This is a genomic window from Rhizorhabdus sp. GW822-FHT03C02 (assembly GCF_058801765.1).
In genome coordinates this window covers 111,478-165,811 of the sequence record NZ_JBXANN010000013.1, presented here as the reverse complement: position 1 = coordinate 165,811, position 54,334 = coordinate 111,478, and the positions used below count along the sequence as shown (strand labels likewise).

The window sequence follows — 54,334 nt, the reverse complement described above, 5'->3', positions numbered from 1 at the left end:
GGCGCTCGCGCTGAGCAGCGACAGCGACGTCGACCAGGTCACGACCGTGCGCAACAGCGGGACGGTCGAGGCGCGTGTCGCGGGCACCACCGCGCTCGCCATTTCCTCATTTGCCGTGTCGCAGGAGGGGCGAAGCGATCTTGCCGCTATCATGGGCCCGCCGGTCGCGGGCGGGGCAACGGCGTCGATCTCGGTGACGAACTCGGGCGTGCTGCAGGCCGATGGCGGCGCTTATTATCAGCCCGGCTACAGCCTCTATCCCTATTATCCCGACGTTCCGCCGATCCTGAACGCGGCGTCGGCGTTGAGCGTTTCGACCGTCAGTTCGGGCGTCGGCAGCGTGACGATCACCAACCAGGCCGGTGCGATCCTGTCCGCGAACGGCGCGACGGTCAATTCGCCGGCGTCCCCGTCGCCGCTTCCCGAAGGACTTGCCGGGGTCGGGTCGACCGCGGTCATCGTCTATGCCGACAGTCTGACGCTGACCAATGCCGGTACGATCCGCGGCGGCGCGGGCGGTATCGTTCCCGACGGTCTATATGTCGTGTCGGAGACCGCCTTCGAACCCCCGGCCGAGCGCTTCATGGCGGGCGCGATCCAGACCTATGGTTCCACCGACACCGTCACCAACATGGCGTCGGGCACGATCATCGGCTCGATCGATCTCGGCGATGGCGACGACGTGCTGACCAATTTCGGCACGATCCGCGGTGATATCCATCTCGGCAGCGGCAACGACCGGCTGGTGAACGCCGCCGGCGCGCAGCTGACCGGCACCGTCGACGGTGGCGAGGGCATCGACGATCTGCTGCTCGATCTCAACGGCACGACCCTCGACGGCACGCTGCTGCAGCGCTTCGTCAATTTCGAGACGATGGCGTTCACCGGCACCGGGCGGATCGGCAGCGGGCTCCTGCCGATGGCGACGCTGGCGCTGGCGGGCGGGGATCTGACCGTCGATGCGGGCGCCACGCTGCGGACGCAGGGGCCGGTCGCAGTGACCGGCAGCGCTGTCGCCGAGAGCTTCACCAACAACGGCGTCATCGCCGGGGCGGTGATGCTGGGTGGCGGCAATGATCGCTTCACCAATGCAGGCCGGGTGGACGGCATGGTCGACCTCGGCGACGGCGACGACCGGCTCATTCTCGGTTCGGGGGCGGCGGCGACCGGCTATGCGGGCGGGGCAGGCACCGATGCGGTCGAATTCCGCACCGCCGGCACCGCCGCGGCCCCCGCCGAGTTCATGGCGGCGTCGTTCGGCGGCTTCGAGCAGCTCGTCAACGGTACCGGCGTCAATGCCGTGTCGGGTCGCTTCGACGGTGCGATCCTGGTCGGCGGCGGGCGCCTGATCGGCCGCAGCGGCTCGGTCCTCAACGGCGCGGTCGACGTTGCCGCGGGCGCGACGTTCGGCAGCGCCGGAACCGTCAACGGCAATGTCGCGGTGGCGGGGACGCTCTCGCCCGGCGCTTCGCCGGGGACGATGACGATCAACGGCAATCTGGCACTGGCCGCCGGCTCGACGACCCTGTTCGAGATGACGCCGACGGTCAGCGACGCACTCGTCGTCAACGGCCGCCTGACGATCGCCACGGGCACCGCCCTGCAGCTGACCGGCACGCGCCCGCTGACGCCGGGGCGGACCTATGACCTGATCACCGCCAGCGGCGGGATCAGCGGCAGCTTCACGACGATCGACAAGGCGGCGACCGTGCTCGGTTTCGTCCGCCAGTCTGGCAACGCGATCCAGCTGCTCGGTACGATCGTGCTGCCCGACGGCAGCTCCGCCCAGGCCAGCCGCGCCGCCGACTATGTCAATGCGCTGCTGATCGGCGGCCAGGCCTCGACGGCGCTCGTCGACGGCCTGCCTGGTCTGTTGTCGGGTTCGGGATTCGGCAACCCGACGGCGATCGCCCGGCTCGGCCCCGAAGCCTATGCGTCGGCCGGACAGATCGGTGTCGAGAACGGCCTCGCCCTGGCCGGGGCGATGCGCGCGGCATCGCTGCGGCCGGCCGACGACGGGCTGTTCGGTTTCGGCCAGGGATTCGGCAGCTGGCGCAAGCTGGCGGGGAATGCGACCGACGGCACGGTGCGGGCCAATATACGCAGCTCGGGCGTCGTCGGCGGCATCGGCTATGGCCGGGGCGCCGCCTCGGCGGGCCTGTTCGTCGGCTATGTCGATGCACATCAGTCGCTCGGCGGCCTGGGTGCCTCGACCAATGCCGAGGGCGTGATCATCGGCCTCGCCACCCGCTACGGCCTGTCCGGCGTCGAGTTCGCGGGCCTTGCCGCGTGGGACGGCAGCCGGGCGCGGACCAAGCGCGCGCTGCCCGGCGGCGCCACCGCCGCCGATCGCTACGATCTGCGCGGATGGACGCTCGACGGCAACGTCTCCTATCCGGTCGCGCTGTCGGATCGCTGGCTGTTGCGGCCCGAGGCGGGGCTGACCTTCGTGTCGTCGCATCGCGCCGCCGCCCGCGAGACCGGCGGCGGCGCCTATGCGCTCGATGTCGCAGGACGCACCACCAAGGCGACCTTCGCCAGCGGTGCCCTGCGCCTCGAGGCTCGTCAGGGCGCAATTCGGCCCTGGGGGACGATCGGCCTGCGCCACCAGCTGACCGGAGAGAAGGGCCAGGCCTTCGCCTCCTTCACGGGCACGACGATCGGTTTCGCGACACCGGGCGCGGCGCGTGGGTCGACGCTCGGGACCGCAGGCGCCGGTGTGGTGGCCGATGTCGGTGCCAGGCTCCAGCTCTGGGCGAGCGGCAATGGCGACTTCGGCGCCGACGGCAAGGGCGTCAACGGAAGCGTGGGACTGCGCATGGCCTTCTGATCGCGAGCCCGGGGCGCGCGATGAACGCTGCGTGGGCAGCGATGGGATCCCGTCGGATATTTCATCCGGCGGGAAATCCCTCTAGCTATTGTCCGCATGCCCGAACTTCCTGAAGTCGAAACCACCGTCCGCGGGCTCGAGCCCGTGCTGGGCGGCCGCCGCCTCGTCCGGGTGGAAACCCGCCGTAGCGATCTGCGCCGGCCGTTCCCGGTCGACCTGCGCCAGCGCCTGACCGGCGCGACCGTCACCGGATTCGGGCGGCGCGCCAAATATGGGCTGATCGAGACCGATCGCGACGACGTCATGATCTTCCATCTCGGCATGTCGGGGCGCTGGCGAATCGATCCGTCGGAGATCGGCAAGCATGACCATCTGCTGCTCGAGACCGACGAGGGGCGCATCCTCGCTTTGTGCGACCCGCGCCGATTCGGTTCGGTCGACCTGGTGCGCAAGGATGCGCTCGCCGATTTCCCGGCCTTCGTGGCGCTCGGTCCCGAGCCGCTCGGCCCCGATTTCGGCGCATCTTATCTGGCGAAGGCGATCGAGGGGCGGTTCGCGCCGATCAAGGCGCTGCTGCTCGACCAGCGAATCGTCGCCGGACTGGGCAATATCTATGTGTGCGAGGCGCTCAACATGGCCGGCATCGATCCGACGAAGCCGGGCGGGCAGGTGCCGACCAAGCGACTCGGGCTGCTCGTCGATTCGGTGCGTACGGTGCTCGAATCGGCGATCGCCGCGGGTGGTTCCTCGCTGCGCGATTATGCCCGGCCGGACGGCGAACTCGGCTATTTCCAGAAGCAATGGCGGGTCTATGGCCGCGAAGGCGAGGCGTGCGACTGTGGTACGGTGATCGCACGGCGCGTCGACGGGGGGCGATCGACCTTCTTTTGCCCCAAATGCCAGCGTTAGAGTTGACCGAAGGGGCCTCTCTGTGTATTGGCGCGGCCTTCCCGGCGAGGGTTTGTCCTGCGCCGTTTCTGTCATTTATAGGTTTTGAGGAACAGCATGGCGAACACGCCGCAGGCAAAGAAGCGCATCCGTCGCAATGACCGTCGCGCCGAAATCAACGGTGCACGGGTCAGCCGGATCCGCACCTTCGTGAAGAAGGTCGAGTCGGCGCTCGCCGCTGGCGACCAGACCGCCGCCGCCGCGGCGCTCGCCGCCGCGCAGCCGGAGATGGCCCGCGGTGTTTCGAAGGGCGTGCTGCACAAGAACACCGTCTCGCGCAAGTTCTCGCGCCTGACCAAGCGAGTCGCCGCCCTCGGCTGATCGCAAACCTTTGCTGTCACAAAAGCCCGCTTGCAGCGATGCAGGCGGGCTTTTTGTTACACGCCAGTATCGACCGGCTAAGCCCCGGAAACTGTTTGATTCGTAGCGCGCTCGGGCTGCTAATGTCTTGAAATCGTAACAAAAAATATCTCTCCGGAGGCGAGGCCCCGGCTTTGTTGAGTCAAGCGTCATTATTTCACTTATGTGAAAATTGATGGACTTGATCGCACCGCTGCGATGGCCAAAGGTGCCCTCAGCCCCGAACGGAGATTCTCTCCGGCGGGTCCAATGACGAGTTTCGAAACGGTAACCCGGGTGCAGACTGTGCCGGGGCGCGTGAGGGGTTTTGTCTCCATTTTTTTGTGCAACGAGCTGCCGCAGGGCGCTGCAGCCGGAGAGGATTTGCGTGTCCGATCGCGTGGGTGTGCCAGATGTCGACAGCCGGATCGCAGGGGCGCAGGCGCCCCTGGCCGCGGCCGTCGATGCGCCCCACGCACGTGATACCGAATCTTCGCACATCGACGGCAAGAACAGGGGACTGATGGACGTAGCAATGGAAGATCCGCTGTCGGCGGCATGGGAATCGATTCGCGCGAATCTGCGCCGCAGCATCGGTGCGCGCACGTTCGACGGATGGTTGCGCCCGCTGACTCTGGGCGAATGCGATCTCGCCGGCGGGGCCGTCGTGCTCAACGCGCCGAGCGAGTTCATGGCCAATTGGGTCAACACCCATTTCATCGACCATCTGCGCCATGGCTGGCGCGCGCTGCTGCCGCAGATCGACCATGTCTCGATCGCCGCGGCGCCCGCCGCCGAGCGCACGGCGATGTTCTCGGCCGAGCCCGCGCCGGTCGCGACGGTCGTCGAAGCCGCCAAGCCGGTCGAGGCTGCGCCCGTCGGGCGGGTCGGCACCCCGCTCGAGGCGCGCTACACCTTCGAGAGCTTCGTCGTCGGCAAGGCGAACGAGGTCGCCTATAACGCGGCCCGCACGCTGGCGGAGGGCGGCAAGCTCAACTTCAACCCGCTCTTCCTCCATGGCGGCACCGGGCTGGGCAAGACCCATCTGATGCACGCGATCGGCCATGACTATCTGGCGCGCCATCCGGGCGCGAAGGTCGTCTACATGTCGGCCGAGAAGTTCATGTTCGAGTTCGTCTCGGCGATGCGCGCCAAGGACACCCACAGCTTCAAGCATTGGCTGCGTGCGGCCGACGTGCTGATGATCGACGATGTCCAGTTCATCGCCGGCAAGGAATCGACCCAGGAAGAATTCTTCCACACGATGAACGAGCTGATCTCGGCAGGCCGCCGCCTGGTGATCAGCGCCGATCGCAGCCCGCAGGATCTCGACGGCATCGAAAGCCGGATCCTGTCGCGCCTGTCGTGGGGCCTCGTCGCCGACGTCAACCCGGCCGATTTCGAGCTGCGGCTGAACATCCTCACCCGCAAGCTCGAATCGATGCCGCAGGCCAATGTCCCGGCCGATGTGGTGATGTTCCTCGCCAAGCGGATCAGTGCCAACGTCCGCGAGCTCGAAGGCGCGCTCAACCGCGTCGTCGCCTATGCCGCGCTGTCGGGCAAGCCGATCGACATCGACTTCACCCAGACGACGCTCGCCGATATCCTGCGCGCCAACCAGCGCCGGGTGACGATCGACGAGATCCAGCGCAAGGTCTCCGACCATTACCGGATCCGCCAGGCCGAGATGTCGTCGGCGCGCCGTGCCCGCGAGGTCGCCCGCCCCCGTCAGGTCGCGATGTATCTCGCCAAGCAGCTGACCCCGCGTTCGCTGCCCGAGATCGGCCGCCGCTTCGGCGGGCGCGACCATACCACGGTGATCCATGCGGTCCGCCAGATCGAGAAGCTGCGCCAGACCGACGCCGAACTCGACGCCGACGTCCGGTTGCTGATCCGCCAGCTCGAGGGCTGAGCCCGACCTTTTTGCGGTTCGAATTCAAAACCCTCCCGCAGCGATGCGGGAGGGTTTTTGCTGTCCGGCGGGGGTCGCGCGGCGGGAATATTCACCCTACATGGGGATCATGTCGGCCGCGCTCTACAATCCCACCATCCTCCGTCTCGCGACGAGCATCCCGCACCACAGCCGTCTCGCCGCGCCGCAGGCGAGCGTCTCGAAGCGCTCGCCGATCTGCGGCAGCCGGGTGACCGTCGATGTCGTGCTCGATGCCCAAGGCCGGGTCGCCGAACTGGGGCAGGAGGTGCGCGCCTGCGCGCTGGGCCAGGCCTCGGCCTCGCTGATGGGCGCGCATGCGATCGGGCGGACCGCCGCCGAGCTCGCCGAGGCGCGCGACCGGCTCACGGCGTTCCTGGCCGGCCAGGCCGATTCGCCCGGCGACTGGCCCGGCATCGACATATTCCTGCCCGCGCGCGATTATGCCGCGCGCCATCCGTCGATCCGGCTGGCGTTCGAGGCGGTGGCCGAGGCGGCGGCGCAGGTCGCGGCCGGGGATGAGCCGGTTGCCGCGGCTTCGGCGCAATGAACGAAAGCCATAGTGGGACATTGCTGCTCGGCGACGGCGTGCTGCTGCTCGGCGCGGCGCTCGTCTTCGTCCTGATCTTCCGCCGCCTCGGCCTCGGTGCGACGCTGGGTTATCTGGTCGCGGGGGCGACGATCGGGCCGCAGGGGCTGGGGCTCATCGGCGACGCCGAATCGAAGCTCGGCATCGCCGAACTCGGCATCGTCCTGCTGCTGTTCCTGGTCGGGCTCGAGCTCCATCCCAATCGGCTGTGGCGGCTGCGGCGCGACATTTTCGGCCTGGGCCTGGCGCAGGTCACGCTGTGCGGGCTTGCGCTGAGTGGCGTGATCTATGTGACCACCGGCTTCAGCATGCCGGCATCGCTCGCGCTCGGCCTGCCGCTGGCGCTGTCGTCGACCGCGCAGGTGCTGCCGATGCTCCAGTCGGTCGGCCGGCTCAACACCCCGTCGGGCGAGCGCGCCTTCTCGGTGCTGCTGTTCCAGGATCTGTCGATCGTGCCGCTGATCACGATCATCGCCGCGCTGTCGCGCACGCCGCCGGCACCGGGTACGCCGCCCGGCTGGCAGCTCGCGCTCTACACGGTCGGGGCGGTGGTCGGTCTGGTGCTGCTCGGGCGGTTCGTGATCAACCCGCTGTTCCGGCTGATCGGCAATCTCGGCGAGCGCGAACTGTTCGTCGCCGCCGGCCTGTTCACCGTGATCGGCAGCGCCGCGGTGATGGAGGCACTGCATCTGTCGACCGCGCTCGGCGCGTTCGTCGCCGGGGTGATGCTCGCCGATTCGCCTTATCGGCACGAGCTCGAAACCGACGTCGAGCCGTTCCGCACGATCCTGCTCGGCCTGTTCTTCATCGCGGTCGGCATGCTGCTCGACCTCCATGTCATCGCCGAACGCCCGCTGTTCGTGCTGGCGATGGCGCTCGCGGTGGTCGCGACCAAGGCGGTGGTGATGTTCGGGGTCGCCAAGGCGTTCGGGGTGAGCAACCGGTCGGCGCTCGCCTTCTGCCTGCTGCTCAGCCAGGGCGGCGAATTCGGCTTCGTGCTGTTCGCGCAGGCGCAGAACGCGCTGCTGATCAAGCCCGAGGCGGCGAGCCTGTTCAGCGCGATCGTCACCCTGTCGATGGCGTCGACGCCGTTCCTGATGATGTTCGCGCAGCGTTTCATCCAGCCGAAGGTAGCTGCCGAAGAACGGCCCGGACCCGACGGCACCGAGGAATCGGCGGCGATCGTGGTCGGCTATGGCCGTTTCGGGCAGACCGTTGCGCAAATGCTGATGGCATCGGGTACGCAGGTCACGCTGATCGACAACAATGCGTCGCAAATCGATATTTCGCAGAAATTCGGCACCAAGGTCTTCTACGGCGATGGCACCCGGGTCGACCTGCTCCGCCAGGCCGGCGCCGATCAGGCGCGCGCGATCATTTTCTGTGTCGATGGCGATGGCCTTGGCAAGGCCGAGCTTCAGCCGGTGTTGAACGCCTTTCCCAAGGCATCGGTGCTGGTGCGCGCCTTCGACCGGCGGCACATGATGGCGCTGGCCCGGCTCGACCTGACCGGCGCAGTGCGCGAACTGTTCGAATCGGCGGTGCTGCTGGGGCGCGAGGCGCTCGATGCGGTCGGAGTATCCGGTGGCCATGTCGACAAGATCGAGGCCGAATATCGGCGGCGCGACGGGAGCCGGCTCGAGGCGCAGATGGCGAGCGGCGATCTCGCCAGCGAGCGCGAGCTGATGTTCACCCCCGAACGCCGGCTCGAGCTGAAAGCGGAGGATGACGATTGATGGCACGGCGCAAGGGGGCATCGGGCGGGGGCGATCCGCTGGCGGCATTGATCGCGCTGTCGGGTGCGGTCGCGGTGATGGCGGGTGCCTATGGCGCGCATGGCGCCTCGGGCAAGGCGGCGGCGTGGCTGGCGACCGGCGCCGAATATCAGATGATCCACGCGGTCGCCGGCTTCGTCGCGCTCGGCCGTAACCGCGCGATCGCCGCGCTGTTCCTGTTCGGCGCGCTGCTGTTTTCCGGCACATTGTTCGCGATGGCGTTCGGCGCGCCGCGCTGGCTCGGCGCGGTCACTCCGCTCGGCGGACTGGGGCTGATCCTCGCCTGGATGTGGCTCGCGGTGGATTGCCTGCGCAATCGCTGAGCAGGCGCGGGGTTAGAGAGCGCGCTCCGCGTCGAGAAACGAAGCGACGTCGCCCAGGTCGACCTGCTTCTCGAGGAAGGTCCGGCCGATCCCATGTGCGAGCAGGAAGGGCAGGCGGCCGCCCTCCATCTTCTTGTCGTGGAGCATGTGCGCGACCAGCGCCTGGCCGCCGGCATCGACTCCGGCGGCCTTCAAGGTCGCGGGAAGCCCCGCGGCCGCGAGATGCGCGCTGACCCGCGCCGCGTCCTGTCCCGGACACAGCCCCTGCGCGGCCGAGAATCGGAAGGCGAGCGCCATGCCCGCGGCGACCGCCTCGCCATGCAGCAGCTTGTCGGAAAAGCCGGTCTCGGCCTCGAGCGCATGGCCGAACGTATGGCCGAGGTTGAGCAGGGCGCGTCGGCCGCTGGTCTCGCGCTCGTCCTCGCCGACGATCCGCGCCTTGGCCGCGACGCTGCGCTCGATCGCATAAGCGCGGGCATCGGCATCACCGGCGAACAGCCGCACGACATTCGCCTCGCACCATTCGAAAAAGGCGAAATCGTCGATCAGCCCATATTTGACGACCTCGGCATAGCCGGCCCGGAGTTCGCGCGGCGGCAGGCTGTCGAGCGTGGTCGGATCGATCAGCACATGGACCGGCTGGTAGAAGGCGCCGACCATATTCTTGCCGGCGCGGCTGTTGATCGCGGTCTTGCCGCCGACCGAACTGTCGACCTGGCTGAGCAGGGTCGTCGGCACCTGGACGAACTGGCAGCCGCGCTTGAGGATGGACGCGGCGAAGCCGACGAGGTCGCCGATCACCCCGCCGCCGAGTGCGACGATCGTGTCGGTGCGCTCGACCCCCTGGTCGAGCAGCCAGTCGGTGAGCTGTTCGAGCATCGGCCAGCTCTTGGTCGATTCGCCGGCGGGCAGCACGGTGACCGGGTTGGCGATCCCCGCCGCATCGAGCGCGGTCTGGAGCCGCTGGAGCTGGTTGGGGACGATGTTGCGGTCGGTGACGATCACCAGCCGGCCGCGCCGGGCGAAGGGGCTGAGCAGTTCGCCCGCGCGGTCGAGCGCGCCCGCCTCGATCCGGATCGTGTAGCTGCGCTCGCCGAGCGCGACCGGCACATCGGTCATGCGTCCAGCGCCTTCGAATCAGTGGCCTTCGAGCTCAGCGCCTTCAGGATATTGTCGACGGTCGCCTCGTGCGGCAGCGGCTGGCTGCGGACATGGACCGGCGCGAGCGCGTAGATCGGGTTGCGAATAGCAGCAAGTTCCGCGAGCGCCTGGCGCGGGTCGCGGTTGCGCAGCAGCGGACGGCTGCCGTCGCGCCGTCCGACCCGTTCGGCGAGGACGTCGAGATCGGCATCGAGCCAGATCGCGGTCGTCCGCTCGAGGATCAGCGCGCGGGTATCGTCTTGCATGAAGGCGCCGCCGCCGGTCGCGATCACCTTGGGCCGGCCGTCGATCAGCCGGGCGATCACCCGGCGCTCGCCGTCGCGGAATTCGCTTTCGCCGAACCGCTCGAAAATCTCGGGAATGCTGAGGCCAGCGGCGCGTTCGATCTCGTTGTCGGCGTCGACGAACGGCAGATGGAGGCGCGCGGCGAGGCGCTTGCCGACGGTCGACTTGCCCGTGCCCATCAGCCCGACCAGCACCAGCGGTCGATCGAAGATGGGCTGATTGTTCGGCAGGCTTGGCGGCATGTCGTCGAGGGCTATACACATAGCCGCCCCCTCGGGCAAAAGCGCCTGCGTTGCAACCATGCCGTTCATGGCCGAAGGAAACTCATGTCGCGTCTCAGCATCATCGTGGTGGTCGTCATTCTCGTCATCGTCGTGGCCCTGGTCGGGCTTGGCTTCACCCATACCGAAGTCCAGCCGGTGAAGGTCGAAAAGGCGATGCTGAATGGCACTGCCGCGCAATAAGGCGGTCCTGCTCGCCGGGCTCGGCGCGCTCGCACTCGCGTCGGGGGCGGTGCTCGCCCAGGGCGCGCCCGAATCGCTGCTGCCGCCCGGATTCGGGCAGGCGCCGCAGCCCGCCGCGCCGCGCCCGGCCGAACCCGCGCCCGGATCGGCGCCGCAGGCCCCGGGCCAGGCCCCGTCGGGGCCGGCGCCCAGCCTGACGCTCGATCCGGCGATCCTCGGCCTGTCCGAACCGGCACCGGTCGTCGAGAAGCTCGAACTGCCCGACGAGGCGCGCCGGTCGACCGCGGTGGTCGGCGCCTTTGCCGGCTTCGGCGAGAACGCCTTCGGTTCGGCCGACGGCCGTTTCCTCTCGGTGCTGATGCGCCGCCTCGACGTGCCGATCGCCTCGCGCTGGGCGTCGATCAGCCTGCGCCGCGCGCTGCTGTCGCGGGTGCCGACCCCGGCACGCGTCTCGGCCCCCGACTGGATCGCCGAGCGCGCCTGGCTGCTGCTGCGCATGGGCGAAGCCGATGGCGCGCGGATGCTGGTCCAGGCGGTCGACGTCGGCAATTTCAACGCGAAAATGTATGCCGTCGCCGGCCAGACCGCGCTGGCCAATGCGGACACCGCGGGACTGTGTCCGCTCGCCGATGGCGGCGCGATCCGCAGCAAGGAACCGATCTGGCCGATGGCGCGGGCGATCTGCGCGTCGCTGTCGGGCGATACCGCGATCGCCGACGTGCTGATGGACCAGGCGCGGCGCCGCACCCGCGACGGGCGCGGGATCGACATCCAGCTCGCCGAAAAGATGATGGGGGTGAATGGCGGCGGTGCCCGCGGGGTCAATGTCGAATGGACCGGGGTCAACCAGCTGACCACGTGGCGATTCGGCATGGCCAACGCGCTGGGCCTCGTCATCCCCGCCGACCTGATGGGGACGGTCGGCCCGCAGGTGTCGGCCTGGGCCGCGCGCAGCCCGATGCTGCCCGCGTCCGAACGGCTCGACGCGGCGATGGTCGCGGCGCGGCTGGGCGTTTTCTCCAATGCCGCACTCGTCGATCTCTACGGCGCGGCGGGCGAGGAGGCGCAGGATCTCGACCGCGACAGTGCTGCCGGCCATCTGCGCGCCTGCTATGTCGGCGACGACGACGCGGCCAGGGTCGCGGCGATGCGCTGGTTCTGGACCGGCGAAGGCAAGCAGCAGGGGCAGCCGAAGGACCGGTTCGCGGCGCAGATCCTGACCGCGCGTGCCGCGGCGTCGATCCAGCCCGCCTCGGACCATGCCGGCGATGCCGTCGACCTGATCGCGGCGATGATGAGCGCCGGGCTCGATCGCCGCGCGGCGCGCTGGGCCGGGGTGGTGCAGGGCATGTCGCCCGAGAAGGCCGACCCGGCCTGGGCGATCCTCGCGGTCGGCACGCCGCGCCCGGTGGTCGATCTCGCGGTCGACCGGATCGACGGCTTCGCCGCGCGGCTGGCCGACAGCGATCCGTACAAGGCGCAGATGCTGATCGCGGCGCTCGCCGGGCTCGGCCGGCTGTCGGGGCCGGACGAGATCAAGCTCGCCACCGACTATAAGGTCGGCTTCGACATGAACTCGGTCTGGGCACGGCTGATCACGACCGCGGCGGCCCGTCGGCAGCCGGGCACGGTCGCGCTGCTGGTGGCGGTCGGCATGCAGAACCGCAGCTGGCGCGGGGTCCGCCCGGCGATGTTCTACACGATGATCAACGCGCTGCGGCAGGTCGGGCTCGACGGTGAGGCGAGGATGATCGCCGCCGAGGCGATGTCGCGATTGTGAGGTCGATCGTCATTCGATCAGGCCGGGCTGCAAATGGCGCCGCTCTGCGCTTCCGGTGCTCACGTACATGAAGTACGCTGCGCTCCGGGTCTTGATCAGCACCATTTTCGCCGCGGCCTGATTCGAATGACGATCGACCTCGACGAGATGATCCGACCGATTGCGCCGGTGCGAGCAGGGGCGAAGCGATGACGTCGCTTCCCGACCGCGAGGCGATCCAGCAGTTCCTGGAAATGCTCGCGGTCGAGGGCGGGGCGGCGAAGAACACGCTGCTCGCCTACGGATCGGACCTGCGCGGCGCCTCGGAGTTTCTGGGCGGCGGGCTTGCCGGGGCCGACACCCCGGCGCTGCAGCGGCTGGGCGGCGAATGGATGAGCCTCAGCCGCACCAGCGTCGCGCGCAAGGCGTCGGTGTTGCGGCGCTTCTACGGTTTTCTCGAAGGCGAGGGGCTGCGCGGCGACGATCCGTCGGACGCGCTGCCGCGGCCGGCGACCCAGCGCGCGCTGCCGCGGACCCTGGGCCATGACGATATCGACCGGCTGTTCGCGGCGCTCGAGGCGCGCCGCGTCGACCGGCACGGCGATATGCTGACGCTGCGGCTGATCGCGCTGGTCGAACTGCTCTACGGATCGGGGCTGCGCGCGACCGAACTGGTGTCGCTGCCGCGACATGCGCTGCGCGGCGACCAGCCCTTCCTGATCCTGCGCGGCAAGGGCGGGCGCGAGCGGCTGGTGCCGATCTCCGACCGCGCGCGCGCCGCGGTCGCCGACTGGACACGCCATGTGCCCGGCGACCAGCCCTGGCTGTTCCCGTCGGGGAAAAGCTATCTGAGCCGGGTGCGACTGTTCCAGATGCTGCGCGAGGTCGCCGCCGAAGCGGGGATTTCACCCGAGCGGATCAGCCCGCACGTCCTGCGCCATGCCTTCGCGACCCATCTGCTCGAAGGCGGCGCCGATCTGCGCGCGCTCCAGACGATGCTCGGCCATGCCGATATCGGGACCACCCAGATCTATACCCATGTGAACAGCGCGCATCTGGTCGAACTGGTCAATAGTCGTCATCCGCTGATGGACCGGAAATGATCGATGATCCGTTGGCCGGAAATGCAGTAAATATCTGGACGGCAATTGGAATATTCACCGATGAAAGTCGTATCGCACGATTTTCGTTCTGAATTATCCAGAATGGAGATTTTGCCATGATCAAAATCTCCAGAAGATGCTGGATATGATGTACCTGATATGAATAAGGTCGCCCGTGGGGGCGGTTCACATGCTGGTATCGATTCGGTCTTCGGTGATCGCGTTGGCATTTTTGATGCTATCGTCTGTCGCGGTGGCGCAGGCGCCGTCGCGAGTTGCGCTGCTGATCGGAAACTCCCGCTATACCGGTCTTCCGGAGCTGGAAAATCCGACCAGCGATATTGGCATGGTTGCAGGTGCGTTGCGCCTCGCCGGGTTCGATGTCGTGGCAGGAAGCGATCTGACGCGCGCGGAAATGGTTTCAATGCTCGGCAAATTCGCCCAGCAGGCCGCCAATGCCGATGTCGCGCTGATCTATTATAGCGGGCATGGCTTCGCCAGCGGCGGCATGAGCTATCTCGTCCCCACCGACTACGCCAAGGCGAGCGGCACGGCCCAGGCGATTCCGGGGTCGTTCGCGGAAAGGAGCGTCGCCGGCGCTCGCCAGCTTCGTATCGTCGTGCTCGACGCCTGTCGGGACCAACTCGGCGGAAACTGGGGCGAGGTCCCGCGCGCGGCGCCGCGGACGGCAACGATGTACAGCGTGCAACTCGGCAACCAGGCCGCGGACGGATCGACGATCAACAGTCCGTTCGCACTCTCCTTCGCCCACCATCTGCTCGAACCCGATCTGACCTTGGAATCGCTGTTCGGGCTGATCGCCGCCGACGTCGTGAAGGCAGTGCGGGCAAGTCCCGAATTGAGTCTGGCGCCCGATATCGCCCAATTCCGCCTGGCCGCGGCTCCGGCACCCGAAAATGTCAGGACGGGCGGCGGACGCAGTACGGTGAACGATCAGGAGTTCGCCAAATGGCAGGTCTGCTCGCTCGCGCCTTTGCGCGACCCGTGCGATCGTTACCTGCGCGCCTATCCAAACGGCCGTTACGCACGATCCGCCTATGAGCATATCGCAGATCTCGACAAGATAAACGCGCTCAAGGTCCGGCGATCGGCAGACACGGACGAGCGCGTCGCCGAGATCGGTATTCGGGTGCGCAATGCTCCGCGCGACGATGGCAGCATCTATGTCGCCGAGGTCTTCGACGGCTCGCCCGCGCTCGGGCAATTGCTGCAGGGCGATATCATCACGCGCGTCAACGGGTGGACGGTCGACCTGTCGATCGAACCCGACGAGGCGCTTCGCCGCGGGCTCGCGCAGAATCATGGCCGCAGGGTCGAACTTCTCGTCGAGCGGGGTGGCTCGACGGTGATGGCGGTCATCAGGCCCGCGTTGGCGAGCGATCCATAAAGGGCGAAATGGGGGGAATGATGCCGAATAAATCGCTGTCGTGGATTGCGGCGCTGTTGTTGATCCCGCTGCTGGCGGCCTCGCCCGGGGCGGCGCAAGGCTTGTCGGGGGGCAAGGGCACCCCTTATAGCGGCCGCTTTCCAGCGAAATTTCCGGAAGCTGCCCGGCTTCAGTCGGTGGCGGTATTGCCGTTCACCGGCACGGACGGTGGCGATTTCGCCGAGGCGCTCTCCGCTGAATTTCGCTCGGCCACTCTCGATGGCGTGCCGTATTTCAAGCTTCGTTCGCTCGACGGCCTGATCGTACCGCCCACGATGCAGAAGCCCGCGCGGGACAAGAAGGGCAAGCCGATCGCGATGAGCGCGGAAAAGGTCGACCAGGGCTATTATGCCTATGCGGTCGCGCAGGGGCATCGGCTGAACGTCGACGTCGTCTATATCGGCCGGGTCGTGGTGCAGAGTCTCAACGAGCGCAAGACGAGCAAGACCAATTCGGTCTGCACCAAATCGAAGAAATTGTTCAAATGCGAGGAATCGCAGAACGTCACGATCAATTGCGCGACGACCAGTCTCGAATTCTCGGTCGTCCCCAAGGCGGTTCGGGTCCGGGACGGCGCGATCGTCTATTCGGAGACGATCTCCGGGCATGGCGAATTTTCCCGGTGCGACGATGACAGCGATCCTTCCCTGACCCTGGGCGAAATATTCGGCGTCAAGAAGAAGGACGAGAACGGCCAGGTCATCCAGAAGCCGACGACTCCCGCGGCCTTGTTCGTGCAGGTGCGCGGCGAGGCGGCGGCCAAGATTCGCCGGGCGGTCGCGCCCTTCAACCGGACGGTCATGGTGTTCTTCAAGAAGGCGGCGCCCGATCTGCCCAAGACCATGCAGACCGACTTCAAGAATGCGATCGCCTTCGCCGACGCCGGCCGGCTCGACCGCGCCTGCGCGATGCTGACGCTTCTCGAAACGCCCTCGACCTCGAACAGCGTCAATCTTCTCTACGATCTCGGGGTTTGCGCCGAGGCGCTCTCTCCCGATGAGCCGGCAAAGGCCTATGGCTATTATAACCGCGCCGACGTGCTGTTGCAGCGGCCCGACAAGATGGTTTCGGAGGCGCTGATGCGGGCACAGGCGATGACCAAGGGCGGTTCGGCCATCATATCGGCGAGCGCGAAATGATCTTGGGGCTGCCGGTGGCGCACAGCAGCGTCTTCGTTGACGTCGCCCTCGCAGCCGCCTAACCGGAGCCGATGGCAGTCTATCTGGAATTCGAGAAGCCGATCGCTGAACTCGAGGCGCGTATCGCGGAGCTTCGTGAGACGGCGGATGCGGGATCGATCGACATCGAGGGCGAGGTCTCGAAGCTCGAGGCCAAGTCCGAGAAACTTCTTCACGACACTTATGCGAAGCTGACGCCCTGGCAGAAGACCCAGGTCGCGCGCCATCCCGAGCGGCCGCATTTCAAGGATTATGTCGCCGGCTTCATCACCGATTTCGTGCCGCTGGCGGGCGATCGCGCCTTTGCCGACGATCTCGCGATCATCGGCGGCCTCGGCCGGCTCGGCGGGCGCCGGGTCATGATTATCGGCCATGAGAAGGGCGACGATACCGCGTCGCGGCTCCGGCACAATTTCGGCATGGCCAAGCCCGAGGGCTATCGCAAGGCGATCCGGCTGATGCAGCTCGCCGACCGTTTCGGCATCCCCGTCGTCAGCCTCGTCGACACCTCGGGCGCCTTTCCCGGGGTCCAGGCCGAAGAGCGCGGCCAGGCCGAGGCGATCGCGCGCTCGACCGAGCAATGCCTCGCGCTGGGCGTGCCGATGATCGCCGCGATCGTCGGCGAAGGCGGATCGGGCGGGGCGATCGCGCTGGCCGCGGCGAACCGGGTGCTGATGTTCGAGCATGCGATCTATTCGGTGATCTCGCCCGAGGGCTGCGCCTCGATCCTGTGGCGCACCGGCGACAAGGCCCCCGAGGCCGCCGAGGCGATGAAGGTGACCGCCGCCGATCTCGAACGGCTGGGCGTCGCCGACCGGATCATCCCCGAGCCCGTCGGCGGGGCGCATCGCGATCCCGCCGCGGCGATCAGGGCGCTGGGCGATGCGATCGGAGAGGAACTCGACAAGCTGGCGGGCAAGAAGCCGGCCGCGCTGCGCAATGCGCGTCGTGACAAGTTCCTCGCGATCGGCTGATCGCCGGAACCGCTCGGTGCGGTTCGGCGTCCTGCCACGCATGACCCACCGCTATTGTCTTCCGCTGGCCGCTGCGGCGGTGCTCGTCGCAGCCCCCGCCGGCCCGGTCGTCGCCCAGGCCGCGCAGAGCATCTCGGCAAGCGACAAGGCGACCGGGGCGAAGGCGCACCCGCAATTCGTCCAGGAATTCGGCGGGCAGATGCGGGGGCCGGTCGCGGACTATGTCGAAAGGGTCGGTCGGCGAATCGCGGTACAATCGGGTCTGTCGGGGTCCGAGCGCGATTTCACGGTCACCCTGCTCGATTCGCCGGTCAACAACGCCTTCGCGGTGCCCGGCGGCTATGTCTATGTCACCCGCGGCCTGCTCGCGCTGATCAACGACGAGGCCGAACTCGCATCGGTGCTGGGGCATGAGGTCGGCCATGTCGCCGCCCGTCACGCCGCCAAGCGCCAGCAGACCTCGCAGATCACCTCGGTCCTCGCCGGGCTGGTTGGGGCGGTGGCGGGCAATTCGGGGCTCGGCAGCCTCGTCGGCCGTGGCGCGGGCGCCGGCGCCGAACTGATCACCCGCGGCTTCTCGCGCACCCAGGAATATCAGGCCGACGATCTCGGCGTGCTCTATCTGTCGCGGGCGGGCTACGACACCGGCGCGTCCGCCGACATGCTCGGGCTGCTCGCCGCGCAGGAATCACTCGATGCGCGGACCACCGGCCGCGACAATAATATCCCGACCTGGGCGAGTACCCATCCCAACTCCCTCGATCGGGTTGCCCGGGCGCGCAAGGAGGCGCGCGAACTCGGCGGCACCGATCGGCCCCGCAACCGCGACGCCTTTCTCGATGCGATCGATGGGCTGGTCTATGGCGACGATCCGCAGAAGGGCTATGTCCAGGGGCAGGATTTCCTGCTGCCGGTCCAGCGGATCGCCTTCCCGGTTCCCCGCGGCTTCACCGTCGACAATGGCGACCGGGCGGTGACGATCGCGGGATCGGGCGGCCGGGCGATCTTTGCGGCGGCGCCCGCCGGCCGCGACCTGGCCGAACAGGTCGACCGGGTGTTCGCGGGGCTGAGCAGCGCCGGGGTGCGCCATGAGCAGGCCCGCACCGATCAGGTCGGCGGCGTCGCGCGGGCCTTCGCCTTCGGACGCGCCAACAGCAATGCCGGGGTGCTCGATGTCGGGGTGTTCGTCTATCGGATCGGCACCGACAGCTACAGCATCGTCACTCTGACCCCCGACGGTCAGGGAGTGGGGCCGTTCCAGGCGCTCGTCGAGGGGCTGCGGCGGCTGTCGCCCGCCGAGGCCGCCAATGTCCGGCCGATGCGGATCAGGGTGGTCAAGGTCGGTGCCGGCGACAGCGTCGCCTCGCTCGCGGCGCGAATGGCATTTTCCGACTATCGGACCGAACGCTTCCTGACGCTCAACGGACTCGCGTCCGACGCCAGGCTGGAGCCCGGCCAGCGGGTCAAGCTGATCGTCCGCTGATCGACGGCTCCGGATATGCAAAAGGGGCGCCGGCCCTGGCCGACACCCCTTCGCTGATTCTGTATGAAGAGCTTAGCTCAAGCCGGATGGCGGCTTAGCTGGCCTTCATCGAGTTGGAGACGTTGTTGAACGTCTTCTGGAGCTGATTGCCGACGCTGGTCATCGCGGTGATCGCGGCGACGGCGATGAGGGCGGCGATCAGACCATATTCGATCGCGGTCGCACCCTTGTTGTTCTTCAGCAGCTTCGCAACAAACTTCATAACTCTAACTCCCGCTTCCTGGTTCGGGTATCCGGCCCGGAAGGCCAGCAATGCGGCCAACGATTGCGTCTTATCCGACGAGTCCCTGCCAATTGGTTAAACTGTCCTCGCGGGCACTCAGATTCCGGTGACCTTCGCCGCGATCTGGGTCCAGGTGCCGACGACGCCGTCGGCCAGGTTCATCAGCGCCGCCATCGCCCCGATCGCGATCAGCGCCACCACCAGCCCATATTCGATCGCGGTCGCGCCGCGCTCGTCGCCGAACAGGCGCCGGATCGGGAAGGGGAGGCGTCGGTGCTTCACGACAGGTCCAATGCTTCTATAAGATCATCAGGTTCGTTTCGTAGGTGTCACTTGTTAAGAATATCCGAAGAGGCCGGTTTCGCGTGGAAATAGTCAAAACCCTGTTCGTCGTCGCCGCGGCGCTGGTCGATGCCGATGGCCGGGTGCTGGTGCAGCAACGGCCGCACGACAAGTCGATGGGCGGCCTGTGGGAATTTCCCGGCGGCAAGGTCGAGCCCGGCGAGACCCCCGAGGCCGCGCTGATCCGCGAGCTTCGCGAGGAACTGGGGATCGAGACCCAGACCGCCTGCCTGGCGCCTGCCGCCTTCGCCAGCGAAGCGCTCGGCGACAAGCATCTGATCCTGCTGCTCTATCTGTGCCGCAAATGGCGCGGAATCCCTCAGCCGCTCGAGGCGCCGGCGATCAAGTGGGTGCGCCCGGTCGAACTCCACAGCCTGCCGATGCCGCCCGCCGACAAGCCGCTGATCGGCCTGCTCGACGCGCTGATCTAATCCTTCGGTTTCAGCGCCGCGATCATCGAGGCGGTGGCGCTGCCGCGCCGGGCCGGTTTGGGCTGGCCGGGATCGGGGGCCCAGCCGGTCAGATGGACGATCTCGAAATGCTCGCGGATCCGGCCCGATTCGCCGGCGTCGGCCAGGAAGCGCTCGAACAGCGCGGCGAGCCAGGCGCGACCGAGCGGCGCGCGGCTGCGCCCGTCGAGAATGTTGGTCTGCCCCATGCCGCGCAGATCGGCGATCAGCCGCAGCGGATCGCCATAGCCGACGTCGATGCTGTCGCTGTCGGCGACCTGCAGCGCGAAGCCCGCGCGCGACAGCAGGTCGCCCGCCGATCGCACGTCGATCTGCGGATGGATATGCGGCGCGACGCCCGCGCTGGTCTCGCTGTCGGCGTGGAGCGTTGCGGCGCGCAGCCAGGCGAGGCTACCGGCACCGGCAAAGGCGCCGAGGAACAGCCCGTCGGGACGAAGCACCCGGCGGATCAGCGCGAGCGCGCCGGGGAGGTCGTTGACGCTGTCGAGCACGCCGACCGACACGACCAGATCGAAGCTGCCATCGGCGAACGGCAGGCAATCCTCGTCGCACTGGATTCCACCGCTCGCCCGGGCGAAGGCGAAGCCGGCATCGGCGCTGACGATCAGCCGACCGGGGGCCGCCAGCCGGGCGCCGATCCGTCCGTCATGGCTGCCGATCACCAGCACCGATTCGAAGGGACGGCTGACGTCGGTGAGCCGCTCGGCGATCTCGTCGGCAAGATGGTCGATCAGGAAGGCATGGGCATCGAAATCGCGTGCCGCACGGTCGCGGCGCAACCGGCGCAGCCTTCGGTCGAAAATCTCGGGGGCGTCCATGGCGGCGCTTGTGCAGCGCGCCGCCCCGGGTGACAAGCCTTGCGGGAGGTCGGTGCGGCGATGGTGATCGGGGCGCTGCGGATGGCGGGTTTGCGGACGGTGCGCGCGGTCGTCGACTATGCGCTGCCGCCGCGTTGCCCCGGTTGCGGGGTGATCACCCCGCAGGACCATGATTTCTGCCTGGGCTGCTGGTCCGAACTCGATTTTCTCGACGGACCGCAATGCGCGCGATGTGCCGAGCCGTTCGAGATCGATCCGGGTCCCGGCGCGCTGTGCGGCGCCTGCCATGCCGATCCGCCGGCGCTCGACGCGCTGCGCGCCGCGGTCGCTTACGGGCCGATCGCACGGCGGCTGGCGCTGCGCCTCAAATATGGCCGCCGCCCCGGGCTTGCCCGCACCATGGCGCGCCATATGCGCCGCCATCTGCCATTGGTCGGCCCCGGCGGCCTCGCCGGGCAGGATAATGACCTGCTGCTGGTGCCGGTGCCGCTCCATCGCTGGCGGATCTGGCGGCGCGGCTACAATCAGGCGGCGCTGATGGCGCAGGCGCTCGCGCAGGGGGACGGACGCGGCGTGGCGATCGACCTGATCGAGCGCCGCAAGGCGACCCCGGCGCTGCGCGGCATGGGACCGAAGGCGCGGGCGAAGACCGTGCGCGGCGCCTTCGCGCTCAGGGTCGGCGCGCAGGTGAAGGGACGCCACATCGTCCTGGTCGACGATGTCTACACCACCGGCGCGACCCTCGACAGCTGTGCGCGCCTGCTCAAGCGGGCCGGGGCGGCGCGGGTCTCGGCGCTGTGCTGGGCGCGGGTGGTGCGGGACGCCAAGGACCCGCCGTTGACATTCGATCGTTCCGACCACAATTCGGGGCAAGATTGAGGAATTTCAGCGATGGCCAAGGTCGAGATCTACACCAAGCAATATTGCCCCTACTGCACCCGCGCCAAGGCGCTGCTGGGGCAGAAGGGCGTCGATTACGAGGAGTTCGACATCTCGATGGGCGGCGAGAAGCGCACCGAGATGCTGTCGCGTTCGAACGGCGGCACGACGGTGCCGCAGATCTTCATCGACGGCCGGCATGTCGGCGGTTCGGACGACCTGGCCGCGCTCGAACGCGCGGGCCGGCTGGACGCGTTGCTCGCCGCCTGATGCGGGTCGCGCTTTTCCAGAGCAGCACCGGCATCGATCCGGCGGCGAACGCCAGGGCGCTGGTCGCGGCGATCGCCGAGGCGCGCGCGGGCGGCGCCGACATGCTGTTCACCCCGGAAATGTCGGGGCTGCTCGACCAGGACCGCAAACGGGCCGCGGCGCATCTGCACGATGAGGCCGACGATCCGCTGCTCCGCGACGTGCGCGCGGCGGCCGCCGAGGCGGGGCTGTGGCTGCATCTGGGATCGCTCGCGCTCAAGGGCGGCGCCGATGGCCGCCTGGTCAACCGGGCCTTCCTGATCGACGACACCGGCGCGATCCGCGCACGCTACGACAAGATCCACCTGTTCGACGTCGACCTGCCGACCGGCGAGAGCTGGCGCGAATCGCGCAGCTATGCGCCCGGCGATCGCGCGGTGGTCGCGCATCTGCCGTGGGGCGAGCTCGGCTTCTCGATCTGCTACGACATGCGCTTTCCCGATCTCTACCGAGCGCTCAGCAATGCCGGGGCGACGATTCTCGCGGTTCCGGCGGCGTTCACCGTGCCGACCGGCCGCGCCCACTGGCATATATTGCTGCGTGCGCGCGCGATCGAGGCGACCGCCTTCCTGATCGCCGCCGCGCAGACCGGGCAGCATGAGGATGGCCGCTCGACCTACGGCCATTCGCTGGTGGTCGATCCATGGGGCGAGGTGCTGCTCGACATGGGCGAGGCGCCCGGCATCGGCTTTGCCGATCTCGACATGGCGCGGCTCGCGCAGGTCCGGGCGAGCGTGCCGTCGCTGGCGAACCGCCGGCCGATCGGCGCGGTCGAGACGATCGCATGATCGTCTTCGATCTCGCCTGCAAGGATGGCCATGTCTTCGAAATCTGGTTCGGATCGAGCGACGATTATGCCAGCCAGAAGGCGCGTCGGCTGATCGCCTGCCCCTATTGCGGGGCGACTGACGTCGACAAGGCGGTGATGGCGCCACGGGTCGCGGCCAAGGGCAATCGCAAGGAGGTGGCGCCGGCCGCCGGCGCGAACGTACCGGTGCTGTCCGCCCCGGTGCTGCCCGAAGGCTTCAAGGAGGCGATGCGCGCGCTCGCCGCGGCGCAGAGCAAGGCGCTCGAACATTCCGAACATGTCGGCGATCGCTTCGTCGACGAAGCCCGTGCGATGCATCTCGGCGAAACCGAGATGCGGTCGATCCACGGCCAGGCCAGCCCGGCCGAGGCCAAGGCGCTGATCGACGAGGGGGTGGCGGTGGCGCCGCTGCCGTTCCCCGTCGTGCCGCCGGAGCGGCGCAACTGACGGCATCGCGACGTGCGCGACGGCTCGGTCTATTCCCGTTTATTTTCCAAGTTTTCTCATCATCTTGCCGGCGGCTTGGCCGCATTGCCGCTGGCAAAAAATTTACAATGATATAATGTTTCGGCCTGTGGGGGAGGCCGATGCGCGGCGATGGGATCGATCCGTTGGGGCGCTGGCTGCGCCGCTGGCCTCCGGCCCTCGTCGAGGCCGCGGTGGCGCTGGCGGCGGTCGTGCTCGCGGTCGGCGGACGGCTGCTCCTCGACAGCTTCGTCAGCGGAGCGGTGCCGTTCGCGCTCGTCTTTCCCTGTGCGATCGGCGCGGGACTGATCGCCGGTTTTCGCGCCGGCCTGGCCACGGTCGCGGTCTGCCAGCTGCTCGTCTGGTATTTCGTGATGCCGCCGGCACGCACCTTCGAACTCGATCCCGGCCAGGCGGCGAGCCTGTTGCTCACCACGATCGCCGAACTGGTCGCGGTCTGGGCGGTCACCGGCTATCGCCGCGCCGCGATCACGCTGCGCGCCGAACAGGCGCGCCGGGTCGACATGCTGCAACTGGCGTTGCGCGAGATCGATCATCGCACCAAGAATAATTTCCACATTGCCGCATCGCTGCTGACCGCACAGGCGGCGACCACTGCCGACGACGGCGCCGCCGCCGAACTGCGGCTGGCGGCGTCGCGGCTGATGTCGATCGCCGGCACCTACAAGAATCTCGCGCTCAGCAGCGCCAACCTGTCGAATGTCCTGCTCCACGAGCATCTGCGCGAGATCTGCGACCAGCTTCGAGGCGGCATGCTGCCCGAAGCGGTGGCGCTGCGCTTCGACGCGGCGCCGGCGACCGTTACCGCCGAGGCGGCGGTGGCGATCGGGCTGATCGTCAACGAATGGATCACCAACGCCGCCAAACATGCCTTTCCGGGCGGCAGCGGCGAGATCGTGGTCGGCGTCGTCCGCGAAGGACCCGACCTGATCGTGACCGTCGCCGACAACGGCCCGGGCATCGACGACGGCCGCCAGAGCGGCAGCGGATCGCGGCTGACCGCGACGCTGGCCAGGTCGATCCCGGCCCGGCTGGAGATCGTCTCGAGGGCCGGTACGCGCTGTACGCTGAGGCTCGCGGCGGTGGAATGAGGCGGGACTCGGCCGGGCTTCCTTGCCCGGCCGGTCTCGTCGATCAGCGCGCGGTCAGGCCGTGATTGCCCTCGGTCAGCCGGATCCGCAGCGAATTCTGCGAATAGGCGATCATCTGATATTGGCCGACGAGGATCGGCAGCTCGATCAGCTGTTTGTCGTCATAATGCTTGGCGAGGATCGCCCAGGTCGCGTCCGAGATCATCGCGTCGGCACGCAGCTCCTCGACCGCGCGCAGGATCGCCCCGTCGAGTTCGCCCCAGCCGGGAGCCGACGAGCCGATCGTGATCCGCTCGATATCCTCGGAGGTGAAGCCCAGCGCCTTGGCCTTCTTGACATGCTCGCCCCATTCGAACGGCGCCAGGCAGAGCCAGCCTATCCGCAGCACCACGAGTTCGCGGTCATGCGCGCTCAGCGCGCCGCGCAGGCCGAGCTGGATGCCCATGTCGATCGTGCGCTCGTAGAGCTGGGGATGGCGCAGCATGATGCCCAGCAGCTCGGGCACCTCGGCCATCGATGTGGGGGGCGGGCGGCCGGATCCGATCTGGCGCAGCCGGCCGGTCAGCGCGAGCGCCTCTTCGTTGAGTTCGGCCAGCGGCGGGATTCGGGGCGGCTGGCCGTTGATCAGCGCCTCGCGCGCCGCGATCGCATCCTTGCCGCCATCGGGCGTCTTCTCGGTCATCCAGCCCTCTCCATCGAGTCGTCATCCGTCTTTACGGACAGAGCGGCGCTTTCCAAAAGCGATCGGCGGCATGGGCGCAAAGGATCGTCCAGCCGATGCCGGGGGAATAACCGCTTTGCGGTCTTGCTTGCCTTGGCGGGCATCGGCGCGATAAGGGGGCCACGTGGTTCCGTAGCTCAGCTGGACAGAGCGCCACTTTCCTAAAGTGGGCGTCGGGGGTTCGAGTCCCTCCGGGACCACCATTCCCTCTCCGCTGAGCACCGGGCGCCCCGCACCCCGATCAGGGTGAGGGGCGGCGGCCGTTATCGCGCATTCTCCGCATAGAAGCGCTCGAGATCGAGGCGCATCTGGTGGAGCGCGTCCGGGTTCAGATAGACCATATGGCCGGCCGGATAATAACGGAACTGCAGGTTGGGCCGCAGCGCCGGCTCGAGCATCATATGCTTGAGGTCGCGCTCGGTGGAGAAGAACGGCGTCGCCATGTCGTACCAGCCGTTGAGCGACAGCAGCTTGAGGTGCGGATTGGTGCGCATCGCCGCCGACAGGTCGGCGGTGACGTCGGCGACATTCTGGTTGCGACCGTTGGGGTCCTTGTGGGTCCAGTCCCATTTGAACTCGCCGCCCTCGCGCGCGCTCTGGCGATAGGTCAGGTCGGTCTCGTAACCCAGGTTGCGCGAGACGTCGTCGAGGAAGCTGCTGACATAGAGGCCGGTGATGCCGGTGCTCGACGGATCATATTCGGGATCCTCGCCGGCGGCGTCGGCGTCGATCCCGGTATAGCGCGAATCGAAGCGGCCGAGGGTCGCGCGGCTATCGCGCAGCAGCTCCTTGCGGAAGCGGCTGAGATCGACCCGCAGATTGGCGCGCTTGAGATAGTCGACCGACAGGCCGGTGAAATGGCTCATCTGCCGGGCGACCGCGTCTTCTTCCTCGGCGGACAGGTCCGATCCCTTGGCGAGCGCCGCGGCATAGGGGCCGTTGGCGAACTGGCGGGCCTGTTCGACGAAGGTTGCGACGTCGGCGGGGCGATCGGCGACCCGGTTGTGATACCAGGCGGCAGCGGCATAGCTCGGCAGATAGCCGATATGGATCGTGTCGAAGCCCGGCTGGCGGATGCCGTAGTTCATGATCGACGACAGCAGGATCACCCCGTTGAGCGCGACTCCCTGGTCCTCGAGCCTGTAGGCGAGCGCCCCCGAGCGGGTGGTGCCATAGCTTTCGCCGAAGATATATTTGGGGTCGCCCCAGCGCTTGTTCTTGCTGATGTAGCGGGTGATCGCCTTGGCGAAGGCGTCGACATCCTGGTCGACGCCGTAGAAGTCCGACGGCCTGGCATCGCCGAGCGGTCGCGAATAGCCCGCGCCGACCGCGTCGAGGAACACCATGTCGGTGCTGCCGAGCAGTGTGTCGGCGTTGGGGCCGACGTCGAACGGCGCGGGTGCGACCGCCTTGGGATCGGTGGTTCGGACATGGACCGGGCCGAAGCTGCCCATCCGCAGCCACAGCGAGGCCGATCCCGGGCCGCCATTGTAGAAGAAGGTCAGCGGCCGCCGCCGGGCGCCGGCCTGCGGGACCGTATAGGCGGTGTAGAAGACGCTCGCGATCGGCTTGCCGGCTGGATCGCGGATGGTGAGGGTGCCCGCGGTGGCGGTATAGGCGATCGACTTGCCGGCGACCGCGATCGACTGCTGCCGGCTCTTGGTGACCTCCTCGACCGGCGCGGTCGCCCAATTGCCGGCAATCTCGCTGGCGACCTTCCTGTCATGTTCCTCGGCGGCGCCCTTGCCGGGGTCGGCCTTCTGGGCGGTGGCGGGCGCTGCGGCGAGCAGGCACAGAGCGAGGGTCAGCGAGGTGCGAAAGCGCATGAGCGGCGGCATCCATGTCGATATTGGCAGATGGGTTCACAAAGCGGTGCGCCGATGGTCGCGCAAGTATCGGCCGCCTGTGTGTGACGGTTACGCGACGTGACGCCGATCCCTCCTGGCGCGACCGTTCAGAGCGGGATGAAGCGCGCGACGATCATCGCGGCCGCCATCGCCACCGCGACCACGACGCTGCGCCGATCCTTCATCGCGAAGGCGACCGGGTCGCCATCGACCTCGCCACGCCGCGCCATCATCCAGATCCGGTTGATCCAGTAGAGCAGGCAGAGCGGCAGTACCCCGAGCAGCGCCGGGGTCGCGTAGACGCTGGCCTTCGACATGTCGTCGATGAACAGAGCGAGCACCAGGATCGACACCATGCCCGCCGCGATCCCCGAGACCGACACGATCTGGATATCCGATTCGAGATAGCCGCGGCCGCGGACCTTCTTGCCCGGTTCGGTCTGGGCGAGCTCGGTATAGCGCTTGAGATAGGCGAGGCTGAGGAAGAAGAAGATCGAGAACAGCAGCAGCCACGAGCTGAGCGCGACCGCGATCGCGACCGCGCCGGCGAAGATCCGGATCGTGTAGAGGCAGGCGAGGGTGATCACGTCGAGCGTCATCGCCGCCTTGAGCCGGAAGCTGTAGGCTGCCGACAGCGCCATATAGCCGACCAGCACCGCCGCGACCGCCGGGCCGAGCACGACCAGTCCGATCAGCGCCGATCCGACCATCAAGGCGGCGGAAAGCAGGATCGCCTGCGGGATCGAGAGGTCGCCGGCCGGTAGCGGCCGGTTGCGCTTGGTCGCGTGGGCGCGGTCGGCATCGATGTCGAGCACATCGTTGATCTGGTAGATGCCCGATGCGCCGAACGAGAACAGGATCGCGGTGAGCAGCGCGCGCGCGGCGTCGGTGGCGTTGAACAGCAGCCCCGATGTCAGCAGCGGCAGGAACACCAGCGCATTCTTCGCCCATTGCTGCGGGCGCATCGACTTGACCAGCCCGCGCCACAGGGGCTTCGCGGCCGCGCCGATCCGGGTGACGTTGGCGCTGCCGCGCGGGACGTGGCGCAGCGAATAGCCGTGCCGCGCCTCGCGCCACACCGCGGCATCGGCGCGGCTGTCGCCGACATAGTCGAAAGCGCCGTCGCCGATATGGCGGCGCAGCGCGGCGACCTTTTGACGTCCCTTGATATTCGACCGCGCGCTCGATCCGATCGTGCGATCGAAATGCTGATGGAGCGCGCCGATCCGGCGGATGTTGCGGGCATGGCTGGCGCTGGCGAGGATCACCGGCCGGCCTTCGGCGCGCGCGGCCTCGATCAGGGCGAGCACTTCGGGACGCAGCGGCAGCGTGGCGGCGTCGATCGGCATGCGCCGCGCGACCATCGCCTTGGCATAGCCGCGCCCCTTGGTCAGCCAGAACAGCAGCAGCAGGAAATTGACGACGCTGGTCCGGCCGAACCGGACGAAGGATTCGAGCGACAGGTCGGCGGGAGTCAGCGACCCGTCGACATCGATCACCAGCGCCACGCCACCGTCCACACTCATCGCCTGTTCCCCCAGCGGCTCAGCCCTGCGCCGATCGGCAGCGCGCCCAGAGCGATCATCAGCGGCATCACCGGCTCGCGATAGCGGATGATCATATAGGCGGCGGCATGGATCGCCCAGAAGCCGAGGATCGCCAGCACGACCGGCGCGACATCGGGCGACCGGCGCCACCAGCCGATGGCGCCGTACAGGCCGAGGATGACGATGACGACATGCTCGGCGACGTCGATCCAGCGTACCGCCAGCTGCACGCCATGCTGATCGTCGGCGGCGTCGGGGATATTCGGCGCCCAGAACAGCCCGAGCTTGGTCGCGGCGAGCTCTGCGGTGCGGCCGGGATGGGCGAGGATATAGGTCCTGGCTGCGGCACCGAGCGCGTCGGATGCGCCGATCTCGCCCAGTTCGGCGCGCATCGCGTTCCAGCGCGGGCCCATCGGGGTATCGGCGATGCTGATGAAGCGGCCGGTCGCCGCCGGATTATTGCCGAGATAGAGGTTGAAGCCGCTGTTGGTGGTGAGCACCGGCGATCCGAGCAGCTTCTCGCTGTGCATGAACCATGGGGTGAGGACCGCGCTCGCGCCGATGCCGAAGCCGATAACGGGCCCCAGCAATTCGCCGAAGCCGATCCGCCTGCCGAGCCGGACCAGGATCAACAGAAAGGCCATGATCGTCAGCAGCGACGAGGTGCCGCCGAGCAGCCCCAGCCCGAACAGCAGGCCGGCGAGCCCGCACAGCGCCATCGGCCTGGCGCTGTCACCGGCCCTCAGCACGGTCAGCACGAAGCCGAGCAGCAGCGGGGTGGTCAGATTTTCCTTGAAGATGAAGGTCGTCGAATAGACCGACGGCACCCACAGCGCATAGCCGATCCCGGCGATCAGCCCGGCGGCGGGGCTTCCCGTGATGCGGCGGGCCAGCAGCACGACCAGCAGCGCGGTGACCAGCGCCAGCACCAGATTGAGCGCGAGCGCCGCCTGGGCCGACGCGCCGAAGAGCGCGAACGGCAAGGCGAGCAGGATCGGATAGCCGGGGCTGTAGAAGGCGGCCTGGCCGAACATGTCGCGCATCGGCTGGCCGTGCGAAAGCGACTCGGCCATCGCATAATAAGCCGCGCTGTCGCCGGTCACCGGATTGTGGAACAGCATCATCGCCGCCGCGCGCACCGCCAGCACGAGGATGAGCAGGGCCGCGACCGCCAGGCGCGCGCGCGTCGTCGATGCTTTCATGCGTCCCCCTTGTCGGCGCGGCAGGCTAGCGTGGCGGATGGCGGATGCACAGGCGATTATTCCGGGTAGCTGGCTTCGACGAAGAACAGCCCGTCGGGAGGCGCGTTGAGTCCCAGCCGCGACCGGTCGGCGGCGTCGAGCGCGGCCTCGAGATCGTCGGCGGTCCAGCGCCCGCGCCCGACCAGCGCGAGGCAGCCGACCATCGACCGGACCTGGTGGTGGAGGAAGGATCGTGCCGCCGCCTCGATCTCGATCAGGTCGCCGGTCCGCCGCACCGCGATCCGGTCGAGCGTCTTGACCGGGCTCGCGCTCTGGCAATGCGCCGAGCGGAAGGTGGTGAAGTCGTGAAGCCCGGCGAGCAACTGCGCGGCGTCGTGCATCGCCTCGGCATCGAGCGGATCGGCGACCCGCCAGGCGAGCCCGGCATCGAAGGTGAGCGGCGCGCGCCGGTTGGCGATGCGGTAGACATAGCGCCGGCCGAGGCAGGAAAAGCGCGCATGCCAGTCGTCGGCGACCGCCGAACAGGCGAGGATCGCTACCGGGGCCGGGCGGACCTTCGCATTGATCGCCTCCATCAGCCGGAACGGTGCGATCGTCCGGGCGACCTCGACATGCGCGGTCATCGCCCGGGCATGGACGCCGGCATCGGTACGGCCCGCGGCATGGACGGTCACGGTCTCGCCGGTCACCGCCGCGATCGCCTGCTCGATCGCCTGCTGGACGCTCGGCCCATGCGCCTGGCGCTGCCACCCCATGAACGGCCGGCCGTCAAATTCGACGGTCAGGCGGAAACGGGTCATGCGAGACGGGTGCCGCGCGGCAGGGCGAATCCGCGGAGCAATTCGCCGGGCGTCATCGTCGCCCGGCCCGCGCGCTGGACGCTGGTCGGACGAATCGCGCCTTCGCCGCAGGCGATCGTCAGCGCGTCGTCGATCAGTTCGCCGGGTTCGCCCTTGCCATCGACCGGTTCGCAGCCATGGATTCGGATCCGCTCGCCGCCATGTTCGAACCAGGCACCGGGCGCCGGATTGAAGGCGCGGACATGGCGTTCGACCTGGCTGGCGGGCTGGCTGAAATCGATCCGCGATTCGGCCTTGTCGATCTTCGAGGCATAGGTCGTACCCTCTTCGGGCTGTGCGACCGGCGGATAGGCATCCGGATCGCCGAGCACCTCGACCATCAGCGAAGCCCCCGCTTGGGCGAGTTCGGCGGTCAGTTCGCCCGCGGTCTTGCGGTCGATCGGGGTGCGGAAGGTCGCCAGCATCGGCCCGGTGTCGAGCCCGCGCTCCATCTGCATCACCATTACCCCGGTCTCGGCGTCGCCGGCGAGGATCGCACGCTGGACCGGTGCCGCGCCGCGCCAGCGCGGCAGCAGCGATCCATGGACGTTGAGGCAACCGCGCCGCGGCGCGTCGAGGATCGCTTGCGGCAGGATCAGCCCATAAGCGGCGACCACGGCGGCATCGAGGTCGAGCGCGGCGAATTCGGCCTGGGCCTGCGGATCGCGCAGGGTGAGCGGAGTTCGCACCGCGATGCCGATCGCCTCGGCCCGCGCCTGGACCGGGGAGGGGGTGAGCGTCTTGCCGCGCCCGGCGCGCCGTGGCGGCTGGCAATAGACGGCGACGACGTCATGGCCGGCGGCGACCAGGGCGTCGAGCGTCGGAACGGCGAAATCGGGGGTTCCCATGAAGGCAATGCGCATGGCGTCTTCTGAAACGCTTGCGCGGTCGGGATGCAAGCCCATATCGATGGACGATGGCTTCTCCCGAAATCGAGGCATTGACCCAGGCGCTCGCCCGACTGCCGGGTTTCGGCCCCCGCTCCGCCCGTCGCGCGGTGCTCCACCTGTTGAAGAAACGCGAAAGCGCGATGGCGCCACTGCTGCGCGCGCTCGAACTGGTCAACGAGCGGCTGACCGCCTGTTCGACCTGCGGCAATGTCGACACCAGCGACCCGTGCGCGATCTGCAGCGACCCGCGCCGCGACGCCCGCTCGCTGTGCGTGGTCGAGGATGTCGCCGACCTCTGGGCGCTCGATCGCGCGCGGCTGTTTCCGGGGCGCTATCATGTGCTCGGCGGACGGCTGTCGGCGCTCGAGGGGGTACGGCCCGAGGATCTGGCGATCGACAGCCTCGTGCGCCGGGTCGCCGAGGGCGGGATCGACGAGGTCGTCCTCGCCACCAATGCGACGCTCGAGGGGCAGACCACCGCGCATTATGTCGCCGACCGGCTCGAATCCTTTCCGGTCCGGCTCACCCAGCTCGCCCATGGCCTGCCGGTCGGCGGCGAACTCGACTATCTCGACGAGGGAACGCTGGCGCAGGCATTGCGAGCGCGGCGGCCGGTAAGCTAGTTCAGCCATGCTCCGCCAAGCTTGACGAAAAGGCCCGTACTACCTAGCTGGACGACATGGCCATTCGTCCGATCCTCGAGGCGCCCGATCCACGGTTGCGCGCGAAATCCGTTCCCGTCGAAGGGGGCGTCGATGAGGATCTGCGCGTCCTGATCGCCGACATGTTCGACACGATGTACGATGCCCCCGGCATCGGCCTCGCCGCGATCCAGATCGGTGTGCCGAAGCGGGTGCTGGTGATCGACCTGCAGGAAGAGGATGACGAGGAGGGCAAGCCGGTGCGCAACCCCCGCGTCTTCATCAATCCCGAGCTGTTCGATCCGTCCGAGGACTATTCGGTCTACAACGAAGGCTGCCTGTCGGTGCCCGACCTCTTCGCCGAGGTCGAGCGCCCGGCGGTGATCCATGCGCGCTGGATCGACGAGACCGGCCAGCGGCACGAAGAGCGGCTCGAGGGCATGATCGCCACCTGCCTGCAGCATGAGATGGATCATCTCGAAGGCATTCTCTTCATCGACCATCTGTCGCGATTGAAGCGCGACATGATGCTGAAGAAGCTCGAAAAGGCCCGCCGCGCTCGCGCGGCTTGAGCAGGCGGCGCCGCGCCCCGCGCGGCTTGCGTTGCGCTTCTTTCTGAAATCCACGTCACCCCAGCGTAGGCTGGGGTCCATGGCTGGCGCCACGAGAACTGCCGTTGCGCTTCCGGCGATACCGCTCATCCACCCGGCTTCAGCCGGCCATGCCCGCGGATAGAGACATGGGCCCCAGCCTTCGCTGGGGTGACGAAGCGAAGCTTCGTCAGAATCAGAACGGGCGCCCCGTTGCCGGAGCGCCCGCCTGAAATTCGTCAGCCCGAAGGCGGCCGATTACTTCTTCGCGGCGTCGACGACGTTGTCCGCAGCTTCGTGCAGCGCGTCGGCGGCGTTCGCGTAGTTGTCCGCGGTCGCGTCGTTCGCGGTCTGGTCCGCAGCGGCGTCAAGCGTGTCGGCGGCGTTGTCGAGCGCAGCGGCGGTATTCTCCGCGGCGTTCTCGGCCGGCGTCGGCTTGTTGCAGGCGGCGACCGACATCAGGCCGGCGGCGACGAGCACAAGGCTAAGCTTCTTCATTCGAGCAGCTCCCATAGCTTTATTTTAAGGTACGGCTCGAACGCCGACCTAGCCGTTGACATAACGTGCCCCGATTGGCCGTCAACGTGAAAGTGAAACGATATGAAGGCGTAACAAGTTCCCGCGGTGCAGCGAGAGGCGTGAAATTTTTTGGATGAGCATCCGATCCCGTCGATCCCATCGGCGGAAATCCGGCGCCGGCAAGGCTTTCGCCAAGGCCCTATCGCTATTGCCGCAGCGCGATCGATGCGCCGGACGTCGACTTTGCGGGCGGGCGGCGGGCGGGGATGGTCGCCGCGCCAGCGGACGCTTCAGAGGACGACATTCTCCGACAAGGCGACCTTGTCGAGGATATTCGCGGTTTCGTCGCGCACCGACAGCATCACCGATCGCAGCCGGCAACCGGCCTCGTCGACGCAATTCTCGCAAGGGGCATAGGCGAGTCGCGCCGCGCAGGGCACCAGCGCCAGCGAGCCGCGGGTCGCGCGCACGATATCGCCATAGGTGATCTGTTCGGGCGGGCGTGCCAGCCAGTAGCCGCCTTCCTTGCCGCGCATCGTTTCGACGAAGCCGGCGCGTTTCATTTCCGACAGGATGACGGTCAGGAATTTCGACGGAATATTCTGCTTCTCGGCGATCTCGCTGAGCTGGATCGGGCCCTGGCCGTAACGATCGCCGAGATGAAGAAGCGCCCTGATGGCATAACGGGTACGTTGGGACAGCATATCGCCTCATGTCGCGTCCCGATCGTGCTGGCAAGCAAACTCGTACTGCTGTGGTAGAGAATATGATGCGCGCTTGCGCTGGCCCGTGGCTTTGCCTATGGAGCGCGCCTCAGCGGCTCCCGAGCCGCTTGTGGCGATCGTAGCTCAATTGGTTAGAGCGCCGGTTTGTGGTACCGGAGGTTGCGGGTTCAATCCCCGTCGATCGCCCCATCATCCCTCTGCGCGTGCGGCCGGCACTTAACGGGGTGGAAATTTCCAGAGAAGAAGATTATTGCGCGATCGCGTAATCAAATTTCTTGGACATCGCCATGACCGCTGCCTGGGCTCTTCCCGATTTCGACGACCATGAAGGCGTTCACCTGTTCCGCGATGCGGCTTCGGGGCTGACCGCGATCATCGCGATCCATTCGACCCATCTCGGGCCGGCGGCGGGCGGCACCCGCTTCTGGCATTATGCCGATCCCAACGCCGCGATCACCGACGCGCTGCGCCTGTCGCGCGGGATGAGCTTCAAGAACGCGATGGCCGGGCTGCCGATGGGCGGCGGCAAGGCGGTCGTCGTCGCCGATGCGGCGCGCACCAAGACCCAGGACATGCTCCACGCCTTCGGCCGGGCGATCGATTCGCTGGGCGGTCGCTACGTCACCGCCGAGGATGTCGGCATGAACGACGCCGACATGGTCAGCATCGCGACCCAGACCAAGCATGTCTCGGGCCTGCCGGTCGCGGCCGGCAGCGCCGGCGGCGATCCGGGACCGACGACGGCGTTCGGCGTCTATCTCGGGGTTCGCGCGGCGATCGCGCGCGCGATCGGCAAGGACAGCGCACAGGGCGTCCATGTCGCGATCCAGGGCGTCGGCAGCGTCGGCGGCGGTCTCGCCCGCCGGCTCGCCGCCGACGGTGCGAAGCTGACGATCGCCGATGCCGACGAGGCGCGCGCGGCGAAGCTCGCCGCGGAGCTCGGCGCCGTCCATGTCCCGGCGTCGCAGATTCTCGGCATCGAAGCCGATGTGATCAGCCCCTGCGCGCTCGGCGCGATCCTGACCGCCGACAGCATCGCCGCGCTGCGCGCGCCGATCGTGGCGGGCGGCGCCAACAACCAGCTCGCAACCCCGGACGATGCCGCCCGCATCCATGCGCGCGGCATTCTCTATGCGCCCGATTATGTGATCAACGCCGGCGGCATCATCAATGTCGCGCTCGAATATCTTGGCCAGGGCGATCGTGCCGAGGTCGAGGCACGGGTCGCGCTCATCCCCGCGCGACTCGACGAGATCTGGGCCGAGAGCAAGGCGAGCGACGTGCCGGCGGCGGTGGTCGCCGACCGGATGGCGATGCGGCTGATCGGGCGCGGCTGAGGTTCGGGCTCAGGCTCGCCCACCGAATTTGACCGACCTCACTCGAGCGGTGGCGTCGCGGCGATCTGTTCGCGCCGCAGCCGATGCTCGCGCCATGCGGTGTAAAGCCCGCTGCCGCTGATCAGCGCCGCGCCCGCCAGCGTCGCGACGGTCGGCACCGTTGCCCAGATCGCCCAGCCGAGCAGGGTCGCCCAGATGATCTGGCTATAGTCGAACGGTGCGACCACCGAGACCGGGGCGGCGCTGAGCGACAATGTCATCAGGATCTGGGCGAAGGCGCCGGCGACGGCGCCCGCCAGCAGCAGCGCGAAGGTCGCCGGCGCGTGCGCCTGACCGAGAAAGATCATGCCGGCGCCGCTGACCACCCCCGAGGCGATGAAGAACCAGAACACGATCGTCGCGGGATATTCGGTGCCGCCGATCTGGCGAATCGTGATCGCGACGCCGGCGGTGCCGACCGCGCCGAACAGCGCGCATGCCATGCCGAGATGCGAGATGATCTGGCCGCCCGGCCGCACCACGATCGCCACGCCGATGAAGCCGATCGCGACCGCCGTCCAGCGGTGCGGCCCGACCTTCTCGCGCAGGATGATCGCCGACAGGATCGTCGCGAAGATCGGCGCGGTGAAACCGATCGTCACCGCATCGGCCAGCGGCAGCAGGATCAGCGCCTGGAAGCCCATCAATATCCCGCTGATGCCGATCGCGCTGCGGGTGAGGTGCGCGCGCGGGCGCCGGGTCCGGACCATGGCCAGGCCGGGGCCGATCGCCATCCAGCCGATCACCACCGGCAGCCCAAGGATCGACCGGTAGAAGAGCAGCTCGATCGCGTTGACGCCATCCTCGCTTGCCCATTTCATCACCGCGCTCATCGTCGCGAAACAGGCCACCGCGCCGCACCGGAACAGGATTCCGCGCAAGGCATGGTTGGACAGTTCGGCGGGCGCGGCGGGGGGCATCGGATGTCCGGCAAAAAAGCACGCAATGGGAAGTCATCGCCATGGGCCGCTTTGCGATATGCCGCAAGCCGTGGCCGCTTCCCACTGGCCGAAAGCTGCTCTATTGCCGTCCCCCGTGCATATCTTCGCCAATCCCAACCGGTTTCTGTCGATCGCGCGGCCGCTGACGCCCTGGCTTGGCTGGAGCGGCGGTTTGTTGGTCGCGGGTGCGATCCTGTCCGGTCTTTTTCTGACTCCGCCCGACTATCTTCAGGGCGAGAGCGTCCGCATCATGTATATTCATGTGCCCGCCGCCTGGCTGGGCATGGCGGGGTGGACCGGGATCGCGGTCGCCAGCCTGATGCAGCTGATCTGGCGGCATCCGCTCGCCGCGGTTGCCGCGCGCGCGGTCGCGGTGCCGGGCGCGCTGTTCGCGGCGATCTGTCTGATCACCGGATCGATCTGGGGCCGACCGACCTGGGGCACCTGGTGGGAATGGGACGGGCGGCTCACCTCGATGCTGGTGCTGTTCTTCCTTTATCTCGCCTATATCGCGCTGTCGTCGGCGGGCGCCGAACGCGGCGCCGGCGACCGCATCTCGGCGATCTTCGGGGTGGTCGGTGCGGTCAACGTGCCGGTCATCCATTATTCGGTGCTGTGGTGGCGCACGCTCCATCAGGTGCAGAGCATCACCCTGAAGGGTTCGACGATCGACGGATCGATCCTGTGGCCGCTGCCGATCTCGATGCTGGGCTTCACCCTGTTGTTCGGCGCGATCGTGCTGATGCGGATGCGCGCGCTGCTCGCCGACGCCAAGGTCGAGGCGCGGCTCAGGCGGATGAGCGCCGAATGAACCACTGGCCTTTCATCATCGGCGCCTATGGCGTCACCATCGTCGCGACGGTCGCGATCGTCGCGATCAGCTTTGCCGCGATGCGCCGCGCCGAGGCGCGCGCCGAAGCGCTCACAAGGAAACGGGACCAGGCGTGAAGGCCAAGAATCAACGGCTCATCCTGGCGCTGCTGGCGGTGGTGGCGATCGTCGGCGCGGCGTTGCTGGCGATGTCGGCGCTCAAGGACCAGGCCGCCTATTTCTACACGCCGTCGGACGCGAAGCGCGACCATGTCGAGCCGGGGCGCTCGGTGCGGCTCGGCGGCATGGTCCAGGGCGGATCGATCAAGCGGCAGCCCGACGGGGTGACGATCGACTTCGTCGTCACCGACAATGCCGAAACCGTGCCGGTGCGCTTCAAGGGCATCGTTCCCGATCTCTTCAAGGAAAATTCGGGGGTGGTCGCCGAGGGCAAGTTCCTCGCCGACGGCCGTTTCGTCGCCGACAATATCCTCGCCAAGCATGACGAGCGCTATATGCCGCCGCAGGTCGCGGGCGAGATGCACAAGAGCGAGAGTCTCGAACCCGGGGCGGGCGCGAAGACAAAAGCCGGCGAGAAAGCAAAGGACGATAGATGATAGCCGAGGGGGGGCTGGCAGTATTGTGGCTGGCGGCGGCGCTGGCGGCGTTGCAGCTGCTGCTGGGGATCAGCGCGGTATCGAGCGGGCGGACCGATCTGCTTGCCGCGGTGCGGCCGGTGGCGATCGTCCAGGCGGTGCTGACCGTGCTCGCCTTCGTCGCGCTGATCTATCTGTTCGTGACGGTCGACCTGTCGGTGGCGCTGGTCGCCGCCAACGACGCCTCGACCAAGCCGCTGCTCTATAAGTTCGCCGGCACCTGGGGAAACCACGAAGGCTCGATGCTGATGTGGGTGACGATCCTCGCCGTCGCCGGCGGTGCGGTCGCGATCTTCGAACGGCGGCTCAACGAGCGCACGCTGATCGCGACGCTCGCCGCGCAGGCGGCGATCGGCCTGGGCTTCTACGCCTTCCTGCTGTTCGCCTCGAACCCGTTCGCCCGGCTGAACCCGGCGCCGGTCGAGGGGCAGGGGCTCAACCCGCTGCTCCAGGATCCCGGCCTCGCCTTCCATCCGCCGACCCTCTATCTCGGCTATGTCGGCCTGTCGGTCGCCTTCTCCTTCGCGGTCGGCGCGCTCGTCACCCGCGACGTCGGCGCGGCTTTCGCCCGCGCGATGCGGCCCTGGGTGCTCGGCGCCTGGATCCTGCTGACGCTCGGCATCACCGCGGGCAGCTACTGGGCCTATTATGAGCTCGGCTGGGGCGGCTGGTGGTTCTGGGACCCGGTCGAAAATGCCTCGCTGATGCCCTGGCTCGCGGCGACCGCACTGCTCCATTCGGTGACGGTGCTGGCGACCCGCGAGGGCCTGCGCGCCTGGACGGTGATGCTGGCGGTGGTCGCCTTCTCGATGTCGATGGTCGGCACCTTCCTGGTGCGTTCGGGCATCCTCACCAGCGTCCATGCCTTCGCGGTCGATCCGCGCCGCGGCACCTTCATCCTCGCGCTGCTCGCCATCTATATCGGCGGCGCGCTGGCGCTGTTCGGGCTGCGGGTCGGCACGGTGCGCGAAGGGTCGCAGTTCAACGCGGTGAGCCGCGAGGGCGCGCTCGTCGTCAACAATCTGCTGCTGTCGGCGATCCTCGGCATCGTCCTGGTCGGCACCCTCTATCCGCTGATCGCCGAGGCGGTGACCGGGGCGAAGCTGTCGGTCGGTCCGCCCTATTTCAACGCCGCGGCCGGGCCGCTCGCGCTGATCCTCGTCGTGATCATGGCCGCCGGCCCGTTGCTGCGCTGGCGGCGCGACCAGCTGAAGCCGCTCGCCACCCGGCTGGCGATCCCGATCCTGCTGTCGGCGCTGATGCTGCTGGCGGTGATCGCGCTGGCGCCGGGCATCCACATCCTGCCGCTGCTCGGGCTGGTGGTCTCGGTCGGGGTCGGCATCGCCAGCCTCGCGCCGCTGTGGAAGCGCAATCTGCGCCGCACCCCGCTCTATATCTGGGGCATGGTCGTCGCCCATCTCGGCATCGCCGTCGCGCTGGCCGGGATGGCGTCGGAAAGCGCCTTCATCAAGGAGACGCTGGTCGCCGCCCGCGAAGGCGAGACCTATCGTGTCGGCCCCTATGCGATCCGCCTGACCGATATGGAGCCGATCGCCGGGCCGAATTATACCGCGGTCGAGGCGACGGTGATCGCGCGGCGCGGCGAGGGCGCGCCGTTCACGATGAAACCGCAGACCCGGATGTTCCCGTCGCCGCAGACCGAGACCAACGAGGCGGCGATCAAGACGGTGTGGGACGGCCAGCTCTATGTCGTCGTCGGCAAGCCCGACGACCAGGGCCGCTGGCAGCTTCGCCTGTGGTGGAAGCCGTTCGTCACCCTGATCTGGCTCGGCGGTGCGCTGGTCGCGTTCGGCGGTTTCCTGTCGCTGGTCGGCCGCGTCCGTCGCGAGATGCGACATGCCCCGCCGCGAGAGTATATATGAGGGGGCCGCTCGCATGAAGCGCCTGATCATCTGGCTGCCGCTCGCACTGTTCCTGATCTTCCTGGTCGTGTTCGCGGGCGGCCTGATCCGGCCCGAGAGCAAGACGATCCGGTCGCAACTGGTCGGCAAGCCGATGCCCGCCTTCGCGCTGCTGCCCGCGGTCGACGGCAAGCCGGGGCTCGCCAGCCAGGCGCTCGCCGACGGCAAGCCGCATCTCGTCAACATCTTCGCGAGCTGGTGCATCCCCTGTGCGGCCGAGGCGCCGCAGCTCCAGCAGCTCGCCGAGGCCGGAGTGCCGGTCTACGGCGTCGCGATCCGCGACCGGCAGGAGGATCTGACGCGCTTCCTGGCGCGCAACGGCGATCCCTATCGCGCGATCGGCGCCGACACGAACAGCAGCGTCCAGATCGCGCTCGGATCGTCGGGGGTTCCGGAGACCTTCATCGTCGACGGCAAGGGCATCATCCGCCACCAGCATATCGGCGATATCCGCCCCGAGGACGTGCCCGGCATCATGTCGGCCCTTGGAGACGCTAAGTGAGGCGGCTGCTTATTCTCGCCGCGCTGGCGCTGGCGACGCCGGTGCTCGCCGATTCGCTGATGCCGGCGGCGCGCTACGCCAATGAACAGCTTCCCGATCCCGGTCAGGAGGCGCAGGCCAAGGCGCTGATGGCGACGCTGCGCTGCCTCGTCTGTCAGGGCCAGTCGATCGCCGATTCGGATGCCGAGATGGCGGGCGACATGCGCGCGCTGGTCCGCACCCGGATCCAGGCGGGGGAGCAGCCCGAGGCGATCCGCAAATGGCTGATCGAGCGCTATGGCGACTGGGTCAGCTATAAACCGCCGCTCGACGGGCTGACCTGGCCGCTCTGGGTGATGCCGCTGGTTTTTCTGCTGCTCGGTGGCTGGCTGGTGCGCGGACGGTTCAAGCGTAGAGGGAAAAGCTGATGGGCTGGCTGATCTTCCTCGGGCTGGCGGTCGTCGTCGGCGGGGTGCTGTGGCGCTGGGGCCGCCTGCCCAAGGGCGGGCTCGAACTGCTCGGCGCGGCGCTGTTCATGGCGGTCGCCGGCTATGCCTGGCAGGGCAGCCCGGCGCTGCCCGGCAAGCCGACCCCGCCGCCGCAGGACGCCAAGGTTCCCGACAGTGAATTCGCGGTCGAGCGCGAGAAGCTGATGAGCAAGTTCGGCAACGACGCCGATGTGCTGGGGACCGCCGATGCCTTCCACCGCCAGGGGCTCAACCTCTATGCGATCGGGATCATCAAGGGCGGGCTCGAGAAACGGCCGAAGAGCGCCGATCTCTGGGTCGGCCTCGGCAATGCGATGGTGGTCCATAGCCAGGGGATGATGTCGCCGGCGGCCCAGCTCGCCTTCGAGCGCGCCGCGAAAATCGCCCCCGATCATCCGGGCCCGCCCTTCTTCATGGGGCTGGCCTATGCCCAGGCCGGCCAGTTCGACCGCGCCGAGACGATCTGGCGCGATCTGCTGGCGCGCGCGCCCGCCGATGCGCCGTGGCGCGCCGATGTCGAGCAGCGGCTCGGCGAGATCGCGCAGATGAAGGGCATGGGGCGGTAAGCCAGGCTATATCCTCGCGGTACGCCTTCGCCGCCGAGCCGACCTGGATCAGCCGTCCTCGGGCCATAGGCCGTCATTGGCTTCGACGCGCCGGACGTCGGTGAGAAACCGGGTCATCAGCGCGATCTCGTCCGGCGAATATCCCGCGAGATTGCGCCGAATGAGCCGTGCCGCTTCCCGGCGGACCTGTCCGCATGCGGCGATGCCGAGCGGGGTGAGCTGAAGCTCGGTGCGGCGGCCGTCGGCGAGGCTGGGGGTCGCCTCGACCAGGCCCGCCTTGATGATCCGATTGAGCTCGATCGTCATCAGGCTGCGGCTGATCCCGAACGCGTCGGCGAGATCGGCGGGCAACCGAACCCCGCCGAGGATCCTGCTCAGGATCCATGCGCCGCGCCGCCCGAGATCATGGTGGCGGATCACGCCGCGGGCGGCGATCCTGATGGCGGCGTCGGCACGGGCGAGGCCGTCGAGGAGCGGGCCGATCTCGGCCCAGTCGGCATCGTCTTCGGGCCGGCTGCCGTCGTCATCCCCACCATGCTGGCCCGTCGGCGTCATCAACCTCTGCTCCCCTTTGCCATCGTGCGGCGTCCTATCGCACAGCGCCGGCCACAGCGCGCCCGTAATTTGAAAATAATTTAATTAAAAAACTTGACGAATTTTCCCCTGCGGCTCAGTTTCCGGGCAGACAGAAGCGGCGCCCGACCGCTCGTCATGAGGAGCCGATATGGAAGATATGGGGATGACGCGCCGTCGTGCGGGCCAGCTGTTCGGCGCCGCGGCACTGACGAGCCTGCTGGCGCCGCGGGCGTGGGCGCAATCGAATTCCCCGAGCGCGATCGTCGACACCAGTGCCGGCAAGGTCCGCGGCCTGCGCGAGGGCCCGATCAGCGCCTTTCGCGGCATTCCCTATGGCGCCGACACGCAGGGCGCGCGGCGCTTTCTGCCGCCGGTCAAGGCCGCCGGCTGGACCGGAGTGCGCGATTGCGTCGGCTTCGGCCATCGCGCGCCGCAAGGGAGCCTCGGGGCCGGCAGGATCCCGCCCGGCGCCGATCCGGCCGCGCTCGCGGCGGTGCAGAAGTTCATGACCGGTCAGATGGGCAGCGGCTATGAGGGCGAGGATTGTCTGGTCCTCAACGTCTACACCCCCGATGCCTCGTCCCGGCGCAAGCGCCCGGTGATGTTCTGGCTGCATGGCGGCGGCTTCGCGATCGGATCGGCCAACGAAGCGGTCTATGAAGGCGGGGCGCTGGCGCAGCGCGGCGACGTCGTGGTGGTGACGATCAACCACCGGCTCGCCGCCCCCGGCTATCTCTATCTGGGCGCGCTCGATCCCGATTTCGCCCTGTCGGGCAACAGCGGCCAGCTCGACCAGATCCTCGCGCTGGAATGGGTCCGCGACAATATCGCCGCCTTTGGCGGTGACCCGCACAATGTGACGATCTTCGGCGAAAGCGGCGGCGGCGCCAAGGTGCAGACGCTGCTGGCGATGCCGGCCGCCCAGGGCCTGTTCCACAAGGCGATCATCCAGAGCGGCTCGGCGCAGATCCGCGGCATTCCGAAAGGCGACGCCGCCGATTTCGGGAGCCGCATCCTCAAGACGCTCGAGATCGCGCCGGGCGAGGTTCGCAAGGCGCAGGATGTCCCGCTCGCCACGCTGATGAAGGCCGCCGCGACGGTGCAGGCGCAACTGGGGCAGGGGGTGCGGGTGCTCGCACCGGTCACCGATGGTGTCGCCTTGCCCGCCGATCCGTTCGATCCGGTGGCGGCGCCGACCGTCGCGCCGGGCATCCCGCTGATCGTCGGCACCAACAAGGACGAGGCCACGCTGTTCAACATCGTCGACCCGAAATTCGGCAAGATGACGCTCGACGACGCACAGGCCCGCTTCCGCTCGAATCTGAAGGACAAGGGCGACGACGCCTTCGCCTTCTATCGTCGAAACCGGCCCGCCGAGGCCGGAACCTGGCTCTACACCTCGATGGTCACCGAGAGCGTCGCCTGGATCAACGCGATCCGCATCGCCGAACGCAAGGCGGCGCAGGGCGGGGCGCCGGTCTTCATGTATCGGCTCGATTATGAGACCCCGCTGTTCGACGGGATGCTGCGGGCGCCGCATGGTCTCGACACGCCGATGGTGTTCAACCATGCGAAGCAATTCGCGAGCATGCTGGGCTCCGGACCCGATCCCGTCATCGTGTCCGAGGCGATGGTCGACGCCTGGACCGCATTCGCGCGGACCGGCGACCCGTCGACCGGCAAGCTGGCCTGGGCGCGCTACGAGCCGGATGCGCGCAAGACGATGATCTTCGCGCGGAACAGCCATGTCGTCGGTGATCCGGAGCGGCCGTTCCGCGAATATTGGTCGGGCTGACGATATCGGCGCGCTACCGCTTTTGGCGCCCCCCGAACATTCCTACCCTCCCTTCCCGGAGGTACAACTGGGGCCGGACGGCTTTGCCGTCCGGCCCCGTCTTTATGGGCTTCGGCGCTGACGGCGGCGCCACCCCGATCAGTTCATCGGCAGGCCCAGCGCGTCCGCCACCGCCTGGTGCCGGATCTTGCCGCCCGACACGTTGAGCCCCGCCGCGAGATGCGGATCGGCGGCCATCGCCGCCTCGGCGCCGAGATTGGCGAGCTTGAGCGCGAACGGCAGGGTCGCGTTGTTGAGCGCGAAGGCGGAGGTGCGCGCAACCGCGCCCGGCATGTTCGCCACGCAATAATGGATCACCCCGTCGACCTCGAAGACGGGGTCGTCATGGGTGGTGGCATGGCTGGTCTCGAAGCAGCCGCCCTGGTCGATCGCGATGTCGACCAGCACCGATCCGCGCTTCATCGTGCGGATCATCTCGCGGGTCACCAGCTTGGGGGCGGCGGCGCCCGGCACCAGCACCGCGCCGATCACCAGATGCGCCTTGGCGACGGCGGCGGCGATCGCCGCCTTCGAGGCGTAGACCGTCTTGATCTGGCTGCCGAAATGCATGTCGAGCTCGGCGAGCCGGTCGTTGTTGATGTCGTAGATGGTGACGTCGGCGCGCTGGCCGACGGCCATCTGCGCGGCGTTGATCCCGGCGACGCCGCCGCCGAGGATCGCGACCTGCGCCGGGGTCACCCCCGGCACGCCGCCGAGCAGCACGCCGCGGCCGCCCTGTTCCTTCTCCAGATAATGGGCGCCGACCTGGATCGACATGCGGCCAGCGACCTCGGACATCGGCTTGAGCAGCGGCAGCGCCCCCGAACGCGAGGTGACCGTCTCATAGGCGATGCAGGTCGCGCCCGATTTCATCAGCCCTTCGGCCTGCGGCTTGTCGGCGGCGAGGTGGAGATAGGTGAACAGCAGGTGCCGCGGCTCGAGCATCGCGATTTCCTGCGGCTGCGGCTCCTTGACCTTCACGATCATGTCGGCGCCGGCGAACACCGCCTTGGCATCGGGCAGGATCGAAGCGCCGGCGTCGATATAATCCTGGTCGTCGAAATCGATTCCCGATCCGGCCTTGGTCTCGATCAGCACCTGATGACCGGCGGCGGTCAGTTCGGCGACCGAGGCGGGGGTCAGGCCCACGCGATATTCGTGGTTCTTGATTTCCTTGGGGACACCGACGCGCATGTTCATTCTCCCGCTGATCTCTGCTGTGCCCGGAAGGATAACGCAAAAGCCGTGGCAGAAGTTTGCGAAGATGGTCGTTACAATCGATACGATCGCCATATGATTGCGTGTTATCGCCCTATCATGCGATATTTTCCCGATGGACCAGATCGATCGCAAAATCATCGCTCAACTCGGCCATGATTCGGGACTGACCAGCGAACGGCTGGGCGCCGCCGTCGGGCTGTCGCCATCGGCGGCGCATCGCCGGGTCAAGGCGCTCGAAGATGCGGGGATGATCCTCGGCTACCGGGCGCGGCTGTCGCGCGCGGCGCGCGGCAATCCCTCGACCGTGTTCGTGTCGGTGACGCTGGTCGACCAGCGCCAGCAGACGATGATGGCGTTCGAGGCCGCGCTCGGCCGCACCGCGCAGATCGCCGAGGCGCATCTGATGAGCGGCGATTCCGATTATCTGATCAAGGTATTGGTGCCGGCCGAGGACAGTTACGAGCGCGTCCACCGTGAGATATTGTCGGTGCTGCCCGGGGTTCACCGGCTCGTCACCCAGTTCACCATTCGCACTCTCGCGACCGACGATTGCGGGCTAACGACGGATTTTCGCGCGGTTCCGTTTGCGGGGCCACGGAACAAATGCTAGTTGCCCGCCGCTATGCGCCGGGGGGAAACGACGGCGCCGGGAACAGTCGATTGATATATTGGGCAGAGTCGGTGACGGCATGACGGGCGACCCGCACATGGCAGTGGACGGGGCGAGCCCCGATTCCCATGCTTATGGTTCGGCCGGCCATGGTCATGGCAGCTTCCCAAAATTGGTCGTCGGCGCGGTCGGCATCGTCTTCGGCGATATCGGCACCAGCCCGCTCTATGCGTTTCGCGAGACCTTCGCCGGCCATCATCCGCTGGTCCCCGACGAGTTGCATGTGCTGGGAGTGCTCAGCCTGATCTTCTGGTCGATGATGCTCGTCGTGACGATCAAATATGTGATGATCATCATGCGTGCCGACAATAAGGGCGAGGGCGGCAGCCTGGCGCTGCTCGCGCTGATCAACCGCAAGTCCGAGGGCAAGCGCTGGACCCGCGGCATCGTCCTGCTCGGGGTGTTCGCGACCGCGCTCTTCTATGGCGACAGCATGATCACCCCGGCGATCTCGGTGTTGTCGGCGGTCGAGGGGCTGACCACCGTCCAGGCAGGCTTCCAGCCGCTGGTGCTCCCGGTCGCGGTGATCATCCTGATCGCGCTGTTCATGATCCAGTCGCGCGGCACCGCCAAGGTCGGCATGTTGTTCGGCCCGATCATGCTGATCTATTTCACCGTGCTCGCGGTGCTAGGGATCAACCATCTCCTCGCCAATCCCTATGTGCTGATCTCGCTCAATCCCTGGTATGCGGTCCAGTTCTTCCTCGCCGATTTCCGTCTGGCGTTTCTCGCCATGGGGTCGGTGGTGCTCGCGGTGACCGGGGCCGAGGCGCTCTATGCCGATATGGGCCATTTCGGGCGCAAGCCGATCGGCGTGTCGTGGCTGGTGTTCGTGCTGCCCGCGCTGATGCTGAACTATCTCGGCCAAGGCGCGATGATCCTCGGGCAGGATATGCCCACCGCGCTGCGCACGATCCACAACCCCTTCTTCCTGCTCGCGCCCGAAGCCTTTCGTCTGCCGCTGGTGATCCTGGCGACGCTGGCGACGGTGATCGCGTCGCAGGCGGTGATCTCGGGCGCCTTCTCGGTCACCCAGCAGGCGATCCAGCTCGGCTTCATCCCGCGCCTGCGCATCACCCACACCTCGGCGGGCGCGATCGGCCAGATCTACATCCCGGCGATGAACTGGGCGCTGATGGTGATGGTGATCCTGCTGGTGATCTCGTTCCGCAGCTCGTCCAACCTCGCCGCGGCCTATGGCATCGCCGTCACCGGGGCGATGGCGATCGACACCTGCCTGCTCGCGGTCGTGTTGTTCCATCTGTGGCGCTGGAACCGGATCGGCGCCGGCATATTGATCGCCGCGTTCGGGCTGGTCGACCTCGCTTATTTCAGCGCGAACCTCACCAAGGTGCCCGATGGCGGCTGGTTCCCGCTGCTGATCGGGTTCATCGCCTTCACCCTGCTCACCACCTGGGCGCGGGGACGCCAATTGATGATCGACCGGATGCGCGAGGTCGCGATGCCGGTGAAGGTGTTCGTCCAGTCGGCGGTCAGCTCGGCGGCGCGGGTTTCGGGCACCGCGGTGTTCATGACCTCGTCGCCCGACGGGGTGCCGCACGCGCTGCTCCACAATCTCAAGCACAACAAGGTGCTGCACGAGCGGGTGATCCTGCTGACCGTCAAGATCGCCGACGTCCCCTATGTGAATCCCGATCGTCGGATGAACTTCTCCGATCTCGGCCAGGGCTTCTACCGGATGATCATTAACTATGGCTTCATGGAAGATCCCGACGTGCCTGCGGTGCTCGCCACCAACCGGCAGTGCGGCGCCGAATTCAAGATGATGGACACCAGCTTCTTCCTCGCCCGGCAGACGTTGCTGCCCTCGTCGCGGCCGGGCATGGCGATCTGGCGCGAAAAGCTGTTCGCCTGGATGCTGCGCAACGCCGAAAGCGCGATGGAATTCTTCAAGCTGCCGACCAACCGTGTCGTCGAACTGGGCAGCCAGGTCGAGATCTGATTCGACGGCGGGCGACCGCCGGCGGTCCTGCACGGCGCCCGCTCCGCTCTTTCGCATGGATCGCGCGTCGCCTATCCTGATGCGATGGCTGCCGATGCCGAACCTCTCGCCGACATCGCCTTCGAAGGGAGGGTGATATATTGGCGCGGTCCCGCGCCATTCTACTTCGTCGCGGTTCCATCCGAGCATGTCGGCGAATTGCGCTACGCCGCCCGGCAGGCAAGCTATGGGTGGGGCGTGGTGCCGGTCGACGCGATGGCGGCCGGCGTGAGCTTTTCCACATCGCTCTTTCCGAAGGACGGCGGCTATTTGCTGCCGCTCAAGGTCGCGGTTCGGCGCGCGGGAAAAATCGAACCCGACGCTTGGGTGCGCGTGCGGATAAGGGTGAATCGGCAGCTACCGGCCTTGTAGTCGCTCGTCGCTACGATCGGGTCGTGGATTTTCAATGGCCGCATCCATTCCCGAATGTCGACCAAGGCCGTAATGGAACGGCATGCCGATCTCGCCCGCCGCCCGCCTCTATCTTCGCCCCGCCGCCTTCGTCGACGCGCCGTTCGGTCGCGACGGCCAGGTCGCGCGGCTCGCCGGCGGGCTGGTCTGGTTCTCGGCTTATGAGCTAATCGCGGTCGAGGGCGGCCGGCGTGTCGCCGAGCGGCTGGTGCCCGTCGCCGACTTCGATAGGCTCTGCGCCGGGCTTGCCGCGCACCAGGCCGATGCGCTGCGCGCCACCGCCGCGCGGATCGTCGCCCCGCGGCTGCCGATCCGGCTGGGTGATCGCGTGCTGCGGCTCGACCAGCCGCAGGTGATGGCGATCCTCAACGTCACCCCCGACAGCTTCTCCGACGGCGGCAGCCATGCCGATCCGGTCGCCGACGGTTTCGCGATGGCGGCCGATGGGGCCGCGATCGTCGATGTCGGTGGCGAATCGACCCGGCCGGGCGCCGCGACGGTGTGGGAAGGCGACGAGATCGCGCGGGTCGAACCGGTGATCCGGCGCCTCGCAGCGGGCGGGGCGATCGTGTCGAGCGACACCCGCAAGGCGGCGGTGATGCAGGCCGCGCTCGGTGCCGGTGCGCATATCGTCAACGATGTCTCGGCGCTAGGCTGGGATCCGCTCGCGCTGCCGCTGCTGGCGCGCAGCGCCTGCCCGGTCGTGCTGATGCACCATCAGGGCGATCCGCAGACGATGCAGCATCATCCACATTATGACGATGCGCTGATCGAGGTCTATGACTGGCTCGCCGATCGCATCGCCACGGCCGAGGCGGCGGGCATCGCGCGGGCGCGGATCATCGTCGATCCGGGGATTGGTTTCGGCAAGACGCTGCGCCACAATCTCCAGCTTTTGAACGGGCTCGCGCTGTTCCACGGCCTGGGCTGCCCGCTGCTGCTCGGCGTGAGCCGCAAGCGGCTGATCGGGGCGCTCTCGAACGAGGCGCCCGCCGACCGGCGGCTCGGCGGATCGGTCGCGCTGGCGCTCCACGGCGCGCAGCTTGGGGCGCAGATCCTGCGCGTCCACGACGTGGCCGAAACGGTCCAGGCGCTGCGGACCTGGCGCGGCTTGCGCGACGAGGCGCTGACCCCGCCGGCCCCATGATCCCTCAGGCGTCTTCGAGGCCGAGTTCGGCGAGCTTGCGATAGAGCGTCGACCGGCCGATCCCCAGCCGGCGGGCGACCTCGGTCATCCGCCCGCCATAGCGGCGGATCGCGAGACGGATCATGTCGGCCTCGACCGCTTCGAGCGAGCGGACATGGCCATCGGGCTGGAACACCTCGAACCCGGCCTCGGCCGCATCGGGCACCATGTTCGCCGGACGCCCGCTTGCGACTGCCGCGGCGAGCTGACGGAATTGCGCCGGTGTCAGAAACTCGTCCGAACATCCGATCGCGGCGCGCAGCAGAACGTCGTGGAGCTGGCGGACATTGCCGGGCCAGGGATAGCGGGCCAGCAGGCGGATCGCCGCCGGATCGATCATCGGCGCGGCGACCGCCAGTTCGGTCGCGATCCGCGCGAGGATGCTGCGGCTCAACTCCGCGAGATCGTCGATACGCTCGCGCAATGCCGGGACGGTGATGCGGCTGGGGGACAGGCGTGCGGCGAGGTCGGGATGGAGGCGGGCTTCACCGCCGCTATCGGCCGGATCATGGTCGATCGCGGCGATCAGCCGGACCGATACGCTGCGCGGAACCCGCGCGCCGAGCGGCAGGATCTCGCCCGACTGGAGCGTCCAGGCCAGGCGCGCCTGCAGGTCCGCCGGTAGCCGGTCGATCCGATCGAGGAAGATCGTGCCGCCATCCGCCGCTGCGAGATGGCCCGCACGGCGATCGAAGGCGCCGGGGAAGGCGCCGCGTTCGTGGCCGAACAATTCGGACTCGGCGAGGTTGGCGGGTATGGCGCCGCAGTCGACCGCGACGAACGGGCGGTCCATCCGCTCGCCGGCGAGATGGACGGCGCGGGCGACCGCTTCCTTGCCGACGCCGGTCTCGCCTTCGATCATCAGCGGCGCGGCGGTGTCGGCGGCGAGCTGTGCCTGCTCGATGGCCGCACGGAAACTCGGGGCAGCGCCCACCAGCCGGTCGAAGCCGATCGCCGCCAGCGGTTTTTCGGCGAGGGGCCGCAGCTCGCCCTCGGCCTCGGATGTGGTGGCATGGTCGAGGGCAGCGATCAGCCGGTCATAGGCGATCGGGGTCGTGACGAAATCGCTGGCGCCGGCGCGCAGCGCGGGGGCGATCCGGTCGGTCGCCTCCGCCGCGATCGACAGGATGATCGGCAGATGGGGCAGCCGCTTGCGCAACTGGCCCAATGCTTCGCCGAAGTCGGCCGTGCCCGTTTCGCAGCACAGCAGCACCGCGTCGATACGGTCACTGCGCTGTTCGATGACGGCGATCGCATTGATGATATCGGCCGCGCGCAACACCTTCCAACCGGCGCGCGTGGCAAAGGCTGAAACCAGCCCGCCATGCGCGGTCGCGTCGTCGATCAGCAGCAGGCCCCGCGGCAAATTGCGGTGCATTCCCCAAAGATCCCCCACAGATCGCTGCTCACCCACCTAGCAGCGATCCCTTGCGGATCGGTTTAGAGGCTGAAAACAAATTGTAATATGCACAAGGGAGCACAACTGCTCATTTCTCTGACAATTTCGCATTATATGCGATCTCGAAGATGCTGACGCGTCATCGATCGATATGCTCAGGCGCCGTATGGGCTGACCGGCCGACGGATTATCGACACCTGTGCCGAAGGGCTTGAGGGCAAAGCGGCGGCCGTCTAGAAGCCCGTTGGTCAGGCAAAACGCTCAAGCAGGGGAAGATCTATGGCCGATGGCGGCGCTCCGATGGACTATAAGGCCCACAACAACACCTATTCGGGCTTCCTGACCCTGCTCAAGGTCGGCACGATCGCCAGCGCGCTGGTCGGCCTGCTGGTGGTTTTCCTGATCGCGCCGAAGGGCTGATCGCCCCTCCCTGGAAAGGGAGGAGCTTGAAATAAGCGAACCGGACCCGCAGGGTCCGCGAGCGCGACCGCGCGCCGCGCCTTATTGGCGCGAAGCCAAGGCGGGCAGATGCCCGCCGCCCGGCGTCTGAGGGCTAAAACAAATCAACGCGCCAGGTCGACGATCATGCTGCGCCACATCAGCAGCGCGCCGTCGATCGAGGCGGTCGGCGCGCGCTCGTTGAGGCCGTGGCTGAAATCGTCGTCGGGATTGAGGAAGATCGCGCCGACGCCGTAGCTCGGTATGCCGATCGTCCTGAAGAACATCGAATCGGTCGCGCCGACCGACATTTGCGGCACGATCGGCAATCCGGGATGGCTGAGGTCGAGCCCCTTGCGGACCGCCTTCATCACGTCGGGACGCAGCGGCGAGGTGTTGCTCATCAGCGGGTGGGCGAGGGTGGTGATCGTCACCTGCGGATTGGCGATCGCCTCGGCGAGATTCGCCTTCACATCCTCGACCTTCACCCCCGGGAAGATCCGGCAATTGACATAGACGCTGGCGCGCTGCGGCAGCGCGTTGAGCGCATGGCCGCCGGCCAGCATCGTCGCGACGCAGGTGGTGCCGACCTGTCCGACATATTCGGGGTCGGCCCGAAGCGTCGCGATCGCGGCCTTGTCGGTCGGGTCGGCGGCGAACTTGGTCATCGCCGCACCCAGCGCCCCGGGGGTGCGCGCGCCGGTCGCGGCGAAATAGGCGCGGGTCAGCTCGCTCGATTGCACCGCGAAGCGGTAAGCGCCGATCCGGTCGATCGCCTGCGCCAGCGTATAGATCGCATTGGTCGCACCCGGCCGGCTCGAATGGCCGCCGGGGTCGGTGACCGTGATCTCGAAATCGGCATAGGTCTTCTCGGCGGCCTGCATCATGAAGGCGATCGGCTTGCCGTCGGCGCCGAGCAGCCCGCCGCCGGCATCGGCGTTGAGCAACAGCTCGGCGCCCTTGCCATATTTGGCGGCGAGGGTGGCGGTGGTCGCCATGTCGGTTTCCTCGTCGGCCGACAGCAGCAGCAGGATGTCGCGGCCGGGTTTGTAGCCATCGGCCTTCAGCTTGAGCAGGGTCGATACCAGGATCGCGTCGCCGAACTTCATGTCGAGCGAGCCGCGGCCATAGACGAAGCCCTTCTCCTCGACCGGAACGAACGGATCGCGGGTCCAGTCGGACGCCTTCGCCTCGACCACGTCCATATGGCCCGACAGCAGGATCGGTCCCCTATTTTTGGCGGTTCCGCGATAGCGTGCGACCAGGGTGGTGGTGTCGCCATCGCCCTCGACGATCACATCCTCGGCGGCGAACCCGCCCTTGCGCAGCAGGTCGGCGATATGGTTCGCCATCTGCGGCATGTTGCCGCGCCCCTGCACCGTCGGGATGGCGATGAAGTCCTTCCACAGCTGGAGCGCCTGGTCGTGCTGGGCCGGATCGACCTTTGCCGGGCCGGCGGCGGCCAGCGGCGTCGATCCCAGCAGCGCCGCGACGAACAGGGGGAGGGCGCGGCGCATGGGCAATCCTTCGGCTGGAGCGATTTACCTCAGATTGCTGCGCCGCACCGATGCCGTCAATCGCGATGCATTAGCTTGCGGAAACGCCGGCGCCAGCGCCCGCGATTGCGCTCGCGGCGCAGCCGGCGGCGCTCGCGCATCTGTTCGAACAGGCCGCGGGTGCCGCGCCGCAGGAAGCCGCGGAACAGGCCGCGGTTCGACAGCGGCTCGAAGCGTTCGTCGACCGATTCGGGATCGAGCATCTCGGTGGCGCCGAGCGCTAGCGTCGCTTCGCTGACCGGTGCCGGCTCGAACGGCACCAGCGTCTTGCTGCCGCCCGGATGATCGTCGCTGAGCCCGTCGATCATGTCGCTCAGCCGGCCGCAGCTGTCGAAGGCGGCGCGCACCCGTTCGGGGGTGGTGCCGAGATGCTCGGCGAGCAGCGTCTCGCGCAGGTGGCGGATCGCGGGATCGGGAAGGTCGTCGTCATCCTCGGGCGCGATCGCGATGTCGCATTCGCTGTCGAGCCCCATCGAGCGGTTGTTCATGTTCGAGGACCCGACCCGCAGGATGCGGTCGTCGACGATCATCAGCTTCGAATGGACGTAGATGTCGGCGCCTTGCTTCGTCACCGGCGTGTAGAATTGCAGCCGGTCGTGCTGGTCGAGATGGTAAAGCGCCGCGGTGAGCTCGGATCGGGCGCTGCCCATCACCGCCTCCTGCAGCCAGCCGTCGGCGCTGCGAGGGAGGACGATGACGATTTCGGGCCCATCGGGTTCCTGCAGCCGCTTCGCCAGCGCCTCGGCGACCGCGCGCGAGGCGAAATATTGGTTGTCGGCGTAGATGAAGCGCTTCGCCCGTTCTATCATGTCGATATAGAGCGCCTCGATCTCGCGCACCTCCTCGCATTTCGCGGTGCGCGGCACCGTGCGGCTGATCGCGACCCGGCGATTCGCGGTGAGAACCCCCAGCCGGGCGGGCCAGGGCGCCTTGTGGCGGGCGGGCACCGGCAGCGATCGACCGGTCGCCTTTTCCCAGCGGTCGCGGGCGAGCTCGCCGAGCGCGGCCGCGGCATCGCCGTCGACCGCGCCGATCGTGTCGTGCCACGGCATATAGGGGCGCCCGCCGGGCAGCCGCCGCCGTGGATCGCCATCCTCATGCTCGGGGGTGTCCCAGCGGTCCGAGGTCATGTCGATGCCGCCGCAAAAGGCGATGCTGTCGTCGATCACGACGATCTTCTGGTGATGGGTGGCGCCGATCGGCTGGCTGCTGTCGAAGCGTATGTCGACATGGCGCGACAGCCGCCAGTGGATCAGCGTGAAGATCGCCCGCCCGCGGGTCAGCATCTTGAGCGCGCCCATGTTCCAGATCAGCAGCTGGATCCGCAGTTCGGGCCGCCGCCGCGCCAGCCAGGGGATGAAGCGCGCCAGGCTGTTGGGTCCGTTTTCGTCCTCGCTGTCGTCGTCCTCGGGATCCAGCAGGATGCGCGGATCGACGTCCCAGCCGACGATGATGATCTGCTCGCGCGCTTCGAGCATCGCGTCGCGCACGATCCGGAAATAATCGGCGGCGTCGACGATCACCGCGACCCTGTCGGCGCGTTCGATCCTCCAGCAATTGGAGCCCGGAACAAACAGCTCGTTCGTCATTTACCCCCGCTATATCGCGCGATTTTTCCAGCTTTGCAGCCGTCCAACGCGTCGTCGATGGTTTCGTTTCCGTGATAAATCGGTTGAGTTTTCGGGGTGGGTCAGCATGAATGCCATAATGCCTTCTTCTTCCGGCGAAGCCGATAATTCGTTGCGCGGCCTTTTGCGGCGCGAAACCCGTGATGCCCATGAGCGCGTCGATCGCCTGTTCGGCAGCTGCGATTTCGGGCGCGAGGGGGATTATATCGATTTCCTGCGCGCGCAGGCGGTGGCCTGGCTGACGCTCGAGCCGGTGCTCGACGCGGGATCGAAGGCGCGGTTCGGCGCGCTGGTCGAGGACCTTGCCGCACTCGGCGAGCCGGTGCCCGATCGGATCGACGCCCCCGCCGTGCCCGACGCGGAATCGGCGGGCATGCGCTATGTGCTCGAGGGCTCGCGGCTCGGATCGACGGTGCTGCTGCGCGAATTGCGGACACGGTCGCCCGGGCTCGCCGACCGCGCCAGCGCCTATCTGACCGCCTCGGCCGATCCGGCGAGCTGGAAGGCAACGTCCACTTGGCTACAGATGCGACCCCGTAATGATGCTAGCGACGCCGCAGCCCTGAACGATGCCCGAA

56 protein-coding genes and 2 tRNA genes (2 of these 58 running past the window's edge) are annotated in these 54,334 nt (G+C 67.7%); 39 read left to right on the top strand and 19 right to left on the bottom strand.

Going from position 1 to position 54,334, the window contains the following annotated elements:
* The 7 genes from AC1RM6_RS25480 to AC1RM6_RS25450 all read left to right on the top strand — a co-directional run.
* Window positions 1–2,830, top strand: partial view of a hypothetical protein gene (locus AC1RM6_RS25480; RefSeq protein ID WP_493106509.1) — the 3' end only. 4,205 nt of this gene lie to the left of the window's left edge; the window shows 2,830 of its 7,035 coding nt (coding positions 4,206–7,035); the start codon falls outside the window, past its left edge; its stop codon occupies window positions 2,828–2,830.
* A gap of 96 nt (window positions 2,831–2,926) precedes the next feature.
* Window positions 2,927–3,739 carry a bifunctional DNA-formamidopyrimidine glycosylase/DNA-(apurinic or apyrimidinic site) lyase gene (gene mutM, locus AC1RM6_RS25475; RefSeq protein WP_493106507.1) on the top strand — a complete coding sequence of 271 codons (813 nt, stop codon included), beginning with the start codon at window positions 2,927–2,929 and terminating at the stop codon, window positions 3,737–3,739.
* Between the two features lie 96 nt (window positions 3,740–3,835).
* Window positions 3,836–4,099 (top strand): 30S ribosomal protein S20, encoded by a 264-nt coding sequence (gene rpsT, locus AC1RM6_RS25470; RefSeq protein WP_493106505.1) that lies wholly within the window; start codon window positions 3,836–3,838, stop codon window positions 4,097–4,099.
* Window positions 4,100–4,640: 541 nt separating this feature from the next.
* Window positions 4,641–6,029 carry a chromosomal replication initiator protein DnaA gene (dnaA, locus tag AC1RM6_RS25465; RefSeq protein ID WP_493106501.1) on the top strand — a complete coding sequence of 463 codons (1,389 nt, stop codon included), beginning with the start codon at window positions 4,641–4,643 and terminating at the stop codon, window positions 6,027–6,029.
* Window positions 6,030–6,129: 100 nt separating this feature from the next.
* The gene (locus tag AC1RM6_RS25460; RefSeq protein WP_493106499.1) at window positions 6,130–6,597 is read left to right on the top strand and encodes an iron-sulfur cluster assembly scaffold protein; all 468 of its coding nucleotides are present in this window, start codon (window positions 6,130–6,132) and stop codon (window positions 6,595–6,597) included.
* Window positions 6,594–8,372 carry a monovalent cation:proton antiporter-2 (CPA2) family protein gene (locus tag AC1RM6_RS25455; protein ID WP_493106497.1) on the top strand — a complete coding sequence of 593 codons (1,779 nt, stop codon included), beginning with the start codon at window positions 6,594–6,596 and terminating at the stop codon, window positions 8,370–8,372. The genes AC1RM6_RS25460 and AC1RM6_RS25455 overlap by 4 nt, the downstream gene beginning before the upstream one ends.
* Complete coding sequence (locus AC1RM6_RS25450; RefSeq protein WP_493106495.1) at window positions 8,372–8,734, top strand: DUF423 domain-containing protein; 363 nt, start codon at window positions 8,372–8,374, stop codon at window positions 8,732–8,734. The genes AC1RM6_RS25455 and AC1RM6_RS25450 overlap by 1 nt, the downstream gene beginning before the upstream one ends.
* Before the next feature lie 12 nt (window positions 8,735–8,746).
* On the opposite strand, the gene aroB is transcribed toward AC1RM6_RS25450, so the two are convergent.
* Window positions 8,747–9,853: a 3-dehydroquinate synthase gene (aroB, locus tag AC1RM6_RS25445; protein ID WP_493106493.1), complete on the bottom strand. Its 1,107-nt coding sequence runs from the start codon at window positions 9,851–9,853 to the stop codon at window positions 8,747–8,749.
* The gene (locus tag AC1RM6_RS25440; protein WP_493106568.1) at window positions 9,850–10,422 is read right to left on the bottom strand and encodes a shikimate kinase; all 573 of its coding nucleotides are present in this window, start codon (window positions 10,420–10,422) and stop codon (window positions 9,850–9,852) included. Before AC1RM6_RS25440 ends, aroB begins: the two co-directional genes overlap by 4 nt.
* Window positions 10,423–10,506: 84 nt before the next feature.
* Between AC1RM6_RS25440 and AC1RM6_RS25435 the strand changes: the two genes are divergently transcribed.
* The 7 genes from AC1RM6_RS25435 to AC1RM6_RS25405 all read left to right on the top strand — a co-directional run bounded on the left by AC1RM6_RS25435 (window position 10,507) and on the right by AC1RM6_RS25405 (window position 18,588).
* Window positions 10,507–10,644 (top strand): hypothetical protein, encoded by a 138-nt coding sequence (locus AC1RM6_RS25435; RefSeq protein WP_493106491.1) that lies wholly within the window; start codon window positions 10,507–10,509, stop codon window positions 10,642–10,644.
* Window positions 10,625–12,424: a hypothetical protein gene (locus AC1RM6_RS25430; RefSeq protein WP_493106488.1), complete on the top strand. Its 1,800-nt coding sequence runs from the start codon at window positions 10,625–10,627 to the stop codon at window positions 12,422–12,424. Before AC1RM6_RS25435 ends, AC1RM6_RS25430 begins: the two co-directional genes overlap by 20 nt.
* A 188-nt stretch (window positions 12,425–12,612) precedes the next feature.
* Window positions 12,613–13,506, top strand: a complete 894-nt coding sequence (locus AC1RM6_RS25425) for a tyrosine-type recombinase/integrase (protein WP_493106486.1) — start codon at window positions 12,613–12,615, stop codon at window positions 13,504–13,506.
* Between the two features lie 190 nt (window positions 13,507–13,696).
* Entirely contained in the window at window positions 13,697–14,914 is a 1,218-nt protein-coding gene (locus AC1RM6_RS25420) for a caspase family protein (protein ID WP_493106483.1), read from the top strand.
* Between the two features lie 20 nt (window positions 14,915–14,934).
* Window positions 14,935–16,092, top strand: a complete 1,158-nt coding sequence (locus AC1RM6_RS25415) for a hypothetical protein (protein ID WP_493106482.1) — start codon at window positions 14,935–14,937, stop codon at window positions 16,090–16,092.
* A 71-nt stretch (window positions 16,093–16,163) separates the two neighbouring features.
* On the top strand, window positions 16,164–17,105 hold the full coding sequence (locus AC1RM6_RS25410; RefSeq protein ID WP_493106480.1) for an acetyl-CoA carboxylase carboxyltransferase subunit alpha: 942 nt from the start codon (window positions 16,164–16,166) through the stop codon (window positions 17,103–17,105).
* A 40-nt stretch (window positions 17,106–17,145) separates the two neighbouring features.
* Complete coding sequence (locus AC1RM6_RS25405) at window positions 17,146–18,588, top strand: M48 family metalloprotease (protein WP_493106478.1); 1,443 nt, start codon at window positions 17,146–17,148, stop codon at window positions 18,586–18,588.
* A 94-nt stretch (window positions 18,589–18,682) separates the two neighbouring features.
* On the opposite strand, the gene AC1RM6_RS25400 is transcribed toward AC1RM6_RS25405, so the two are convergent.
* Window positions 18,683–18,850, bottom strand: coding sequence for a Flp family type IVb pilin (locus AC1RM6_RS25400; RefSeq protein ID WP_493106476.1), 168 nt, complete (start codon window positions 18,848–18,850; stop codon window positions 18,683–18,685).
* A gap of 117 nt (window positions 18,851–18,967) precedes the next feature.
* Window positions 18,968–19,153, bottom strand: a complete 186-nt coding sequence (locus tag AC1RM6_RS25395) for a Flp family type IVb pilin (RefSeq protein WP_493106474.1) — start codon at window positions 19,151–19,153, stop codon at window positions 18,968–18,970.
* An 83-nt stretch (window positions 19,154–19,236) separates the two neighbouring features.
* Here AC1RM6_RS25395 and AC1RM6_RS25390 point away from each other — a divergent pair, with 83 nt between their 5' ends.
* Window positions 19,237–19,644 (top strand): (deoxy)nucleoside triphosphate pyrophosphohydrolase, encoded by a 408-nt coding sequence (locus AC1RM6_RS25390; protein WP_493106472.1) that lies wholly within the window; start codon window positions 19,237–19,239, stop codon window positions 19,642–19,644.
* Here the strand turns inward: AC1RM6_RS25390 and AC1RM6_RS25385 are convergent.
* Complete coding sequence (locus AC1RM6_RS25385; protein ID WP_493106470.1) at window positions 19,641–20,501, bottom strand: methyltransferase domain-containing protein; 861 nt, start codon at window positions 20,499–20,501, stop codon at window positions 19,641–19,643. The two genes, AC1RM6_RS25390 and AC1RM6_RS25385, sit on opposite strands and share 4 nt — an antisense overlap.
* A 60-nt stretch (window positions 20,502–20,561) precedes the next feature.
* Here AC1RM6_RS25385 and AC1RM6_RS25380 point away from each other — a divergent pair, with 60 nt between their 5' ends.
* The 5 genes from AC1RM6_RS25380 (at window position 20,562) to AC1RM6_RS25360 (ending at window position 24,074) form a co-directional block, all read left to right on the top strand.
* Entirely contained in the window at window positions 20,562–21,380 is an 819-nt protein-coding gene (locus tag AC1RM6_RS25380; protein ID WP_493106566.1) for a ComF family protein, read from the top strand.
* Between the two features lie 12 nt (window positions 21,381–21,392).
* On the top strand, window positions 21,393–21,650 hold the full coding sequence (grxC, locus tag AC1RM6_RS25375) for a glutaredoxin 3 (RefSeq protein ID WP_493106468.1): 258 nt from the start codon (window positions 21,393–21,395) through the stop codon (window positions 21,648–21,650).
* Window positions 21,650–22,477 carry a carbon-nitrogen hydrolase family protein gene (locus tag AC1RM6_RS25370; RefSeq protein WP_493106466.1) on the top strand — a complete coding sequence of 276 codons (828 nt, stop codon included), beginning with the start codon at window positions 21,650–21,652 and terminating at the stop codon, window positions 22,475–22,477. Before grxC ends, AC1RM6_RS25370 begins: the two co-directional genes overlap by 1 nt.
* Window positions 22,474–22,944: a DUF1178 family protein gene (locus AC1RM6_RS25365; RefSeq protein WP_493106464.1), complete on the top strand. Its 471-nt coding sequence runs from the start codon at window positions 22,474–22,476 to the stop codon at window positions 22,942–22,944. The genes AC1RM6_RS25370 and AC1RM6_RS25365 overlap by 4 nt, the downstream gene beginning before the upstream one ends.
* A gap of 140 nt (window positions 22,945–23,084) precedes the next feature.
* Complete coding sequence (locus tag AC1RM6_RS25360; RefSeq protein WP_493106462.1) at window positions 23,085–24,074, top strand: sensor histidine kinase; 990 nt, start codon at window positions 23,085–23,087, stop codon at window positions 24,072–24,074.
* Window positions 24,075–24,117: 43 nt separating this feature from the next.
* Here AC1RM6_RS25360 and AC1RM6_RS25355 read toward each other — a convergent pair whose 3' ends face one another.
* Entirely contained in the window at window positions 24,118–24,756 is a 639-nt protein-coding gene (locus AC1RM6_RS25355) for a carboxymuconolactone decarboxylase family protein (RefSeq protein ID WP_493106460.1), read from the bottom strand.
* Between the two features lie 165 nt (window positions 24,757–24,921).
* On the opposite strand from AC1RM6_RS25355, the gene AC1RM6_RS25350 reads away from it, so the two are divergent.
* A tRNA-Arg gene (locus AC1RM6_RS25350) sits at window positions 24,922–24,998 on the top strand.
* A 60-nt stretch (window positions 24,999–25,058) separates the two neighbouring features.
* Here the strand turns inward: AC1RM6_RS25350 and AC1RM6_RS25345 are convergent.
* The 5 genes from AC1RM6_RS25345 to fmt form a co-directional block, all read right to left on the bottom strand.
* The gene (locus AC1RM6_RS25345; protein ID WP_493106458.1) at window positions 25,059–26,621 is read right to left on the bottom strand and encodes a S10 family peptidase; all 1,563 of its coding nucleotides are present in this window, start codon (window positions 26,619–26,621) and stop codon (window positions 25,059–25,061) included.
* A gap of 128 nt (window positions 26,622–26,749) precedes the next feature.
* The gene (locus AC1RM6_RS25340) at window positions 26,750–28,168 is read right to left on the bottom strand and encodes a UbiA family prenyltransferase (protein WP_493106456.1); all 1,419 of its coding nucleotides are present in this window, start codon (window positions 28,166–28,168) and stop codon (window positions 26,750–26,752) included.
* The gene (locus tag AC1RM6_RS25335) at window positions 28,165–29,391 is read right to left on the bottom strand and encodes a glycosyltransferase family 39 protein (protein WP_493106454.1); all 1,227 of its coding nucleotides are present in this window, start codon (window positions 29,389–29,391) and stop codon (window positions 28,165–28,167) included. The genes AC1RM6_RS25340 and AC1RM6_RS25335 overlap by 4 nt, the downstream gene beginning before the upstream one ends.
* 56 nt (window positions 29,392–29,447) lie before the next feature.
* Window positions 29,448–30,191 carry a tRNA pseudouridine(38-40) synthase TruA gene (gene truA / locus AC1RM6_RS25330; RefSeq protein ID WP_493106452.1) on the bottom strand — a complete coding sequence of 248 codons (744 nt, stop codon included), beginning with the start codon at window positions 30,189–30,191 and terminating at the stop codon, window positions 29,448–29,450.
* A complete protein-coding gene (fmt, locus tag AC1RM6_RS25325) occupies window positions 30,188–31,093 on the bottom strand; it encodes a methionyl-tRNA formyltransferase (protein ID WP_493106450.1) in 906 nt (301 codons plus the stop codon). The genes truA and fmt overlap by 4 nt, the downstream gene beginning before the upstream one ends.
* A gap of 53 nt (window positions 31,094–31,146) precedes the next feature.
* On the opposite strand from fmt, the gene recR reads away from it, so the two are divergent.
* Both recR and def read left to right on the top strand, forming a co-directional pair.
* Window positions 31,147–31,743 carry a recombination mediator RecR gene (recR, locus tag AC1RM6_RS25320; protein WP_493106448.1) on the top strand — a complete coding sequence of 199 codons (597 nt, stop codon included), beginning with the start codon at window positions 31,147–31,149 and terminating at the stop codon, window positions 31,741–31,743.
* A 56-nt stretch (window positions 31,744–31,799) separates the two neighbouring features.
* Window positions 31,800–32,333: a peptide deformylase gene (gene def / locus AC1RM6_RS25315; RefSeq protein ID WP_493106446.1), complete on the top strand. Its 534-nt coding sequence runs from the start codon at window positions 31,800–31,802 to the stop codon at window positions 32,331–32,333.
* 276 nt (window positions 32,334–32,609) lie between these two features.
* Here the strand turns inward: def and AC1RM6_RS25310 are convergent, their stop codons facing one another.
* The gene (locus AC1RM6_RS25310; protein ID WP_493106444.1) at window positions 32,610–32,849 is read right to left on the bottom strand and encodes a hypothetical protein; all 240 of its coding nucleotides are present in this window, start codon (window positions 32,847–32,849) and stop codon (window positions 32,610–32,612) included.
* A gap of 311 nt (window positions 32,850–33,160) precedes the next feature.
* On the bottom strand, window positions 33,161–33,574 hold the full coding sequence (locus AC1RM6_RS25305) for an RrF2 family transcriptional regulator (protein ID WP_493106442.1): 414 nt from the start codon (window positions 33,572–33,574) through the stop codon (window positions 33,161–33,163).
* A gap of 133 nt (window positions 33,575–33,707) precedes the next feature.
* Between AC1RM6_RS25305 and AC1RM6_RS25300 the strand changes: the two genes are divergently transcribed.
* Together AC1RM6_RS25300 and AC1RM6_RS25295 are read left to right on the top strand one after the other, a co-directional pair.
* Window positions 33,708–33,784, top strand: a tRNA-His gene (locus tag AC1RM6_RS25300).
* A gap of 98 nt (window positions 33,785–33,882) precedes the next feature.
* Window positions 33,883–34,932 (top strand): Glu/Leu/Phe/Val family dehydrogenase, encoded by a 1,050-nt coding sequence (locus tag AC1RM6_RS25295; RefSeq protein WP_493106440.1) that lies wholly within the window; start codon window positions 33,883–33,885, stop codon window positions 34,930–34,932.
* A 38-nt stretch (window positions 34,933–34,970) separates the two neighbouring features.
* Here AC1RM6_RS25295 and AC1RM6_RS25290 read toward each other — a convergent pair whose 3' ends face one another.
* On the bottom strand, window positions 34,971–35,891 hold the full coding sequence (locus AC1RM6_RS25290; RefSeq protein ID WP_493106438.1) for a DMT family transporter: 921 nt from the start codon (window positions 35,889–35,891) through the stop codon (window positions 34,971–34,973).
* A 115-nt stretch (window positions 35,892–36,006) separates the two neighbouring features.
* Here AC1RM6_RS25290 and ccmC point away from each other — a divergent pair, with 115 nt between their 5' ends.
* Genes ccmC through AC1RM6_RS25255 form a run of 7 tightly spaced genes read left to right on the top strand, consistent with a single transcriptional unit; the run spans window position 36,007 to window position 40,835 of the window.
* A complete protein-coding gene (gene ccmC, locus AC1RM6_RS25285; RefSeq protein ID WP_493106564.1) occupies window positions 36,007–36,723 on the top strand; it encodes a heme ABC transporter permease CcmC in 717 nt (238 codons plus the stop codon).
* Complete coding sequence (gene ccmD, locus AC1RM6_RS25280; protein ID WP_493106436.1) at window positions 36,720–36,860, top strand: heme exporter protein CcmD; 141 nt, start codon at window positions 36,720–36,722, stop codon at window positions 36,858–36,860. Before ccmC ends, ccmD begins: the two co-directional genes overlap by 4 nt.
* Complete coding sequence (ccmE, locus tag AC1RM6_RS25275; protein ID WP_493106434.1) at window positions 36,857–37,339, top strand: cytochrome c maturation protein CcmE; 483 nt, start codon at window positions 36,857–36,859, stop codon at window positions 37,337–37,339. The genes ccmD and ccmE overlap by 4 nt, the downstream gene beginning before the upstream one ends.
* Window positions 37,336–39,261 (top strand): heme lyase CcmF/NrfE family subunit, encoded by a 1,926-nt coding sequence (locus AC1RM6_RS25270; protein WP_493106432.1) that lies wholly within the window; start codon window positions 37,336–37,338, stop codon window positions 39,259–39,261. Before ccmE ends, AC1RM6_RS25270 begins: the two co-directional genes overlap by 4 nt.
* A 13-nt stretch (window positions 39,262–39,274) precedes the next feature.
* Window positions 39,275–39,802 carry a DsbE family thiol:disulfide interchange protein gene (locus AC1RM6_RS25265; protein ID WP_493106430.1) on the top strand — a complete coding sequence of 176 codons (528 nt, stop codon included), beginning with the start codon at window positions 39,275–39,277 and terminating at the stop codon, window positions 39,800–39,802.
* The gene (locus AC1RM6_RS25260; RefSeq protein ID WP_493106428.1) at window positions 39,799–40,209 is read left to right on the top strand and encodes a cytochrome c-type biogenesis protein; all 411 of its coding nucleotides are present in this window, start codon (window positions 39,799–39,801) and stop codon (window positions 40,207–40,209) included. Before AC1RM6_RS25265 ends, AC1RM6_RS25260 begins: the two co-directional genes overlap by 4 nt.
* The gene (locus AC1RM6_RS25255) at window positions 40,209–40,835 is read left to right on the top strand and encodes a tetratricopeptide repeat protein (protein ID WP_493106426.1); all 627 of its coding nucleotides are present in this window, start codon (window positions 40,209–40,211) and stop codon (window positions 40,833–40,835) included. Before AC1RM6_RS25260 ends, AC1RM6_RS25255 begins: the two co-directional genes overlap by 1 nt.
* 48 nt (window positions 40,836–40,883) lie before the next feature.
* Here the strand turns inward: AC1RM6_RS25255 and AC1RM6_RS25250 are convergent, their stop codons facing one another.
* A complete protein-coding gene (locus AC1RM6_RS25250) occupies window positions 40,884–41,390 on the bottom strand; it encodes a MarR family winged helix-turn-helix transcriptional regulator (protein WP_493106424.1) in 507 nt (168 codons plus the stop codon).
* 184 nt (window positions 41,391–41,574) lie between these two features.
* On the opposite strand from AC1RM6_RS25250, the gene AC1RM6_RS25245 reads away from it, so the two are divergent.
* The gene (locus tag AC1RM6_RS25245; protein ID WP_493106422.1) at window positions 41,575–43,206 is read left to right on the top strand and encodes a carboxylesterase/lipase family protein; all 1,632 of its coding nucleotides are present in this window, start codon (window positions 41,575–41,577) and stop codon (window positions 43,204–43,206) included.
* Between the two features lie 138 nt (window positions 43,207–43,344).
* Here AC1RM6_RS25245 and ald read toward each other — a convergent pair whose 3' ends face one another.
* Window positions 43,345–44,439 (bottom strand): alanine dehydrogenase, encoded by a 1,095-nt coding sequence (gene ald, locus AC1RM6_RS25240; RefSeq protein ID WP_493106420.1) that lies wholly within the window; start codon window positions 44,437–44,439, stop codon window positions 43,345–43,347.
* 139 nt (window positions 44,440–44,578) lie between these two features.
* Between ald and AC1RM6_RS25235 the strand changes: the two genes are divergently transcribed.
* The 4 genes from AC1RM6_RS25235 to folP all read left to right on the top strand — a co-directional run bounded on the left by AC1RM6_RS25235 (window position 44,579) and on the right by folP (window position 48,696).
* Window positions 44,579–45,076, top strand: coding sequence for an Lrp/AsnC family transcriptional regulator (locus AC1RM6_RS25235; RefSeq protein WP_493106418.1), 498 nt, complete (start codon window positions 44,579–44,581; stop codon window positions 45,074–45,076).
* Window positions 45,077–45,173: 97 nt separating this feature from the next.
* Window positions 45,174–47,099 (top strand): potassium transporter Kup, encoded by a 1,926-nt coding sequence (locus AC1RM6_RS25230; RefSeq protein ID WP_493106416.1) that lies wholly within the window; start codon window positions 45,174–45,176, stop codon window positions 47,097–47,099.
* 84 nt (window positions 47,100–47,183) lie between these two features.
* Entirely contained in the window at window positions 47,184–47,510 is a 327-nt protein-coding gene (locus AC1RM6_RS25225) for a DUF1905 domain-containing protein (RefSeq protein ID WP_493106414.1), read from the top strand.
* An 82-nt stretch (window positions 47,511–47,592) separates the two neighbouring features.
* Window positions 47,593–48,696, top strand: coding sequence for a dihydropteroate synthase (folP, locus tag AC1RM6_RS25220; protein WP_493106412.1), 1,104 nt, complete (start codon window positions 47,593–47,595; stop codon window positions 48,694–48,696).
* Between the two features lie 4 nt (window positions 48,697–48,700).
* On the opposite strand, the gene AC1RM6_RS25215 is transcribed toward folP, so the two are convergent.
* Window positions 48,701–50,113 carry a sigma-54-dependent transcriptional regulator gene (locus AC1RM6_RS25215; protein ID WP_493106410.1) on the bottom strand — a complete coding sequence of 471 codons (1,413 nt, stop codon included), beginning with the start codon at window positions 50,111–50,113 and terminating at the stop codon, window positions 48,701–48,703.
* 321 nt (window positions 50,114–50,434) lie between these two features.
* Here AC1RM6_RS25215 and AC1RM6_RS25210 point away from each other — a divergent pair, with 321 nt between their 5' ends.
* Window positions 50,435–50,554, top strand: coding sequence for an aa3-type cytochrome c oxidase subunit IV (locus AC1RM6_RS25210; RefSeq protein ID WP_493106408.1), 120 nt, complete (start codon window positions 50,435–50,437; stop codon window positions 50,552–50,554).
* A gap of 143 nt (window positions 50,555–50,697) precedes the next feature.
* Here the strand turns inward: AC1RM6_RS25210 and AC1RM6_RS25205 are convergent, their stop codons facing one another.
* Window positions 50,698–52,089: a M20/M25/M40 family metallo-hydrolase gene (locus AC1RM6_RS25205; RefSeq protein ID WP_493106406.1), complete on the bottom strand. Its 1,392-nt coding sequence runs from the start codon at window positions 52,087–52,089 to the stop codon at window positions 50,698–50,700.
* 56 nt (window positions 52,090–52,145) lie between these two features.
* On the bottom strand, window positions 52,146–53,717 hold the full coding sequence (locus AC1RM6_RS25200) for a phospholipase D-like domain-containing protein (RefSeq protein ID WP_493106404.1): 1,572 nt from the start codon (window positions 53,715–53,717) through the stop codon (window positions 52,146–52,148).
* On the opposite strand from AC1RM6_RS25200, the gene AC1RM6_RS25195 reads away from it, so the two are divergent.
* Window positions 53,686–54,334 carry the 5' portion of a biliverdin-producing heme oxygenase gene (locus AC1RM6_RS25195; protein ID WP_493106402.1) on the top strand. 59 nt of this gene lie beyond the right edge of the window, so only the first 649 of its 708 coding nucleotides appear in the window; it begins with the start codon at window positions 53,686–53,688; its stop codon lies beyond the right edge, outside the window. The genes AC1RM6_RS25200 and AC1RM6_RS25195 overlap by 32 nt on opposite strands.

Bases quoted from the DNA above. Each gene is read 5' to 3' on its own strand.
- mutM (WP_493106507.1), top strand. From the start codon at position 2,927: ATGCCCGAACTTCCTGAAGTCGAAACCACCGTCCGCGGGCTCGAGCCC.
- rpsT (WP_493106505.1), top strand. From the start codon at position 3,836: ATGGCGAACACGCCGCAGGCAAAGAAGCGCATCCGTCGCAATGACCGT.
- dnaA (WP_493106501.1), top strand. From the start codon at position 4,641: ATGGACGTAGCAATGGAAGATCCGCTGTCGGCGGCATGGGAATCGATT.
- AC1RM6_RS25460 (WP_493106499.1), top strand. From the start codon at position 6,130: ATGGGGATCATGTCGGCCGCGCTCTACAATCCCACCATCCTCCGTCTC.
- AC1RM6_RS25455 (WP_493106497.1), top strand. From the start codon at position 6,594: ATGAACGAAAGCCATAGTGGGACATTGCTGCTCGGCGACGGCGTGCTG.
- AC1RM6_RS25450 (WP_493106495.1), top strand. From the start codon at position 8,372: ATGGCACGGCGCAAGGGGGCATCGGGCGGGGGCGATCCGCTGGCGGCA.
- aroB (WP_493106493.1), bottom strand. From the start codon at position 9,853: ATGACCGATGTGCCGGTCGCGCTCGGCGAGCGCAGCTACACGATCCGG.
- AC1RM6_RS25440 (WP_493106568.1), bottom strand. From the start codon at position 10,422: ATGCCGCCAAGCCTGCCGAACAATCAGCCCATCTTCGATCGACCGCTG.
- AC1RM6_RS25435 (WP_493106491.1), top strand. From the start codon at position 10,507: ATGTCGCGTCTCAGCATCATCGTGGTGGTCGTCATTCTCGTCATCGTC.
- AC1RM6_RS25430 (WP_493106488.1), top strand. From the start codon at position 10,625: ATGGCACTGCCGCGCAATAAGGCGGTCCTGCTCGCCGGGCTCGGCGCG.
- AC1RM6_RS25425 (WP_493106486.1), top strand. From the start codon at position 12,613: ATGACGTCGCTTCCCGACCGCGAGGCGATCCAGCAGTTCCTGGAAATG.
- AC1RM6_RS25420 (WP_493106483.1), top strand. From the start codon at position 13,697: ATGCTGGTATCGATTCGGTCTTCGGTGATCGCGTTGGCATTTTTGATG.
- AC1RM6_RS25415 (WP_493106482.1), top strand. From the start codon at position 14,935: ATGCCGAATAAATCGCTGTCGTGGATTGCGGCGCTGTTGTTGATCCCG.
- AC1RM6_RS25410 (WP_493106480.1), top strand. From the start codon at position 16,164: ATGGCAGTCTATCTGGAATTCGAGAAGCCGATCGCTGAACTCGAGGCG.
- AC1RM6_RS25405 (WP_493106478.1), top strand. From the start codon at position 17,146: ATGACCCACCGCTATTGTCTTCCGCTGGCCGCTGCGGCGGTGCTCGTC.
- AC1RM6_RS25400 (WP_493106476.1), bottom strand. From the start codon at position 18,850: ATGAAGTTTGTTGCGAAGCTGCTGAAGAACAACAAGGGTGCGACCGCG.
- AC1RM6_RS25385 (WP_493106470.1), bottom strand. From the start codon at position 20,501: ATGGACGCCCCCGAGATTTTCGACCGAAGGCTGCGCCGGTTGCGCCGC.
- AC1RM6_RS25380 (WP_493106566.1), top strand. From the start codon at position 20,562: ATGGTGATCGGGGCGCTGCGGATGGCGGGTTTGCGGACGGTGCGCGCG.
- grxC (WP_493106468.1), top strand. From the start codon at position 21,393: ATGGCCAAGGTCGAGATCTACACCAAGCAATATTGCCCCTACTGCACC.
- AC1RM6_RS25370 (WP_493106466.1), top strand. From the start codon at position 21,650: ATGCGGGTCGCGCTTTTCCAGAGCAGCACCGGCATCGATCCGGCGGCG.
- AC1RM6_RS25365 (WP_493106464.1), top strand. From the start codon at position 22,474: ATGATCGTCTTCGATCTCGCCTGCAAGGATGGCCATGTCTTCGAAATC.
- AC1RM6_RS25360 (WP_493106462.1), top strand. From the start codon at position 23,085: ATGCGCGGCGATGGGATCGATCCGTTGGGGCGCTGGCTGCGCCGCTGG.
- AC1RM6_RS25355 (WP_493106460.1), bottom strand. From the start codon at position 24,756: ATGACCGAGAAGACGCCCGATGGCGGCAAGGATGCGATCGCGGCGCGC.
- AC1RM6_RS25345 (WP_493106458.1), bottom strand. From the start codon at position 26,621: ATGCGCTTTCGCACCTCGCTGACCCTCGCTCTGTGCCTGCTCGCCGCA.
- AC1RM6_RS25340 (WP_493106456.1), bottom strand. From the start codon at position 28,168: ATGAGTGTGGACGGTGGCGTGGCGCTGGTGATCGATGTCGACGGGTCG.
- AC1RM6_RS25335 (WP_493106454.1), bottom strand. From the start codon at position 29,391: ATGAAAGCATCGACGACGCGCGCGCGCCTGGCGGTCGCGGCCCTGCTC.
- truA (WP_493106452.1), bottom strand. From the start codon at position 30,191: ATGACCCGTTTCCGCCTGACCGTCGAATTTGACGGCCGGCCGTTCATG.
- fmt (WP_493106450.1), bottom strand. From the start codon at position 31,093: ATGCGCATTGCCTTCATGGGAACCCCCGATTTCGCCGTTCCGACGCTC.
- recR (WP_493106448.1), top strand. From the start codon at position 31,147: ATGGCTTCTCCCGAAATCGAGGCATTGACCCAGGCGCTCGCCCGACTG.
- def (WP_493106446.1), top strand. From the start codon at position 31,800: ATGGCCATTCGTCCGATCCTCGAGGCGCCCGATCCACGGTTGCGCGCG.
- AC1RM6_RS25310 (WP_493106444.1), bottom strand. From the start codon at position 32,849: ATGAAGAAGCTTAGCCTTGTGCTCGTCGCCGCCGGCCTGATGTCGGTC.
- AC1RM6_RS25305 (WP_493106442.1), bottom strand. From the start codon at position 33,574: ATGCTGTCCCAACGTACCCGTTATGCCATCAGGGCGCTTCTTCATCTC.
- AC1RM6_RS25295 (WP_493106440.1), top strand. From the start codon at position 33,883: ATGACCGCTGCCTGGGCTCTTCCCGATTTCGACGACCATGAAGGCGTT.
- AC1RM6_RS25290 (WP_493106438.1), bottom strand. From the start codon at position 35,891: ATGCCCCCCGCCGCGCCCGCCGAACTGTCCAACCATGCCTTGCGCGGA.
- ccmD (WP_493106436.1), top strand. From the start codon at position 36,720: ATGAACCACTGGCCTTTCATCATCGGCGCCTATGGCGTCACCATCGTC.
- AC1RM6_RS25270 (WP_493106432.1), top strand. From the start codon at position 37,336: ATGATAGCCGAGGGGGGGCTGGCAGTATTGTGGCTGGCGGCGGCGCTG.
- AC1RM6_RS25265 (WP_493106430.1), top strand. From the start codon at position 39,275: ATGAAGCGCCTGATCATCTGGCTGCCGCTCGCACTGTTCCTGATCTTC.
- AC1RM6_RS25255 (WP_493106426.1), top strand. From the start codon at position 40,209: ATGGGCTGGCTGATCTTCCTCGGGCTGGCGGTCGTCGTCGGCGGGGTG.
- AC1RM6_RS25250 (WP_493106424.1), bottom strand. From the start codon at position 41,390: ATGACGCCGACGGGCCAGCATGGTGGGGATGACGACGGCAGCCGGCCC.
- AC1RM6_RS25245 (WP_493106422.1), top strand. From the start codon at position 41,575: ATGACGCGCCGTCGTGCGGGCCAGCTGTTCGGCGCCGCGGCACTGACG.
- ald (WP_493106420.1), bottom strand. From the start codon at position 44,439: ATGCGCGTCGGTGTCCCCAAGGAAATCAAGAACCACGAATATCGCGTG.
- AC1RM6_RS25235 (WP_493106418.1), top strand. From the start codon at position 44,579: ATGGACCAGATCGATCGCAAAATCATCGCTCAACTCGGCCATGATTCG.
- AC1RM6_RS25230 (WP_493106416.1), top strand. From the start codon at position 45,174: ATGGCAGTGGACGGGGCGAGCCCCGATTCCCATGCTTATGGTTCGGCC.
- AC1RM6_RS25225 (WP_493106414.1), top strand. From the start codon at position 47,184: ATGGCTGCCGATGCCGAACCTCTCGCCGACATCGCCTTCGAAGGGAGG.
- folP (WP_493106412.1), top strand. From the start codon at position 47,593: ATGCCGATCTCGCCCGCCGCCCGCCTCTATCTTCGCCCCGCCGCCTTC.
- AC1RM6_RS25215 (WP_493106410.1), bottom strand. From the start codon at position 50,113: ATGCACCGCAATTTGCCGCGGGGCCTGCTGCTGATCGACGACGCGACC.
- AC1RM6_RS25210 (WP_493106408.1), top strand. From the start codon at position 50,435: ATGGACTATAAGGCCCACAACAACACCTATTCGGGCTTCCTGACCCTG.
- AC1RM6_RS25205 (WP_493106406.1), bottom strand. From the start codon at position 52,089: ATGCGCCGCGCCCTCCCCCTGTTCGTCGCGGCGCTGCTGGGATCGACG.
- AC1RM6_RS25200 (WP_493106404.1), bottom strand. From the start codon at position 53,717: ATGACGAACGAGCTGTTTGTTCCGGGCTCCAATTGCTGGAGGATCGAA.